The 57,374-nt window shown below is 75.0% G+C and carries 50 protein-coding genes and 2 pseudogenes (1 of these 52 running past the window's edge); 29 read left to right on the forward strand and 23 right to left on the reverse strand.

Annotated features, from left to right (window positions below; translation table 11 throughout):
• Together F593_RS0118085 and F593_RS30435 are read right to left on the reverse strand one after the other, a co-directional pair.
• Positions 1-278 (reverse strand): superoxide dismutase (locus F593_RS0118085; protein WP_022930155.1); only part of this gene is annotated, 278 nt, incomplete at its 3' end.
• Between the two features lie 115 nt (positions 279-393).
• Positions 394-1,242 carry a helix-turn-helix domain-containing protein gene (locus tag F593_RS30435; RefSeq protein ID WP_169449221.1) on the reverse strand — a complete coding sequence of 283 codons (849 nt, stop codon included), beginning with the start codon at positions 1,240-1,242 and terminating at the stop codon, positions 394-396.
• 33 nt (positions 1,243-1,275) lie between these two features.
• Between F593_RS30435 and F593_RS30440 the strand changes: the two genes are divergently transcribed.
• The 3 genes from F593_RS30440 to F593_RS26445 all read left to right on the forward strand — a co-directional run bounded on the left by F593_RS30440 (position 1,276) and on the right by F593_RS26445 (position 3,744).
• Positions 1,276-2,007 carry a cupin domain-containing protein gene (locus tag F593_RS30440; RefSeq protein WP_051160582.1) on the forward strand — a complete coding sequence of 244 codons (732 nt, stop codon included), beginning with the start codon at positions 1,276-1,278 and terminating at the stop codon, positions 2,005-2,007.
• A 76-nt stretch (positions 2,008-2,083) separates the two neighbouring features.
• Positions 2,084-2,740, forward strand: a complete 657-nt coding sequence (locus tag F593_RS0118105; protein ID WP_022930157.1) for a cupin domain-containing protein — start codon at positions 2,084-2,086, stop codon at positions 2,738-2,740.
• Positions 2,741-2,820: 80 nt separating this feature from the next.
• Positions 2,821-3,744 carry a TetR/AcrR family transcriptional regulator gene (locus F593_RS26445; RefSeq protein WP_022930158.1) on the forward strand — a complete coding sequence of 308 codons (924 nt, stop codon included), beginning with the start codon at positions 2,821-2,823 and terminating at the stop codon, positions 3,742-3,744.
• A gap of 46 nt (positions 3,745-3,790) precedes the next feature.
• Here F593_RS26445 and F593_RS31295 read toward each other — a convergent pair whose 3' ends face one another.
• From F593_RS31295 to F593_RS0118125, 4 genes and pseudogenes are all read right to left on the reverse strand, one after another.
• A complete protein-coding gene (locus F593_RS31295) occupies positions 3,791-4,744 on the reverse strand; it encodes an ABC transporter substrate-binding protein (protein WP_425415787.1) in 954 nt (317 codons plus the stop codon).
• 105 nt (positions 4,745-4,849) lie between these two features.
• Positions 4,850-5,536: pseudogene (locus tag F593_RS31300) on the reverse strand (ABC transporter ATP-binding protein); the annotation flags it as partial.
• The gene (locus F593_RS26455; protein ID WP_022930160.1) at positions 5,533-6,450 is read right to left on the reverse strand and encodes an ABC transporter permease; all 918 of its coding nucleotides are present in this window, start codon (positions 6,448-6,450) and stop codon (positions 5,533-5,535) included. The pseudogene F593_RS31300 and the gene F593_RS26455, both read right to left, overlap by 4 nt.
• Positions 6,447-7,631: an LLM class flavin-dependent oxidoreductase gene (locus F593_RS0118125; RefSeq protein WP_028721789.1), complete on the reverse strand. Its 1,185-nt coding sequence runs from the start codon at positions 7,629-7,631 to the stop codon at positions 6,447-6,449. The genes F593_RS26455 and F593_RS0118125 overlap by 4 nt, the downstream gene beginning before the upstream one ends.
• A 326-nt stretch (positions 7,632-7,957) precedes the next feature.
• Between F593_RS0118125 and F593_RS0118130 the strand changes: the two genes are divergently transcribed.
• On the forward strand, positions 7,958-9,445 hold the full coding sequence (locus tag F593_RS0118130) for a hypothetical protein (protein WP_022930162.1): 1,488 nt from the start codon (positions 7,958-7,960) through the stop codon (positions 9,443-9,445).
• A gap of 42 nt (positions 9,446-9,487) precedes the next feature.
• On the opposite strand, the gene F593_RS0118135 is transcribed toward F593_RS0118130, so the two are convergent.
• Positions 9,488-10,237 carry a precorrin-2 dehydrogenase/sirohydrochlorin ferrochelatase family protein gene (locus F593_RS0118135; protein ID WP_022930163.1) on the reverse strand — a complete coding sequence of 250 codons (750 nt, stop codon included), beginning with the start codon at positions 10,235-10,237 and terminating at the stop codon, positions 9,488-9,490.
• A 147-nt stretch (positions 10,238-10,384) separates the two neighbouring features.
• On the opposite strand from F593_RS0118135, the gene F593_RS26460 reads away from it, so the two are divergent.
• Positions 10,385-11,164, forward strand: a complete 780-nt coding sequence (locus F593_RS26460; protein ID WP_022930164.1) for a helix-turn-helix domain-containing protein — start codon at positions 10,385-10,387, stop codon at positions 11,162-11,164.
• Positions 11,165-11,167: 3 nt separating this feature from the next.
• Here the strand turns inward: F593_RS26460 and F593_RS26465 are convergent, their stop codons facing one another.
• The gene (locus F593_RS26465) at positions 11,168-12,601 is read right to left on the reverse strand and encodes an AAA family ATPase (RefSeq protein WP_022930165.1); all 1,434 of its coding nucleotides are present in this window, start codon (positions 12,599-12,601) and stop codon (positions 11,168-11,170) included.
• Positions 12,602-12,638: 37 nt separating this feature from the next.
• Between F593_RS26465 and F593_RS30445 the strand changes: the two genes are divergently transcribed.
• The 6 genes from F593_RS30445 to F593_RS0118175 all read left to right on the forward strand — a co-directional run bounded on the left by F593_RS30445 (position 12,639) and on the right by F593_RS0118175 (position 18,507).
• Positions 12,639-13,547 (forward strand): DUF4357 domain-containing protein, encoded by a 909-nt coding sequence (locus F593_RS30445; RefSeq protein WP_022930166.1) that lies wholly within the window; start codon positions 12,639-12,641, stop codon positions 13,545-13,547.
• A gap of 167 nt (positions 13,548-13,714) precedes the next feature.
• The gene (locus F593_RS30450) at positions 13,715-14,611 is read left to right on the forward strand and encodes an oxygenase MpaB family protein (protein ID WP_022930167.1); all 897 of its coding nucleotides are present in this window, start codon (positions 13,715-13,717) and stop codon (positions 14,609-14,611) included.
• 46 nt (positions 14,612-14,657) lie between these two features.
• Positions 14,658-15,992 (forward strand): M20/M25/M40 family metallo-hydrolase, encoded by a 1,335-nt coding sequence (locus F593_RS0118160; RefSeq protein WP_022930168.1) that lies wholly within the window; start codon positions 14,658-14,660, stop codon positions 15,990-15,992.
• A 179-nt stretch (positions 15,993-16,171) separates the two neighbouring features.
• On the forward strand, positions 16,172-16,576 hold the full coding sequence (locus tag F593_RS26475; protein WP_028721791.1) for a sensor histidine kinase: 405 nt from the start codon (positions 16,172-16,174) through the stop codon (positions 16,574-16,576).
• Positions 16,577-16,689: 113 nt separating this feature from the next.
• Positions 16,690-17,775, forward strand: coding sequence for an SDR family oxidoreductase (locus F593_RS0118170; protein ID WP_028721792.1), 1,086 nt, complete (start codon positions 16,690-16,692; stop codon positions 17,773-17,775).
• 114 nt (positions 17,776-17,889) lie between these two features.
• A complete protein-coding gene (locus F593_RS0118175; protein ID WP_022930171.1) occupies positions 17,890-18,507 on the forward strand; it encodes an NYN domain-containing protein in 618 nt (205 codons plus the stop codon).
• A gap of 5 nt (positions 18,508-18,512) precedes the next feature.
• Here F593_RS0118175 and F593_RS28775 read toward each other — a convergent pair whose 3' ends face one another.
• Positions 18,513-19,772 carry an NEL-type E3 ubiquitin ligase domain-containing protein gene (locus tag F593_RS28775; RefSeq protein ID WP_022930172.1) on the reverse strand — a complete coding sequence of 420 codons (1,260 nt, stop codon included), beginning with the start codon at positions 19,770-19,772 and terminating at the stop codon, positions 18,513-18,515.
• Between the two features lie 80 nt (positions 19,773-19,852).
• On the opposite strand from F593_RS28775, the gene F593_RS0118185 reads away from it, so the two are divergent.
• Entirely contained in the window at positions 19,853-20,248 is a 396-nt protein-coding gene (locus tag F593_RS0118185; RefSeq protein WP_022930173.1) for a nuclear transport factor 2 family protein, read from the forward strand.
• A 24-nt stretch (positions 20,249-20,272) separates the two neighbouring features.
• Here F593_RS0118185 and F593_RS0118190 read toward each other — a convergent pair whose 3' ends face one another.
• The gene (locus F593_RS0118190) at positions 20,273-21,130 is read right to left on the reverse strand and encodes a PhzF family phenazine biosynthesis protein (RefSeq protein WP_022930174.1); all 858 of its coding nucleotides are present in this window, start codon (positions 21,128-21,130) and stop codon (positions 20,273-20,275) included.
• Positions 21,131-21,278: 148 nt separating this feature from the next.
• Between F593_RS0118190 and mce the strand changes: the two genes are divergently transcribed.
• Together mce and F593_RS0118200 are read left to right on the forward strand one after the other, a co-directional pair.
• Positions 21,279-21,692, forward strand: coding sequence for a methylmalonyl-CoA epimerase (mce, locus tag F593_RS0118195; RefSeq protein WP_022930175.1), 414 nt, complete (start codon positions 21,279-21,281; stop codon positions 21,690-21,692).
• A 45-nt stretch (positions 21,693-21,737) separates the two neighbouring features.
• The gene (locus F593_RS0118200) at positions 21,738-21,959 is read left to right on the forward strand and encodes a hypothetical protein (protein ID WP_022930176.1); all 222 of its coding nucleotides are present in this window, start codon (positions 21,738-21,740) and stop codon (positions 21,957-21,959) included.
• Positions 21,960-22,050: 91 nt separating this feature from the next.
• On the opposite strand, the gene F593_RS0118205 is transcribed toward F593_RS0118200, so the two are convergent.
• Together F593_RS0118205 and F593_RS0118210 are read right to left on the reverse strand one after the other, a co-directional pair.
• On the reverse strand, positions 22,051-22,470 hold the full coding sequence (locus F593_RS0118205; protein ID WP_022930177.1) for a hypothetical protein: 420 nt from the start codon (positions 22,468-22,470) through the stop codon (positions 22,051-22,053).
• Complete coding sequence (locus tag F593_RS0118210) at positions 22,467-23,339, reverse strand: diacylglycerol/lipid kinase family protein (protein ID WP_022930178.1); 873 nt, start codon at positions 23,337-23,339, stop codon at positions 22,467-22,469. Before F593_RS0118210 ends, F593_RS0118205 begins: the two co-directional genes overlap by 4 nt.
• A 155-nt stretch (positions 23,340-23,494) precedes the next feature.
• On the opposite strand from F593_RS0118210, the gene F593_RS28780 reads away from it, so the two are divergent.
• From F593_RS28780 to F593_RS26490, 3 genes are all read left to right on the forward strand, one after another.
• Positions 23,495-24,220, forward strand: coding sequence for a phosphatase PAP2 family protein (locus F593_RS28780; protein WP_022930179.1), 726 nt, complete (start codon positions 23,495-23,497; stop codon positions 24,218-24,220).
• Complete coding sequence (gene ychF / locus F593_RS0118220) at positions 24,217-25,302, forward strand: redox-regulated ATPase YchF (protein ID WP_022930180.1); 1,086 nt, start codon at positions 24,217-24,219, stop codon at positions 25,300-25,302. Before F593_RS28780 ends, ychF begins: the two co-directional genes overlap by 4 nt.
• Positions 25,303-25,382: 80 nt before the next feature.
• A complete protein-coding gene (locus F593_RS26490) occupies positions 25,383-27,071 on the forward strand; it encodes a hypothetical protein (protein ID WP_022930181.1) in 1,689 nt (562 codons plus the stop codon).
• Here the strand turns inward: F593_RS26490 and F593_RS31130 are convergent.
• From F593_RS31130 to F593_RS0118260, 4 genes and pseudogenes are all read right to left on the reverse strand, one after another.
• On the reverse strand, positions 27,068-27,526 hold the full coding sequence (locus F593_RS31130) for a KUP/HAK/KT family potassium transporter (RefSeq protein WP_022930182.1): 459 nt from the start codon (positions 27,524-27,526) through the stop codon (positions 27,068-27,070). The genes F593_RS26490 and F593_RS31130 overlap by 4 nt on opposite strands.
• Positions 27,527-27,638: 112 nt before the next feature.
• A pseudogene (locus F593_RS27455) lies at positions 27,639-28,991 on the reverse strand (potassium transporter Kup); the annotation flags it as partial.
• Between the two features lie 55 nt (positions 28,992-29,046).
• On the reverse strand, positions 29,047-30,624 hold the full coding sequence (locus tag F593_RS26500) for an SLC13 family permease (protein WP_022930187.1): 1,578 nt from the start codon (positions 30,622-30,624) through the stop codon (positions 29,047-29,049).
• A 155-nt stretch (positions 30,625-30,779) separates the two neighbouring features.
• Complete coding sequence (locus tag F593_RS0118260) at positions 30,780-32,453, reverse strand: SpoIID/LytB domain-containing protein (RefSeq protein WP_157251959.1); 1,674 nt, start codon at positions 32,451-32,453, stop codon at positions 30,780-30,782.
• 208 nt (positions 32,454-32,661) lie between these two features.
• On the opposite strand from F593_RS0118260, the gene F593_RS0118265 reads away from it, so the two are divergent.
• Positions 32,662-34,659: a glycoside hydrolase family 2 protein gene (locus F593_RS0118265; RefSeq protein WP_022930189.1), complete on the forward strand. Its 1,998-nt coding sequence runs from the start codon at positions 32,662-32,664 to the stop codon at positions 34,657-34,659.
• 29 nt (positions 34,660-34,688) lie between these two features.
• Here F593_RS0118265 and F593_RS0118270 read toward each other — a convergent pair whose 3' ends face one another.
• On the reverse strand, positions 34,689-35,462 hold the full coding sequence (locus F593_RS0118270; RefSeq protein WP_022930190.1) for a VOC family protein: 774 nt from the start codon (positions 35,460-35,462) through the stop codon (positions 34,689-34,691).
• Between the two features lie 336 nt (positions 35,463-35,798).
• Between F593_RS0118270 and F593_RS0118275 the strand changes: the two genes are divergently transcribed.
• The 8 genes from F593_RS0118275 (at position 35,799) to F593_RS0118310 (ending at position 42,025) form a co-directional block, all read left to right on the forward strand.
• Positions 35,799-36,266, forward strand: coding sequence for a hypothetical protein (locus F593_RS0118275; protein ID WP_169449222.1), 468 nt, complete (start codon positions 35,799-35,801; stop codon positions 36,264-36,266).
• 71 nt (positions 36,267-36,337) lie between these two features.
• Positions 36,338-36,949 carry a hypothetical protein gene (locus tag F593_RS0118280; RefSeq protein WP_022930192.1) on the forward strand — a complete coding sequence of 204 codons (612 nt, stop codon included), beginning with the start codon at positions 36,338-36,340 and terminating at the stop codon, positions 36,947-36,949.
• A 148-nt stretch (positions 36,950-37,097) separates the two neighbouring features.
• Positions 37,098-37,595: a hypothetical protein gene (locus F593_RS0118285; RefSeq protein ID WP_022930193.1), complete on the forward strand. Its 498-nt coding sequence runs from the start codon at positions 37,098-37,100 to the stop codon at positions 37,593-37,595.
• 151 nt (positions 37,596-37,746) lie between these two features.
• A complete protein-coding gene (locus tag F593_RS0118290) occupies positions 37,747-38,685 on the forward strand; it encodes an ABC transporter ATP-binding protein (protein ID WP_022930194.1) in 939 nt (312 codons plus the stop codon).
• Positions 38,682-39,485: an ABC transporter permease gene (locus F593_RS26505; RefSeq protein ID WP_022930195.1), complete on the forward strand. Its 804-nt coding sequence runs from the start codon at positions 38,682-38,684 to the stop codon at positions 39,483-39,485. Before F593_RS0118290 ends, F593_RS26505 begins: the two co-directional genes overlap by 4 nt.
• Before the next feature lie 25 nt (positions 39,486-39,510).
• Positions 39,511-40,755 carry a sensor histidine kinase gene (locus tag F593_RS0118300; RefSeq protein WP_022930196.1) on the forward strand — a complete coding sequence of 415 codons (1,245 nt, stop codon included), beginning with the start codon at positions 39,511-39,513 and terminating at the stop codon, positions 40,753-40,755.
• Entirely contained in the window at positions 40,752-41,456 is a 705-nt protein-coding gene (locus F593_RS0118305; RefSeq protein ID WP_022930197.1) for a response regulator, read from the forward strand. The genes F593_RS0118300 and F593_RS0118305 overlap by 4 nt, the downstream gene beginning before the upstream one ends.
• A gap of 41 nt (positions 41,457-41,497) precedes the next feature.
• Complete coding sequence (locus F593_RS0118310) at positions 41,498-42,025, forward strand: hypothetical protein (protein WP_022930198.1); 528 nt, start codon at positions 41,498-41,500, stop codon at positions 42,023-42,025.
• 33 nt (positions 42,026-42,058) lie between these two features.
• Here the strand turns inward: F593_RS0118310 and F593_RS0118315 are convergent, their stop codons facing one another.
• The gene (locus F593_RS0118315; RefSeq protein WP_022930199.1) at positions 42,059-43,378 is read right to left on the reverse strand and encodes a class II fumarate hydratase; all 1,320 of its coding nucleotides are present in this window, start codon (positions 43,376-43,378) and stop codon (positions 42,059-42,061) included.
• Positions 43,379-43,520: 142 nt separating this feature from the next.
• Positions 43,521-43,976: a carboxymuconolactone decarboxylase family protein gene (locus F593_RS0118320; protein WP_022930200.1), complete on the reverse strand. Its 456-nt coding sequence runs from the start codon at positions 43,974-43,976 to the stop codon at positions 43,521-43,523.
• A 146-nt stretch (positions 43,977-44,122) separates the two neighbouring features.
• Here F593_RS0118320 and F593_RS0118325 point away from each other — a divergent pair, with 146 nt between their 5' ends.
• The 3 genes from F593_RS0118325 to F593_RS28785 all read left to right on the forward strand — a co-directional run bounded on the left by F593_RS0118325 (position 44,123) and on the right by F593_RS28785 (position 48,839).
• Positions 44,123-45,451, forward strand: coding sequence for an MATE family efflux transporter (locus tag F593_RS0118325; protein ID WP_022930201.1), 1,329 nt, complete (start codon positions 44,123-44,125; stop codon positions 45,449-45,451).
• Positions 45,452-45,673: 222 nt separating this feature from the next.
• On the forward strand, positions 45,674-47,578 hold the full coding sequence (locus F593_RS26510; protein WP_022930202.1) for an alkaline phosphatase: 1,905 nt from the start codon (positions 45,674-45,676) through the stop codon (positions 47,576-47,578).
• A gap of 166 nt (positions 47,579-47,744) precedes the next feature.
• Positions 47,745-48,839: a DUF892 family protein gene (locus F593_RS28785; protein WP_022930203.1), complete on the forward strand. Its 1,095-nt coding sequence runs from the start codon at positions 47,745-47,747 to the stop codon at positions 48,837-48,839.
• 28 nt (positions 48,840-48,867) lie between these two features.
• Here F593_RS28785 and F593_RS0118340 read toward each other — a convergent pair whose 3' ends face one another.
• The 4 genes from F593_RS0118340 to F593_RS26530 form a co-directional block, all read right to left on the reverse strand.
• Positions 48,868-49,698, reverse strand: coding sequence for a polyphosphate kinase 2 family protein (locus F593_RS0118340; protein ID WP_022930204.1), 831 nt, complete (start codon positions 49,696-49,698; stop codon positions 48,868-48,870).
• An 80-nt stretch (positions 49,699-49,778) separates the two neighbouring features.
• Positions 49,779-51,527 carry an alkaline phosphatase PhoX gene (locus tag F593_RS26520; protein WP_022930205.1) on the reverse strand — a complete coding sequence of 583 codons (1,749 nt, stop codon included), beginning with the start codon at positions 51,525-51,527 and terminating at the stop codon, positions 49,779-49,781.
• Positions 51,528-51,676: 149 nt separating this feature from the next.
• Entirely contained in the window at positions 51,677-56,179 is a 4,503-nt protein-coding gene (locus F593_RS30665; protein ID WP_211216186.1) for a GH92 family glycosyl hydrolase, read from the reverse strand.
• Positions 56,180-56,500: 321 nt separating this feature from the next.
• On the reverse strand, positions 56,501-57,374 hold the 3' portion of the coding sequence (locus tag F593_RS26530) for an alkaline phosphatase PhoX (protein WP_022930207.1). Its footprint extends 872 nt past the window's final position; only the last 874 of its 1,746 coding nucleotides appear in the window; its start codon lies beyond the right edge, outside the window; it ends in the stop codon at positions 56,501-56,503.

Raw genomic sequence — 57,374 nt, forward strand, 5'->3', positions numbered from 1 at the left:
ACGCCGCCGCCCTGCAGCGACTCCCAGAAGAGGGTGTGGTTGTAGTGGCCGCCGCCGTTGTTGCGGACGGGGCCCTGCTTGTCGGCGGGGAGCGCGTCGAGGTTCGACACGATCTCCTCGATCGACTTGTCCGCGAACTCGGTGCCCTCGAGCGCCGCGTTGGCCTTGTCCACGTAGGCCTGGTGGTGCTTGTCGTGGTGGAGCTCCATCGTCTGCTGATCGATGTGGGGCTCCAGCGCGTCGTACGCGTAGGGCAGCGGGGGAACGGAGAACGCCATGGGGGGCTCTTTCGGTCGAAGGGGTCCCGGCGGCCGGTCGGCCGGCCGACGCACGAGGCGCCGCGCCGGGCCGGTCGGGATCGCCGGACGGTCCACCGCAGTATTCAACCTCGACCTAGGTGGAAGTCAAGGATCCCGCCGCGCGGCACGCCCGGGCGTAGGCCGCCGGCGTGACGCCCACCGTCGTGCGGAAGTCGCCCGTGAAGTGCGCCTGGTCGGCGTAGCCCAGCTCGAGGGCCAGGTCGGCGAGGTCCGGCTCCGGGTCGCCGGCCAGCCGCTCGGCGGCCACGTGCAGGCGGTAACGCGAGAGCACCCACTTGGGGGAGACGCCGATCGTCTCGCGGAACGCTCGCTGCAGCGTGCGCGGCGAGACGGCGTGGTCGCGCGCGATGTCCGGGATGCGGGCGTCGGGGGAGCGGCCCAGCATGTCGGCGGCGACGGCCCGGACGAGCGCGAAGACGGGGTCGCGGTCCCGGATGCGCGGCGCCACGAAGCGCTCGACGGCGGCCCATACCGCGTCCTCGTCCGGCGCCAGGTCGAGCAGCTCCTCCTCCAGCGCCCGGCCGTCCGGTCCGAAGGCACGCTCGAGGGTCACCGGAGCGTCGCGGAGGGCGGCGGGCGGGAGCGGGGTCAGCGCCGCGAAGGCCCCGGGACGGAACTTCGTGCCGATCGCGCAGCCGTGGCCCTGCAGCGGGCGGCCGTCGATGCCCGTCGGCACGCCGTGGACCCGGACGATGCCGCCGTAGACGACGAGGTTGACGCTGGGGTGGGGCAGGATCCGCTGCACGTGCGGGTCGCGGCCGCGGAGATCCCAGCGCGTCGACCAGTGCCGCTCGATCCGGCCCTGCGTCTCCGGCCCCGGAGCCACGCGCCGGAGCACGAAGGGCAGGCTGGCGTCGCCGAGGATCCCGCGCGTGCTCGTCGTCGCGGGCGCGCCGGCGTCCGCCGTGGCGGTTTTCTCCAAGACGGTCGGGGTCGCGGGCGGCACCCTGTGAGCATGCCGATCGCCGCGCGACACGTCGAGTTCACCGCCCGCGCCGGGGAGGGAGAGCGCCTGTGCGGCCTGCTCGTCGAGGTCGGCGAAGCGCTGCGTGGAACCGCGGGGTGCGAGTCGTGGATCGTCTCCCGCGTGCCCGGCGAGCCCGACCGGGTCGTCGTGGACGAGCGCTGGGCCGACCGCGCGACGATGGACGCCGCGGCCGCCGCCGCAGGGGACGACGAGCGGCTCGGGCACATCCTCGAGCTGCTGGACCCGGAGCATCCGCCGCGGCGCACGGAGCTCGAGCCGGTCGGCGGCGCCGGGCTGCTGCCCCGCCCGCGCGCGGGGCTGACCCACCTGCCGCTGCTCGAAGCCGAGGACCAGGCGGCGGCGTACGGGTTCTCCTCCCAGGGCGAGTCGCGGTTCCCGACGGAGGCCCTCGGGCTGGAGCGCACGGGGATCGGCCACCACCGGATGCCGGCGAGCGCCCGCAGCGCGTTCGGCCATCGTCACGCCGAGGCGGAGGAGGTCTACGTCGTGCTGGCGGGCGCGGGGCGGGCGGCCGTGGGGGACCGCACGGTGGAGCTGCGCCCACGCGACGCGCTGCGCGTCGCGCCGGGGCTGGCCCGGGCGTTCGAGGCGGGTGCCGACGGCCTGGAGCTCCTGGCCGTGGGGCCCCGACACCCCGGCGACGGCGACATCCTGCCGGGCTGGTTCGGCGACGACGGGGACGCCGCCGCGGGGGCCTGAGCGCCGCGGGCGCGGTACGGGCGGATCATCTGCCCGGCTTCCACCGCGGGCCCGCCCGACGGCGTACGGTGCGCACATGTCCACCGGGAGCGACGCCGACGCGATGATCCGCCGCCTGGAGGAGCTCGAGGCGCTCCCGGCCGCGCCAGGGCTGTCCTGGCTGCCCCTCCGCGACGGCGTCGGGTTCACCGGCGCGGCCGCGAACGTGTTCCGTGCCGAGCACGCCGGCGGCGTCGTGATCGAGCCGCACGACGAGACCACCTCGGGGGCCGCGGGCCACGACGAGCTCTACGTCGTCCTCACCGGCCGGGTCACGGCCCGCCTCGGTGGCCAGTCACTGCCGGGTGCCGAGCACGACGCTCCAGTCGGCACCGTGATCCGCGTGCCCGTCGGCGTGCGCCGCGAGCTCGTGGCCGCGGAGCCGGCCACGGCCGTCCTCGTCGTCGGCGGAGCCCCCGACGCCGCCGGCCCGCGCTCGGCTTGGACGCGCTGGACCCGGGCCTACGCGCTGCACGCGCGGGGCGACACGGCGGGTGGCATCGCGGAGCTGGTCGCCGCGCACCACGACCACCCGGGCCACCCGCTCGTCCACTACCACCTGGCCTGCCTGCGCACGGCGGCGGGCGACCTCGACGGCGCCCGGCGCGACCTCGACGCCGCGCACGCCGGCGACCCGCGCACCGTCGCGTGGGCCGCCGCCGACGAGGATCTCGCACCGCTGCACACGGCCTGAGGGCCGGGCCGGCCACGCACACCGTCCACCCGTTCAGCCACTAGAGAATTGCTGTTGCTAAAGCGGGGTATGGTCCAAGGGTGAGCTCCACCGCACCCCGCGCAGACGAGCAGCTCGACCCGGCCCCGGCGTACGCGCTGGACCCGCCGCTCTCCCGCGAGGCGATCGCGAAGGCCCTGGGCCACATCCGGGAGCTGCACGAGCAGGAGCGGCGTCCCGACGAGGGGCTGCGGGAGCGCAAGAAGCGCATCACGCGCCAGCTCATCTCGGACACCGCCACGTGGATGTTCTGCGAGCGCGGCTTCGACCGCGTGCGGGTCGCCGAGATCGCGGCCGAGGTGGGGGTCTCGGAGAAGACGGTCTTCAACTACTTCCCCACGAAGGAGTCCCTCGTCTTCGACCAGGAGGCCGACCTCGTCGCCGGGATCCGCGAGGCGCTGACCGCCCGCGGCCCCGGGGTCTCGCCGACCGCGGCGATGGTCGCCTTCATCGAGCGGGAGTGCGCGCATCTCGACGCGCTCGGCCCGGAGTTCCACCCGCTCTTCCTGGCCTTCGGCCGCATGGTCGAGGACACCCCGGCGCTCCGTGCGGCGCGGCAGGAGCTCTCGGGCAAGCTCGTCGCCGTCGCCCGCGAGGCGCTCGCCGAGAGCGCCGGCCTGGACCCCCGCGATCCCGAGCCCGCCGTCGCCGCGCAGGCGCTGATCTCGCTCTGGGACATCCAGTTCGCGTCGCGCCGGCGCCACATCGAGGGTGGGGTGCCGACGCCCGGCTTGCGCGAGGCGGTCCTGGGCGACACGCGGCGGGCGGCGCGCCTGCTCGACACCGGCCTGTGGTCGTTCAACTCCGTGGCCCAGGGGGCGACCGAGCCCTCGGGGCTGCGCGAGGCCGGCAGGGCGGCCGAGGAGGCCCGGAAGCAGGTCGTCGAGGCATTGCGACAGGCCCGCGCGGCGTGGGCGCAGGTCCGCGGTTGCCGCGGCGCCGACGGGCGCCGCGACCGCGGCTGAGCCGCGCCTCGTCCGCGAGCGCGCCCTACCCGGGGGACCCCCGCCCCTACTTCGAGGGCGCGACCATCCCCGGGGCGACGATCGTCCGCACGTCGACGGCCTTCGGCAGCTCGCCGTCCTGCAGCAGCCGGTCGGCGAGCGCCTGCTCGCGCTCGACGGCCCGGTCGTCGACGGGCTCGACCGTCGTCAGGCGCTGGCGGGCGGCGATCCGGGTGACGGAGAGCGGCAGACCGGACTCCTTCGACCACGCCTGGGCGAACTGGTCCGGGTGCTCGTCCAGCCACCGGTACGCGCGACGCAGGCGCGGCAGGAAGTCACGGATCGCCGCCGCCCGGTCCGGGTCCTCGAGCGCGCCCGTGGCGGCGAGCGAGAAGTAGTAGCCGTGGTCGTCGGGCTCGCCACCCGCGATCGCCCGCGATTCGAGGTTCTTCGCCTGCGTCGTGAACGGCTCCCAGGTCACCCAGGCGTCGACGCGGCCCGACCGGTACGCCGCCAGGCCGTCGGCGGGCGGCAGGTAGACGAGCTCGACGTCCGCCGGCTTCATCCCGGCGCGGTGCAGGGCGCGCAGCAGGAACCCCTGGCCCGAGCTGGCCCGGCCGACGGCGACCTTCTTGCCACGCAGGTCCTGGATCCGCCGGATCGACGGGTCCTTCGGGACCATCAGGGAGTTGTCCTGGCGGTTCTTGAGCTGCAGGGACGCGACGGCGCGGAAGTTCGTCTGCTTCCCGGCACCGAAGATCGGCGGCGTCGAGCCGACCGCGCCGATGTCGACCTTGCCCGCACCGAGCGCCTCGACGATCGGCGGGCCGAACGAGAAGCGCGACCAGCGGACCTTGAACGGGGCGCCCCGCAGCGCGCCGGAGCGCTCGAGCAGCGACCGGGTGCCGTCCGCCTGGACGGCGATGTTCAGCGTCGCCTTGCGCGCGTCGCCGCCGGTGGCCACGCGAACGGCTTCGTCGTCCCGGTCCCCGCCGACGGAGCCGCTCGTGAAGCCGACCACCGCCAGCGTCGCCGCGACCGTGGCGGCCAGCGCCGCGCGGGCGCCGAGCCGGCGACGCGGCGAGACGCCGGGCGCGGCCTTCGGGGCCGTCCCGTCGTCCGTGCGGTCGTCACCGAGCAGGCCGAGCAGGCGCTCGGCGTGGGCGGCCAGGGCCGGGTCCTCTCGCCGGCGGGGGCGCTCGAGCGCGACGCGCTCGTCGTGGACGATCCGGCCCTGGTCGATGAGCACGACGCGGTCGGCGAGCAGGAGCGCCTCGTCGACGTCGTGGGTGACGAGCAGGACGGCGGGGCGGTGGCGCTCCCAGAGCTCGACGACGAGGCCCTGCGCCGAGGAGCGGGTGAGCGCGTCGAGCGCGCTGAACGGCTCGTCGAGCAGCAGCAGGTCGGGCTCGCGGACGAGGCCGCGGGCGAGCGCCACGCGCTGCCGCTGGCCGCCGGAGAGCTGGCGCGGCCAGGCGCGCTCGCGGCCCTCGAGCCCGACCTCGGCCAGGGCCCGGCGACCACGCGCGTCGGCGTCGGCGTCGCGCAGGCCGAGCGTGACGTTCTGCAGGGCCGAGCGCCAGGGCAGCAGCCGGGCGTCCTGGAACACGACGGCGGGGCGTCGCCCGCTCTGCACGTGCCCCTCCGCCTGCGGATCCAGCCCGGCGAGCACGCGCAGCAGCGTCGTCTTGCCCGAGCCGGAGCGGCCGATGACGGCGACGAACTCGCCGGCCTCGATCGTGAGGTCCAGCGCCTTCAGGACCTGCTGCTCGCCGAAGGAACGGGTGACCCCGCGGAGGTGGACGACGCTCATGCCGTGCCCTCCGCGTCGCGCCACCTGAGCGTGCGGCGCTCGAGCCGGCGGACGATCGCGTCCGTCAGCAGGCCGAGGATCGCGTAGGCGAGCAGCCCGACGACGATCGTGTCCGTCTCGAGGAACTCGCGGGCGTTGTTGATCATGAAGCCCAGGCCGGAGGACGCGTTGATCTGCTCGGCCACGATGAGCGCGAGCCACGCGAACCCGAGCGACTGGCGCAGGCCGATGAGCGTGCCCGGCAGCGCGGCGGGCAGCAGCACGTGCCGCATCCGCTCGCCCCGGGTCAGTCGCAGCGTGTCGGCGACGTCGTAGAGGTCGGGGTCGATGTCGCGCAGCGCGCCGACGAGGTTGAGGTACAGCGGGATCGCGACGCCCAGGGCGACGAGCAGGATCTTGGGGAGCTCGCCGATGCCGAACCAGAGGATGAAGAGCGGGACGAGCCCGAAGAGCGGGATCGTGCGGAGCATCTGCAGCACGGGGTCCGCGACCGCGTCGCCGACCCGGGAGAACCCGACCCAGACGCCCGCGGCGATCGCCACGGCGGCGCCGAGCAGGAACCCGAGGATCGCGCGGCGCAGCGACACCCAGAGGGCGTCGAGCAGGATGCCCTCCTGCACGAGGTTCACCGCCTGCTCCACGATCTGGCTCGGCGCGGCCAGCGTCCGCTCCGGCAGCACGCCGGTGACGCTGAGCAGCTGCCACAGGACGACGATCGCCAGCGGCGTGATCCACCGCAGCTCGGACGGGTAGGGCGGCGTGTCCGTGCGCAGCCCGCCGCGGCGACCCGCCGCAGCGGCGCGCCGACCGGCCGCGCCGGTCGGCGCCGGCACGCCCGGTCCGGGCACGAGTGGCCCGTCCCCGCCGGTCCGCGCCCCGGACGACGCCGGGGCGATCGACGTCTCCGTGCTCATGCCGGGATCAGGGAGGGAGCGCCGGGGTCCTTGAGCAGACCGCGCGCGGCGAGGATCGGCCGGACGCCCTCGCCCACGTGGTAGGCCTCCTCGAGGTGCGGGTAGCCCGAGAGGATGAATTCGTCCAGGCCGAGCGCGTGGTACTCCGCGATCCGGTCGGCGACCTCCTCGTAGGAGCCCACGAGCGCCGTGCCGGCGCCGCCGCGGACCAGGCCCACGCCCGCCCACAGGTTCGGCGAGACCTCGAGGGCGTCCGTGCGGCCGTTGTGCAGGTCGCTCATGCGCTGCTGCCCCTCGGACTGCGACGCGCGCTGCGTCTCCTGCGCCCGCCGGATCGCCTCGGGGTCCAGGCCGTCGAGCAGGCGCTGGGCCTCGGCCCAGGCCTCCTCCGACGTCGGCCGCGCGATCGCGTGCAGGCGGATGCCGAAGCGCAGCTCGCGCCCGTGGGCGGCGGCGCGCTCCCGCACGCGGTCGAGCTTCTCGGCGACCTGCGCGGGCGGCTCGCCCCAGGTCAGATAGACGTCGGCGTACTTCGCGGCAACGTCGAGGGCGGCCTTCGAGGAGCCGCCGAGGTAGATGTCGGGCCAGGCCGGCGTCTCGACGAGCTGGGCGTTCTCGACCTGGACGTGCTCGCCCTGGAACGTCACGGGCGCGCCCTTCCAGAGCTCGCGGACGACGTGGAGGAACTCGCCGGCGCGGGCGTAGCGCTCGTCCTTCGTCAGCGTGTCGCCGAACCGACGCTGCTCGATGTCGTCACCGCCCGTGACGACGTTCAGCAGCAGGCGGTTGCCCGAGACGCGCTGGAACGTGGCGGCCATCTGCGCGGCGAGCGTGACGCTCTGCAGGCCGGGGCGGAAGGCGATGAGGTACTTGAACCGCTCGGTCTGGGCGGCCAGCGCGGCGGCCACGACCCAGGAGTCCTCGCACCACGTGCTCGTCGGCGTCAGCGCCGCCTCGAACCCGAGCTGCTCCGCGGAGCGCGCGATCTGGCCGAGGTAACCGATCGTCGGCTGCCGGTCCGAGACGCCGCCGAGGGAGACGAGGTCCTGGACGTCGCCCTGCGCGCCGTCGCCCGCGTCGGTCCGGACGCGGGAGCCGCGGGCGCCGACGGCGTTGCCGAGGCTCAGGTCGCTGCGGGAGTCGCCGTTCGTGGGCAGGAACCAGTGGAGCGTGACGGGCATCGGGGAGGTCTCCGGGGGATGCGGGAGGTGGGCGGCGGGACGCATGGGGTGCCCCACCAGACCCGGCGTGGGGAAAACGTAGCAATGTCGGTCAGGTTTCATGCCCGGCCGCGTGATGGTGGCCGCAGCGCGCCTCGATCAGCGGCCGTCGCCCCTCCACAGACCCCAGCCGCCGCGTACGCGGTCGACGCCGAACGGGCTACAACAGGTGTCCAGTTGTCAGCTCCCGACCCACCGGTAGGCGAACATCGTTACCGGGACCCCCGTCCCTTCGGCGTTCGTCCCCTCGCGTCGTGTCCGTCAGTTCACCGATCGAGGGAACCCCCTTGCCATCACCCATCGTTCTCCGCCGCCTTGCGCTCGCAGGCGCGGCCACCGGCGTCGCCGCGCTCAGCGGCTGCTCAGCCATCAACCAGGGCGACATCACCGCGGTCCAGGCCTCGCCGCTCGCCGCGCTCGACGTCCAGCAGTCGTTCTGCCTCCCCAACGAGGGGTTCGGCCCCGCGCCGGTCGCCGAGGGCGAGGCCTGCGGTCCGTGGAACGGTTACCGCGACCTCTCCAACCGCTACCCACCCAACGGCCCCGCGTCCGGGCGGTTGCTCGTGGCCGCGGAGGTCGCGGACGGCGCGGCTGACCCGGTCTTCCGCCTCCGCCGCTCCACCGACGCCCCGCTCGTGCGGGACGACGCTGCCACCGCGAATCTCCCGGCGGCCGCCGACGGCCACCACTGGGTCGGCTTCCGCTCGGCGATCGTGACCTTCGTTCCGGGCCAGCGCGACGCCGGCGACGTGGTGCAGGCGTCCGTGCCCGTCCGCCCGCTGGCGTCCACCGCCGAGGTCCGCAGCCTCCACATCGGCGACCAGGTCGTCCTGGACGGCTACGGCGCGGACTACGGCGACCGGCCGACCGACTGCGCCGAGAAGCTCCCCGTGGGCGAGGGCGACGCCAACGTCTCCTCGACCACCTGCCCGGTGTCCGGCGACCCCCTCGCCGGCTACGGCGACCCCTTGACGGACGCGCAGGTCAGCGCGCCGGAGGGCGCGGCGGCCACCGCCGGCACGACCGCGACGCTCGACTTCTCCGTCGCCCACTCCGGCATCGTCGCCGAGGCCACTGCGCTGCGCGTCGACGCGAGCACGACGGTCGGTGGCGGCGCCGCCACCCCGGACGCGGCCGAGATCCCGTGGGCCTTCACGCCCGAGGAGGGCGAGGAGGGCGAGGGCCCCGGGCCCATCCAGGACCGCCGTGCCCGGGCGTCGGCCACGGCCCAGGACGCCACGGTCGGAGAGGACGGCGTCGCGCGCACCCCGGTCGCCGTCGCGGTCGCGATCCCCGACGGCACCGCCACGGGCGACTACGCCGTGACGCTGCGGATTCGCGACACGGCGGGTGTCGAGCGCACCGCCACCACGAGCCTGCGGGTGACCGGCAAGCCCGCTGCGCCCGCCGCGGCCCCCGCCGCACCGACGCCCGCCGCACCGGCGACACCCGCGACACCGGCCCCGGCCGCCGTCCTCAGCACCCTGAAGGCGACGAAGGTCAACGCGACGCGACGCCGCGTCCACGCCGGCCGGGTCGCCTGCAAGAGCGACACGCGCTGCATCGTCAGCACGGTCGTCCGCGCCGGGAAGAAGCGCGTCGGGTTCGTGCGCTTCGTCCTGCAGCCCGGCAAGTCCGGTTCCGTGGCGCTGCGCCTGTCGCGTCCGGCGACGGCGCTGCTCGCCAAGCGCGGCGGCACCATCACGGTGTCCGTCGACGCCGGCGGTCCGAAGACCCTCGTCCGCGTGACGAAGCTCGCGGTGCAGCGGGGCTGAGCTCCTCGGGGTCCGCGCCGGACGGCGCGGACCCGGCCCGGCTCAGGCCTGGGCCAGCTCCGCCTCGGCGCGCTTCTGCGCGTCGATGATGATCTCCATGACCCGCTTCTCCTGCCCGTCGCGGATGAGCTGGAGCGGGTCCTCCGGGCCGTTGACGATGCCCTCGAAGAAGACCTTGCGGTCCTGGTAGGTCGGCAGCGTGCCCTTGGCCCAGCCGCGGACCTCGTTGAGCATGACCGCCATGCGGGCGTACTCCTCGCCGAAGAGCTCCTGGACCTCGCGCTTCATGCGCTTGGCCAGGGCCGGCGAGGCGCCGGCGGTCGAGATCGCGATCGCGAGCGGCCCGGTGCGGACGATCGCGGGCAGGATGAAGTTGCACAGCGGCGGCACGTCGACGATGTTCGCGAGCATCGCCCGCTCCTCCGCGTCGTCGTAGATGCGGATATTCGTGTCCGTGTCGTCCGTGCAGGCGATGACGAGGAACTTGCCCTCGAGGTCGCCGTGCTCGTAGTCGCGCTTGATCCACTGGATCGAGCCCTCGACGGCAAGCGCCTCGACCTCGGCCTTGACCTCCGGCGCGATGACGATCACGTCGCCGTCGCAGGCCAGGAGGCCCTCCGTCTTCTCCAGGCCGAGCTCACCGCCCCCGACCACGAGGCACTTGCGGCCCCGGAGCCGCAGGCAGGCGATGTAGAAGGGCGTGTCCAGCATGTCCTTCACGCAGGTCTGATCACAGATCCCGCGCTTGAACTGACAGACGCACTCCTTACCGGCGTAAGCGGCAGCAGGCATGCGACCCATGGTAGCTCGCCAGGCTGTGACCCCCGTCGCGTGCCCCGCATGCCCGGCCCCCGCACGGGGGCCGCCCGCCCGTCGCCTGGGAGGCCGGTGGGGCGCGACCGGGGGTGCGCCGGACGCCGGGGCGGGTACGGTGGGCGCGTGCACAGCGGACCGGAGCTCCTGGGGGAGAACGTGCGGCGCCTGCGCCGCACGCGCGGGCTCTCCCTCGTCGAGCTCGGGCGCTTCGCGGGCCTGGCCAAGGGCACGCTCACGCAGATCGAGGCGGGACGCGGCAACCCGACGATCGAGACGCTGCAGGCCCTCGCCCGCGCGCTGGGCGCCTCGCTCACCGACCTGGTGGCGGAGACGGACGACGACAGGCCCCAGGTCGTCCGCAGCACGGAGGGCGAGCCGCTCGTCCGCCCCGGCATCGCGGGCCGGCTCGTGCACCGCACCCACGCGGGCAGCGCGATCATCGAGCTCTACGAGTGGCGGCTCGCCGCCGGCGCGGTCCACCGCGGGGTCCAGCACCCGCCGGGCGTGACGGAGCACGTGTTCGTGCTCGACGGCGAGGCCGAGGTGGGCCCGGAGGACACCACCGTCGTGCTCGGCCCCCGCGACTCCGTGCGCTATGCCGCCGACGTCCCGCACCTGTACCGCGCCGTCCAGGGCCGCGCGCTCGTGCTCGTGCAGATGGTCTATCCCGCGCTGCCCTCGGGGACTCCGCCGCAGCTCCTCGCCACCCATCCCGTCGACGCGATCGCCCCCGTGCCGGACACGATGCCCGCCGCCCCGCCGACGCCCGTCCCGCCCGGACCGGTGCCCGTGCCCGGTGTCCGGCCGGCGCTCCCCCAGCCGCCCGTCCGCGGCCGACGCCCGACGACCCGGACCCTGCCGGGCCCCGCCGCGCGGCCGAAGCCGCCGGGGCCCGGGCGCTGAGCCCTACGGCTTGCGGCCACGGGCGTTGCGGCTGGCGGCGAGCCGGTCGCGCAGCACCGTCTCGTGCGGCGCGGGCTGCACGAACCGCACGTCCTCGAGCCCCGCGGGCATGAGCTCCTGGCGGCTCACGCCTCCCGGGTTCGTGTGCGGGTAGTCGTACTGGCCCGGCTCGAAGCCGTCGCTGAGCTTGCCGCGCAGGTACGGCGGCGGGGCGGTCACGCCGTGCTCCTCGATGTGGGCCAGGGCGTCGCCGATCGCGCGGTACGCCGCCGCACTCTTCGCCGCGAGCGCCAGGCGGATCGTGATGTGGGACAGGGCGATCCGGCACTCCGGCATGCCGATCCGGTCGACGACCTCGGCCGCCGCGATCGCCAGGGGCAGGCACTGCGGGTCGGCCAGACCGACGTCCTCCGACGCGGAGACGACGAGCCGGCGGGCGATCGTGCGCGGGTCCTCCCCGGCCGCGAGCATCCCCGCGAGGTAGTAGACCGCCGCGTCCGGGTCGCTGCCGCGGATGGACTTGATGTAGGCCGAGAGCAGGTCGTGCGGCTGGTCCGGGCCCGCGGTGACCACCGCGCGGTCGAGCGCGGCGCCCGCCTGGCGGACGGTGATGCGCACCGTGCCGACCGACCGCGTTCCGTCGCCGGCGGCGGCCGCGGCGTCGCCCGGAGCGGTGGCCGCCGGATCGGCGTCAGCGTCGCCGGTCATCGTGGCCGTCGCGGTGCGCGCCAGCGCCGCGGCCGCCTCGAGCGCGCCGAGCGCCGTGCGGGCGTCCCCCGCACTGCGGTTCGCGAGCAGCTCGAGCGCGTCGTCGTCCGCCACGACCTCGGGGCGCTCCGCCCCGGGGTCGCGATCCAGCGCGCGCCGGTCGATCGCCCGGTGCAGGAGCACCAGCACGTCCTCGACCTCCAGCGCGCGCAGCCGGTAGATCCGCAGCCGCGAGCGCAGCGCGGGGCTGACGGCCGCCCACGCGGGCTCCGTCGTCGCGGCGATGAGGGTGACGAGCCCCTCCTCGACCGCCGGCAGCAGCGAGTCCTGCTGGGTGCGGTTGAAGCGGTGGATCTCGTCGATGAAGAGGATCGTCGGCGTGCCGGTGGCGTCCCGCCGCTCCTGCGCCCGTGCGAGCGCGGCGCGGACCTCGGCCTTGCCCGAGTCGACGGCCTGGAGCTGCTCGACGGCCGCACCGGCGGAGTCGGCCACGATCCGGGACAGGGTCGTCTTGCCCGAGCCGGGGGGCCCGTGGAGCAGCATCGCGTGTGGCATCCCCGCGTCGATCCCCGCGCGCAGCGGCCGACCGGGGCCGAGCAGGTCCTCCTGGCCGACGACGTCCTCGACCACCCGCGGACGCATCCGGGCCGCCAGCGGCGCGTCGGACGGCGGCAGCGCCCGGCCGGCGGGCGCGCCGTCGTCGGGGTCGGGGACGAAGAGGCGATCCACCGTTCGAGGATCGCACGAGGGGTACGGTGCCCGGTTGATGGCTGACCTCCTCATCACCGCCAGCGGCCCTGGAGTCGCCCGGGTAAGCAGCGTCGATCCGTTCGACACACTTCGGGTGTTCAGGATCCACCGCGACGCATGGCAGGCGACACCCGACGAGCCCGGGGTCTATCTGCTCTACGGGGTCGCGGCCGGCGACCAGCTGACGGCCTACGTCGGGATGAGCACGACGAGCATGCTCAAGCGGATCCGGACCCACCACGTCACCCCGGCGAAGAACTGGTTCGGCGTCATCTTCGCGGTGCCGGTGCCAAGCCCGTTGCTCTGCCCCGCCATCGAAGCCGAACTCATCGGCGAGATGCAGGCCGCCAACGTCGTGTCGGTCATCGCGAACGTGGCGGAGGAGACGCGCCACCGCGGCCTCGACGACGTTCACATCGATCCGGCCCTCGAGAAGATCCGCTCGGCACTCGAACTCCTGCTCGGGCAGGACGTCTTCACCGCAGCCGAGACCGACGGCGAACCACCGGCGAAGCTGGATGCGCCGCTTACGCGGCTCACCCCGCTGAGCAGGGAGAACCGGTCGACGGCCGCAGAGGCTACGACGCGCGACGAAAGCGATCCCGTGGAAGCGACACATCGCTACGTGGGTGCAGCCGGCCCTGGGTGGGGGCGCTTCAAGGGCCCGGAGCCGGCCAAGGAGTTCATCGTTCTGGCGGGGAGCGGATGGCGCGCGCCGAAGCTCGACCCGGACCAGACGACATATCCGCGGCAGAAGCGCGTGGCGGGCCTGCAGCAGGAGCTCCTCGAGGCGGGCGTCCTCGACGCTTCCGACGGTGTCTTCACGCGCGACCACGAGTTCTCAAACTGGAACTACGCGACCCAGGTGGTGAGCGGCAAGGCCCAGTACTCCGGCGCTTACCACTGGCAGCCACTTCCGACCTAGTCGGGGGCGACGGACTGTCGCCGTGGGCCTACGCCGAGCGGCTCGCCTCGGTGCCCTTCAATCGCACGGAGGAACCCACCCCACCCGCAACCGCTCGCCCCCCACCGGCGTACCGTTGGCTACCCGCGGGTATTCACCCCGGGCCCGGCACGGCCAGGACCAGCACCATGCACGCCACGGACTCCACGCTCGATCCCACCACGCGCTCGCCCCGCCCGGGCGCCACGATGACGCGCCCGCACGCCAGTGCCGAGGGCCTCTTCGACGACCACTCCATGATCCGCCGCGTGCACCGCGAGCGTGCGGTGATGCTCCACGGGCCGCGCAGCCTGCTGATGCAGGCGGCGCATCCGCTGGCGTTCGTCGGGTTCTGGGGCGCGACGGCGGCGAAGGAGCCGGAGAAGGCCTACCCGCGGCTGCAGCGCACGGCCGAGGCGATGGCCACCGCCGTGTTCGGCCCCGCCGACGCGGCCGAGGCGATGGGCCGCCGCGTGCGGGCCATCCACGGCAAGGTCTCCGGCACGCTCGAGCACGACGCCGGCCCCTGGCCCGCCGGCACGCCCTGGCGCGCCGACGACCCCGAGCTGCTGCTCTGGATCCTCGCCTCGCTCGTCGACTCGGCGCTCGTGGTGCACGAGCGGTTCGTCCGCCCGCTGCGGCCGGAGGAGCGCGACGCGTTCTGGCGCGACTACCGGCGGGTGGGCGAGCTCTTCGGCCTGCGGCAGGACGACATGCCGCAGACGATCACGGCGTTCGACGCCTACGTCGCCGACACGCTCGCGTCCGACCGCACCCAGGTCATGCCGGAGGCCCGCGAGGCCGGTCGGCAGATCGTGCTCAACCCGCCCGTGCCGCTGCCCGTGCGCCCCGCGCTGCGGCTGGCCAACGAGATCACCGCGGCGTTGCTGCCGGCGAAGGTGCGCCGCGGGTTCGGCCTGCGCTGGGACCCGGTGCGCGACCTGAGCGTGGGCGCGTTCGGCACGTGGTCGCGGGTGGTGCTGCAGCCCGTGCTGCCGCCGACGATCGGGTGGACCCCGCACGGCCGCCCGGCGCCGATCGACTGAGCGGCCACCCCTTCCGACCGCCGCGCCCCTGCACTAGCCTGGCCGGGTGAGCGCCTCCTTCCCGACCGACGCACCCGCCGGGCTCTCGGCGACCGAGCTGTTGCAGCGGCTCATCCGCTTCAACACGGTCAACCCGCCCGGGCAGGAGCACGAGGCCAACGAGTACCTGGCGGGCATGCTCGAGGCCGCCGGGTTCACCGTCACGCTCGTCGGGCGCACGCCGGAGCGGCCGAACCTGATCGCCGAGCTGCGCGCGCCCGAGGGCGCCCCGGAGGGCCCGGTCCTCGGCCTGCTCTCCCACGTCGACACGGTGCTCGCCGCCCCGGAGGACTGGCGGCACGACCCGTGGTCGGGCGACTTGCAGGACGGCGAGATCTGGGGCCGCGGCGCGATCGACATGAAGTCGCAGACCGCCGCCGAGGTCACCGCGGCGCTCGACCTCGTCCGTGACGGCTGGCGCCCGTCCCGCGGCGCGCTGAAGATCTTCGTGGTCGTCGACGAGGAGACGGGCGGCTCGGAGGGCGCCGTCTGGCTCTGCGAGAACCACCCGGATCTGGCGCGCTGCGACCTGCTGCTCAACGAGGGCGGCGGCGCGCCGCTGCGGTTCCGCGACCGCCTGCACTACGGCGTCTGCGTCGGCGAGAAGGGCCCGCTGCGGTTCGCGCTGAAGGCGAGTGGCCGCGCCGCCCACGGTGCCACGCCGGGCCTGGGCGACAACGCCCTCGTCCGCCTCGCGCCGCTCATCACCCGCCTGGCCGAGGCCGAGCTGCCCTACGACGTCGCCCCCGCGGTCGCCTCGATGCTCGACGGCCTGGGGCTCGACGGTGCGGACCCCGAGCGCTCCTACGCCGCCCTGCGGGCCGAGGACGCCGACCTGGCCGCCGCGATCGAGCCGATGGCGAAGATCACGTTCTCGCCCAACATCGTCACGACCGGCGACAAGATCAACGTCATCCCGGACCGCGCCGAGCTGTTCGTGGACTGCCGCGTGCCGCCGAACGTGCCGACGGAGGACGCGAAGGCGCGGATCCTCGCGGCGATCGGCGAGCTGCCCGACGGCGTCGAGGTCGAGTGGCGCATGACGGTGCCCGGCAACGACTCGCCCGGCCACGGCGAGCTCTTCGACGCGCTGCAGGAGTGGCTCGGCGACCACGTGCCGGGGGCGGGGATCGTCCCCACGTTCCTGCCCGGGTTCACCGACTCGCGCACGTGGCGCGAGGCGTTCCCCGACGTCGTGGCCTACGGGTTCTTCCCGCACAGGAACCTCGAGCTGCGCGAGCAGGCCGGACGCATGCACGCGAAGGACGAGCGGATCGACGTCGAGGACCTCGAGTTCGCGACGGCCTGCTTCCGCGACGTCACCCGCCGCATCCTGGGCTGAGTCCTCGCCCATACGGGTGATCCTCTGGCGGTCGGGCTCAAGGTTCCGTGATACCCGACCGATACGAACATGTGAGGTTCTCCCTGCGCCGCTCCCCCTCGGCCGCATCGACCGGTCGTTCGACGCCCCGCTCCCCCGCCCTCGACCGTCCGTCGTCGGCCGGCGGGGACGCATCCTCGGTGCGGAGCGTCGACCCGGACGAGAAGGGCCTGGCGCACGTGCCGGAGCTCCTCCGCGAGCTCGAGCGCGCCGGCCACGACGCCCGCCTGACGGACCGCACCGCGCCGGGGGACGTCACGCCCGTGGTCGGGCACCAGGCCTACCTCGTGTTCCAGGACTCCGTCGACCTGCTCGTCCGCCGCGCCCCGAGCCCGCAGCGGCTGGACCTGCGCGTGCGCATCGACGACGGCCAGCTGCTCGTGTCGATGCAGAGCGTCGGCGTCGATCCGGACTCGACGCCCATGGAGCTGACCGCCCACGATCTCGGCCCGCTCTACCGGCGCATCGAGGCGGCCGGCGGGCGGACCACGGTGCGCTCCACCCAGAACGGCAACTGGATCGCGATCGCGCGCCTACCGCTGTAGGCGCGCTGTACGGCGCACGACGCGCGGGCCGCCGGGCCGGCTCGTCGCCCGCGATACGGTCGGGATCCCCAGTGCGCGCCGGACGGCCCGGCGCGCGGAAGGACGCGCACCACATGCAGGAGCCCCAGAACCCCGTCGCCCTCGTCGTCGGCGCCAGCGGCATCACGGGCGGCGCGATCGTCCGGCTGCTCGCGGAGCGCCAGGGCTGGACCGTCCACGGCCTCGCCCGCCGGCCCGGCACCCCGCCCGCCGGCACGCACGTCGTCGCGGCCGACCTGCTGGACCCCGAGGGCCTGCGCGCCGCCGTGGCGGACCTCCGCCCGACGCACGTCTTCTTCACCTCGTGGTCGCGACGCGAGACGGAGACGGAGAACTGCGCCGTCAACGCCGCGATGCTGCGCCACCTCTTCGCCGCGCTGCAGCCCGCCGGCACCGTGCGCCACGTCGCGCTGGTCACGGGGCTCAAGCACTACCTCGGGCCGTTCGAGGCCTACGGGACGGGCGACGTCCCCGACACCCCGTTCCTCGAGGATGCGGAGCGGCTGCCGGGCGAGAACTTCTACTACTCGCAGGAGGACGAGCTGTTCGCCGCCGCCAAAGCCCAGGGCTTCGGCTGGAGCGTGCACCGCTCGCACACCGTCATCGGGTTCGCGGTCGGCAACGCGATGAACATGGCGCTGACGCTCGGCGCGCAGGCCGCGATCTGCCGCGAGCAGGGCCGGCCGATGGTCTTCCCCGGGTCCGAGGCCCAGTGGAACGGCGTCTCCGATGTCACGGACGCCGACCTGCTCGCGGCGCACATGGTCTGGGCGGCCACCACCCCGGCGGCGCGGAACGAGGCGTTCAACGTCGTCAACGGCGACGTCTTCCGTTGGCGCCGCCTGTGGCCGCAGATCGCGGCCCACCTGGGCGTCGAGGCCGAGGGCTACGCGGGCGAGCCGCGGCCGCTCGAGGCGCAGATGGCCGACGCCGGGCCCGTGTGGCGTGCGATCGCTGAGCGCGAGGGGCTCGGCGAACCGGACCTGGCCCGCGTGGCGTCCTGGTGGCACACGGACGCCGACCTGGGGCGGCCGTTCGAGGTCTTCGCCGACAGCGGCAAGAGCCGCGCCCTCGGGTTCTCGAGCGCGCTGCGCACCGGCGACGCGTTCCTGCGGACGATCGACGCCTACCGCGACGCGGGGCTCCTGCCGCGACCGTAGGGCGAGCTGCCGGACGCGGCTGACGGCGCGCCCACCGTCCCGTGCGCACCCCGGGGTGGTCCGTCGCCGGGACGCCACCGGGGCCCCGGCCGCCCGGGGTGACAGGATGGGCGCGTGACCGATCCGCGGATGCTGCTGCTCTGGGACTCGCCGAACATCGACATGGTGCTCGGCCAGCTCATCCTCCGGCGCAAGCCGACGGGGCGGGAGCGGCCGCGCATCGACGCGCTGCGCGACTGGCTGCGCGAGCGCGCCGACGACACCGCCGATCCGAATGCCTCCCCACCCATCCCGCGCCCCAAGATCGAGGCGTCCGTCTTCGCCAACGTCACGGAGCGCACGTTCAACGGCGTCGTCGGCTGGGCCGAGGTCGTGCGGCAGTCCGGGTTCCGCATGTTCCTCAAGCCGAAGTTCCGGGACGACTCGGACGTCGACGAGGACATCCTCAACCTGCTCGCCGAGCGCCACCGCGAGGGCGGCCTGCGCGAGGCGATCCTCATGTCCCACGACGGCATGGCGTTCGTCGAGGCGGCGAAGACGCTCATCGCCGACGGCGTGCACGTCACCGCGCTCGTCTTCCCCGAGCACGCGCACCAGCTCTGCATGGTCGACGGCATCGAGGTGTTCGACCTCGAGGACATCCCGGGCCTGTTCGAGTCGGCGCTCCCCCGCCTCACCTTCGCCAGCCTGCCCGAGACGGGTCGCTGGCTCGAGCCGATCGGCGAGATCTAGGCCGCTCAGCCTTCGAGCTCAGGGGTGTCGGCGCCCCGCCGGCGCCCGCCGGGGAGCTTGCCGGCCATCCGCCCGATCGGGTTGACGGCGCGGCTGAGCTCCTCCGCCGCCTGACGCATCCCCGCGACCGTCTCTGCGATCCCGTCGATGGACTCGCGCAGGCCCTCGAGCGGGCGCAGCTGCTGCTCGAGCGCGCCGAGCGGGCGCAGCGTGGCGTCGAGCGTCGCGAGCGGCCGGAGCGTGTCGCTCAGGGTCTCGAGCGGGCGCAGGGTGTCGCCGAGCGTCTCCAGCGGGTGCAGGGTGTCGCCCAGGGACTCGAGCGGGCGCAGCTGGTCGCCCAGCGCCTCCAGGGGGCGCAGCCGGTCGCCGAGGTCCTCGAGGGGCTTCAGGCGCTCACCCAGGTCCTCCAGGGGCTTCAGGCGGTCGCCCAGGTCCTCGAGCGGCTTCAGGCGGTCGCCGAGCTCGCCGAGGGGGCGCAGGCTCTCGTCGAGCGTCTCGAGGGGGCGGAGGCTCTCGTCGAGCGTGCCGAGGGGGCGGAGCGCGTCGTCGAGGCCCGCGAGCGGGCGCAGCGCCTGCTGCAGCTCGGCCAGGCCCGCCAGCGCCTCGGACAGGTCGGCGAGCTGGTCCAGTGGGCCGTCCGGGGCCAGCAGGCGCTCCACGCCCCCGTCCTCGGCCAGCAGGCGGTCGAGGGTGCCGCCGTCCTGGATCGCGCGGTTCACCGTCGAGCCGGGCTGGAGCAGCAGCTCGAACGTCCCCCGGTCCTGGAGCAGCAGCTCGGCGATGCCGTTCGGCGCCAGCAGCCGGTCGAGGACCCCGTCGCGGACCAGCGCCTGTTCCAGCGCGCCCCCGGGCTGCGTGAGCAGGTCGAGCGGGCCGCCGGGGGCGAGGAGGCGGTCGAGGGGGCCGTCCTCCGCGATCAGCCGGTCCAGCGGGCCGCCCTCGTCGACGAGGCGGTCGACGGCCCCGCCGTCGGCGAGCAGCCGGTCGAGCGGGCCACCCGGCGCCAGCGCGCGGCCGAGCGGGTGGTCCGTGCCGGTGAGCGCGGCGAGCTGCTCGATCCGGGCGAGGGGACCGTCCGGGGCGGCCAGGCGCGAGAGCTGATCGACCGTTCCGCCCTCCGCGATCAGCGCGGTGATCCGCTCGCCCAATCCCCCCGGTCGCCGCAGCGGTCCCCGCGGAGCGGTGAGGTCGCGGGCGGCGAGGACGAGCTCGGCGGAGGCGACGACGGTGCGGGCCGGGAGCAGCGCGAGCGAGAGGAGGCCCATGGCCGCGACCCTACGGGCTGACCGACCGGAGGACCAGTCGGGGCGAGCCCGGGTGGCCCGCGCGGTACAAGGAGGACGCCATGCCCGACGCCCCGCAGGTCTACCTCGACCACCTCACCGCCGTGACGACCGCCGACGCCGCGCTGCTGCGCCGCGTCTGGGAGCCGGACGGCCTGCTCGAGTTCCCGTACTCCACGAGCATCACGGGCGACGTCATCCGCCTGGAGGGCATCGAGGCGATCGTCGACCGCTTCGGGCGCCCCGGCGGCGGCATGTTCACGGGCGGCTGGACGTTCCGCGACGTGGAGGCCTGGCCCGTCGCCGACAGCCGCGACTGGGTGCTCGAGATGCACGGCTCGAGCGTCGTCGCCGCCACGGGGAAGCCCTACGAGCAGGACTACGTCGTGCGGTTCGGGCTCTCGGAGGGCGGTCGGCTGGCCTGGATGCGCGAGTTCTGGGACCCGACCCGCGTGTGAGCCCGCCCGCACCGGGCCCCCGCCCTACAGCTCGACGGTCCCCGCGATGCAGGTGACGCAGTCGCCGCCGACCCAGATGTCGTCGCCGGCGTCCTGCACGTGGACGCGGCCCGCCCGCTGCATGACGGCGCCCTGCGCGGCGACGTACGAGGCCGGGGCCAGGCCCGCGCCCCGGAGCCACTGGGCGATCCCCGCGTTGAGGCTGCCCGTGACCGGGTCCTCGGCCGAGCCGCCGACGTCGGGGTAGAACGCGCGCACCTCGAACGCCGTCTCCGCGCCTTCGGGCTGCGGGGCGACGACGCCGAGCTTCGTGTCGCCGAGGATCCCGAAGTCGGGGCGCAGCGCCAGCACGCGCTCGGCGGAGTCCAGCAGCACGCCGACCCAGCCCGGGCCGTTGTCGATCCACGCGTGGGCGCGGAGGTCGTCGCGCTCCAGCCCGAGCCCGGCGGCGATCGTGGCCAGCAGGTCCTCGTCGACGGGGCCGGAACGCAGGAGCTCCGGGGCCGCGAAGGCCAGACGACCCCCGTCGCGGCGAAGCGGCACGAGCCCGACGCCGCACTCCTGGACTATCCGCTCGGCGTCCTGCGGCGTCCCCCCGGTGCCGTCGGGGCCGCCGCCCTGCAGCCACGCGTGGCACGAGCCGAGGGTCGGGTGGCCCGCGAAGGGCAGCTCGCCGCCGGGCGTGAAGATCCGCAGACGGTAGTCCGCCTCGGGCGTCGTGGGCGGGAGCAGGAACGTCGTCTCGGACAGGTTCGTCCACCGCGCGAAGGCGCCCAGCTCCTCGTCGCTCAGGCCCTCGCCGTCGAGCACCACGGCGACCGGGTTGCCGCGGTACGGGACCGCGGTGAAGACGTCGACCTGGCGGAACGGACGCGTGCGCATGCCGCGATCTTCGCAACGGCCCGCCCCGGCCGGGGTCGCCGTGCGCACGCCACCCGGCGGCCGGCGTCCCCCGCGGCGGCCGGGGCGCACGGGGCGGTGGGCGCCCAGGGCGGGCGGGCCGGGGTCGCGTGCGAGATAGGCTGCGCCCATGTTCGACCGGATCGACCACCTGGGCATCGCCGTCGCCCCCGAGGACCTCGACGACCAGATCGCGTACCACCGCGACGTCCTCGGGTTCGAGCTCGTGCACCGCGAGACGGTCGAGTCCCAGGGCGTCGAGGCCGTGCTCTTCGACGTCGGCGAGAACCACGTCGAGCTGATCTCGCCGCTGGGTCCGGACACGGGCGTGGCCAAGTTCCTCGCCAAGAACGGCCCGGGCCTGCACCACGTCGCCTACCAGACGACGGACATCGTCTCGGCCCTCGCCACGCTGAAGGAGCGCGGCGTCGTGCTGATCGACGAGGAGCCGCGCACCGGCATCCGCAACAGTCGCGTGGCGTTCCTCCACCCGAAGTCCACCGGCAAGGTGCTGACCGAGCTCACCGAGCCGGCGCACCACTAGCCCCCCCTCTTCCCGCCTCACCCCACCGACCCCTCAGGAGAGCCCGTGTCCGACGACAAGCAGCTCCGCGTCTCCATCGGCCTCGACAGCGCCCCGCCGCTGACCGTCCGCCTCACCGCCTCCCAGCTCGACGCCCTGCGGGGGAACCTCGCAAACGGCGGCTGGACCGAGGTCGAGGCGGAGGACGCCGACGTGCACCTCAACCTCGACAAGGTCGTGTTCCTGCGCGTCGAGAAGGACGACCAGAAGGTCGGCTTCGGGCTCTGAGCGCCCCCGGGGCGGTGGCGCTCACGCGTCGCCGCCCCACGGCCGCACCCTGGCCACCCTGGGCGCGTCGCCGCCCCGAGCGGCCCGCGCCTCAGCGGATCGTGCAGCGCGGCCCGGCGTCCGCCAGGCACCGCGTGAGCTCGCCGCGCGCGTAGCGGGCCGCGTTCGTGCGCTCGCGGGCGAGGACGCGGGGGTCCGTCCGCGTCAGGCACGCCTCGTAGACCTCGTCGCTGGCCGTGTAGTTGCAGTACCGCGTGACGCGCTCCAGGCTCTCGCCGGAGCCGCGCGCGTCGAGCTTCGGCGGCCCGCTGCTCAGCGAGTTCAGCACGACGACGAACACCACGACCATCGGGATCGCGCCGAACATCAGGAGCAGCAGCAGGCGGCTCTGCGAGCGGGCGTGCGCGCGGGCCGGCCGCGGACGGTCCGGCCGGTCGCGCAGGTGCGGCGCCAGCGGCGGCTGCTCCTCGACGACGCCGTCGTGGTCGTCCTCGGGCGGCACGGCGGTCACTTGGTCCTCCGCCACCAGGCCTGCGCGACCTCGGCTGGCAGCACGACCTGCACGGGCCCGAGCGGCGCGGCGGTGACGTCGCCGAGGTCGAGGATCTCGCCGTCGACGTTCCAGAGCAGGTCCGGGTCGACGTCGATGTGGATCTCGTGGCCCTGGAAGATCTGGGTCCCGCCGCGGTTGCCGCCCTGGCGCATGCCCCACACGCGGCGGATCAGCGACGCACGGGAGCCCGCCTCGAGCACGAAGATCTCCATCTCCTTCGTCTCGGCGTCCGCCGTCGGCAGCTGCACGCCGCCGCCGAAGGACCCGGAGGCCGCGACGAGCGCCTGCCACACGTCGCCCTCGTAGACCCGCTCGCCGTCGACGCTGACGCGCGTGTGGACCTGGGTGCCCTTCATCCCGGCCTTCAGCGCGCCGATGGCGTAGGCGATCGGGCCGAGCTGCTTCTTCAGCGGCGCGGCCTCCTTCGCGGCGTCGACCGCCAGGCCGATCGAGGCGACGTTGACGAACGGGTGGCCGTCGAGCGTGGCGCCCCAGATCGTCTGGTCCCGCGCGTCGGGGTCGGCGGCCAGGGCGATCGCCGCGTCGAAGTCGGCGGGGATGCCCATGCCGCGGGCGAAGTCGTTCGCGGTACCCGCGGGGAGGATCGCGAGGGTGGCGTGGTGCTTCGCGCACGCGGCGAAGACGGTGCCGATCGATCCGTCACCGCCGGCGACGACGACGCGGTCCGCACCGGACGAGGCCGCGGCGTCGACGTCGTCGAGCGTGAAGGTCTCGACCTCGTGGCCGGGCTTCCGCAACCGGTCGGCGATCTCGTCGGCGTCACGACCGGCGCCGGACTTGGGGTTCACGACGAGGGCCAGGCGCACGCCGCGTATGTTGCCCGACCGGCAGGCGGCGAGCGCGACGCCGGACGATCGGGCGGTGGGACCGGGCGGCCGGGGCGGTCGACCCGTGCCGACACCGGCCGTGGGGCGACGGCCCCGGCGCGGCACGGGTCCCGGCGTGGCCGTACCCTCGTGGGGTGTCGTTCCTGACCCCCGACCCACGCCTCCGCCGGGAGGCCGTCGACGCCCGCCGCAGCCTCATGGCGCGGGCCCTGCACGGCCCCGTCGGCCGGACCTTCGCCCGCGTCGACCTGGCGGGCATGCGCCTCATCCGCTCGACCGCCCGGTCGCGGCGCGCGACGCGCGTCATCGTCGTCTTCTCCCGCTCGGGCGAGCACGGCGCGCTGTGGCTCGGGATCGGTGCGCTCGGCGCCACGCTCGACCGCGATCGCCGCGAGGACTGGCTCGTCGGCGTCGCCGCCATCGGTGCGTCCTACGTCGCCAACACGATGGTCAAGCAGGTCGCCCGCCGGCCGCGGCCGCAGCTGCGCGACCTGCCGCCGCTCGTCCCGACCCCGACGCAGCTGAGCTTCCCCAGCTCGCACTCCGCCTCCTCCTTCGCCGCCGCGGCTGGGTTCGCCCACCTGCTGCCGAAGGGCCCGCTGTACGCGACCGCGACGGCGATGGCCGTCTCGCGCGTGCACCTCGGCGTGCACTACCCGACCGACATCGCCATCGGCGGCGTCCTGGGCTGGGCCGTCGGCGGGACCGTCCGCCGGGCCGGCCACCGCGTCGCCGAGCGCCGCCGGGCCGCCGGGAACCAGGACCGTCCCGTCGAGCAGGCCGCCACCGCCGCGGCCGTCGCCACCGCCACCGTCGCCGCGACCGCCGCGGCCACCACCGAGAACGGAACCGCCGCATGAAGATCGGCATCGTCGGCATGCCCAACGCGGGCAAGTCGTCCCTCTTCAACGCCCTGACCAAGTCGGGGGCCGAGGCCGCGAACTACCCCTTCACGACGATCGAGCCCAACGTGGCGGTGGTGCCCGTCCACGACGACCGGATGGTCGCGATCGCGGAGCAGATGGGCGCGTCGGAGATCGTCTTCGACCACATCGACTTCCACGACATCGCGGGTCTCGTCGCCGGCGCGCACAAGGGGGAGGGCCTGGGCAACAAGTTCCTGGCGAACATCCGCGAGACGGACGCGATCGTCCACGTCGTCCGTGCCCACGACGACGCGAACATCATCCATCCCGACGGCTCGGTGAACCCGATCCGGGACATCGAGACGATCGAGACCGAGCTGCTCATGGCCGACCTCGAGCAGGCCGAGCGCCGGCTCGAGCGCGTCACGAAGATGGCCCGCGGCGGCGACGCCGAGGCCAAGGCCGAGCAGGCGTGGCTCGAGGAGGTCATCGCCGCGCTGAACGAGGGCAAGCCGGCGCGCATGGTCGCCGCCCCCGAGGACCACCCGCACGTGGTCAAGACGCTCTCCCCCCTGACGGCCAAGCCCGTCCTCTTCGTCGCCAACGTCGACGAGAACGACGCCTCGGGCGAGGTCCCGCCCGCGATCGCGGAGCACGCCGCCGCGATGGGCGCCGTCGCCGTCGCGGTCTCCTCGCGCCTCGAGGCGGAGCTGATCGAGATGGACGACGAGGAGGCCACCGCGATGCGCGAGGACATGGGCTTCGCCGAGTCGGGGCTGCAGCGGATCGCCAAGGGCGCCTTCGAGCTGCTCGACCTGATCACGTTCTTCACCGTCGGCTCCGGCGTGCGCGGCCAGTCCTGGCACCTCAAGCGCGGCCTGACGGTCTGGCACGCGGCCGGCGAGATCCACACGGACATCCAGAAGGGCTTCGTCCGCGCCGACGTCGTCGGCTGGCAGGAGCTGCTCGACGCGGGCGGCTACTCCCAGGCGCGCGACAAGGGCACGCTGCGCACCGAGGGCCGCGACTACGTGATGCAGGACGGCGACGTCATCACGGTCAAGCACACGAACTAGGCGGCAACGCCGGCCGCCCCCGGGCCCACGGGCGAGGAACGCCGTATACAGCGAGCCCGCCCGCTGGCATGATGGCGCCCATGCGCCGCATCCTGCTGATCGTCCTCGGTGGTGCGCTCCTCGTCCCGGCGGGGGCGTCGGGGGCGGTGCGGCACGCTGCGCCCGGGGGGACCGGGTCGGCCTGCGAGGCCACGACGCCATGCCGGCTGTTCACCGCGTTGGACGGCGCGGCCGCCGGCGACGAGGTGGTGGTCGCGCCGGGCGACTACGGATCCGCCGCCGCGCCCCTGACGTTCGACGGCCAGTTCAACGCCCCCGGCCTCGACGTTCACGGCCTACCCGGCCAACCCCGCCCGCGCATCTACTCCAGCGCCGCGTACGCCCTCGCGTTCTACGGCGGCGGGGTACGGGTCTCCCACCTGCACGTCATCACCACGGGAGACGGGCAAACCCCGCTGTCGCTGTCGTTCGCCCCGGGCAGCGTGGCCGACGACGTCGTGGCCGAAGCACGGGGATCGTCGACCGCGTGCTTCGTGGGCAACGTGCAGACGATCCAGAACTCCGTCTGCTGGGCGTCCGGGGAGAACGGACGCGGCGTGGCGGCGCTGGGGTCCGTGTACGGCCCGACGGACGCGACGCTCCGGAACGTGACCGCGTGGTCCGCCCAGGGTGAGGCCGTCTTCGCACAATCCTCGGCGGACCGCCCGGTGCAGCTGCACCTCCGCAACGTCATCGCCCAGGGATCGGGGGTCTCGATCGGGGCCTACGCGTTCGACGCCCCGGCGACCATCGACGCGTCCGGCTCGAACTTCCCGCCCGAAGAGGTCGAGGCGAGCGTCGGGGCCACGGCTCCGAGCGCGGCCGGGAACCAGAGCACGCCCCCGCTCCTCAACGACCCCGAGGCCGGCGACTTCTCGCAGGTCGCCGGCTCACCGACGGTCGACGCCGGACGGGACGACCAGACGGCCGGCACCTTCGCCTTCGGCGGGCTCACTCCGCGGGTGCTGGGCGGGGGCGTCGACATCGGCGCGGACGAGCAGACCGTCGCCCCGGCCGTCGGGACCGCCAACCTGGGGCCCGTCGGCCCGACGACCGCCGTCCTCGTCGGCACCGTCGACCCCGAAGGGCTCGCGACGACCCACCGCTTCGAGTACGGCCCGACGACCGCCTACGGGTCCGCCACGCCCGAGGGCACCCTGCCGGTCGGCGGTGCACCCGTGACCGTCTCCGGCGCCCTGGACGGCCTCGCGCCGCGGACGACCTACCACGCCCGGCTCGTCGCCACGAACGCGCGCGGCACCACGGTCGGGCCGGACGTGACGTTCACGACGACGAGCATCGACGTCCTCGCGCCGCCCCGGGTGGGCTCGCCCGGTCCGCCGCTGCCACCCCCGGTACCGGTCGCGCCGAAGCTCGCCGCCGTCTCCGTCACCCCCGCCCGCGCCCGCGCGGGCAAGGCCGTGCGGCTGAAGCTGCGGCTCGACCAGGACGCGACGGTGCGGATCGGACTCGTCCGCCTGAGCACCGGGCGCAGGAAGGGCACCCGGTGCGTCGCGCCGGCGAAGGCCGCGCGCAAGGCGAAGCGGTGCACGCGCGCGGTGCCCGTGCGGTCGATTCGCCGTGAGCTGGACGCCGGCACGCGGACGGTGACGTTGCCGCGCACGTTCCTGCCGCGGGCTGCGGGCCGCTACCGCATCACGGTGCAGGCCACGGCCGCGGACGGACGCCGCAGCCGGACCACCACCCGGGCGCTGACCGTCCTGCGCTAGAACGCGATCCGCGAGCCGAGCGTCACCACGCGCTCGGCGGGCAGCCCGAAGTAGTCCGCCGGACTGGCGGCGTTGCGGGCCATGGCGACGAACAGCGCCTTGCGCCAGCGGGCCATCCCCGGCGAGCGGTCGGGGACGATCGTGATGTGGGAGAGGAAGTAGGTGGCGTGGTACGGGTTGAAGTCGACCTCGAGGCCCGGCGGGGTGCGGCGCGCCTGGGCGAGCGCGCCGGGCACGTCGGGGCGGTCCTGGAACCCGAACCGCAGGGTGATGTGGCTGTAGCCGTCGTGGTCGGCGCCCAGGGGGTCGAAGAGCACCCGGTCCGCCTCGGGGACGTGCGGCGTGGTGGTGGTCTCGATCGTCACGATCACGACCTCCTCCGGGATCGCCTTGATCCGGTCGACGGCCACGCGCAGCGCCAGCGGCGTCGTCTCCCGCGACGGGTTGAGGTACACCGGCGACGCCGGGCTGGCGCGGGATGGGCGGCACCTTGGTGTGCATCCCGTCGACGAACTCCTGCAGCGGCCCCTCGGCCTGCACGCGGGCGGCCGTGACCTCCTCGCGCCCCCGGTCCCACGTGGTCAGGAAGAGCAGCACGATCGCGCCGACGAGCAGCGGGAACCAGCCCCCGTGCGCGATCTTCGTGACGTTCGCGGCGAGGAACAGCAGGTCGACCGTCACGAAGCCCAGGACCCCGGCGACGACCATCCACAGCGGCTTCTTCCACAGCACGCGCACGACCACGAGGAAGAGGATCGAGTCGATGAGGAGCGTGCCGGTGACGGCGATGCCGTAGGCCGTTGCGAGCTTCGCCGAGCTGCCGAACCCGATCACGAGCGCCACGACCGCGACGAACAGCGCCCAGTTCACCGCGGGCACGTAGACCTGCCCGATCTCCTCCTCCGACGTGTGTCGGACCTGCAGCCGCGGGAGGAACCCGAGCTGCACCGCCTGCCGGGTGACGGAGAACGCCCCCGAGATCACGGCCTGCGAGGCGATGAGCGTCGCCATCGTCGCGAGCACCACCATCGGCACGCGCGCCCACTCCGGCATCAGCAGGTAGAAGGGGCTCGAGATCGCGGACGGGTCGTCCAGGATCAGGGAGCCCTGGCCCATGTAGTTCAGGGTGAGCGCCGGGAAGACGACGAAGAACCACGCGCGGCTGATGGGCCGCCGGCCGAAGTGGCCCATGTCGGCGTAGAGCGCCTCGGCCCCCGTCACCGCGAGCACCACGGACCCGAGCGCGATGAACGCGATCCCCGGGTGCCCCGCGAAGAACTCCACGGCGTAGTGCGGCGAGAGCGCCCGCAGGATCGCCGGGTGGTGGACCAGCCGGCCGATCCCGGCCGCGGCCAGCACCACGAACCAGACCACCATGATCGGCCCGAAGACCCGGCCGATGACGTGCGTCCCGTAGCGCTGGACGGCGAACAGCCCGGTCAGGACCGCGAGGGTGAAGGGGAGCACGACCGACTCGAGCTCCGGGGCGGCGACCTCGATGCCCTCGACCGCGGAGAGCACGGAGATCGCGGGCGTGATCATGCCGTCGCCGTAGAACAGCGCGACGCCGAAGAGCCCGGCGACGATCAGCGCCGCCTTCACCCGCGGGCGCTGCAACCCGGCGCGGCGGACGAGCGCGACGAGGGCCATGATGCCGCCCTCGCCCTCGTTGTCCGCCCGCATGATGAACGTCACGAACTTGATCGAGACGATCAGCGTGACGGACCAGACGATCAGCGAGATGATCCCGTAGACGTCGCCCTCCGTCGGCTTCACGGCCCCGTCGTCGGCCGCGAAGACCGCCTGCAGCGCGTACAGGGGGCTCGTCCCGATGTCGCCGAAGACGACGCCGAGGGCCCCGAGGGTCAGGGCCGCCAGCCCCGCGTGGTGCCGGGGGTGCCGCGTGCGGGGGGTCGCCATCGCGCCGGGACTGTACGCCTCCCCCGGCGCGGCGTCGGACGTGGCGCGCCGCCGCTCAGACCAGCCCGACGACCCCCGCCATCAGCGAGACGCCCGCGACGATCGTCACCGCGCCGATGACGTCGAAGACGAGGCCGGAGCGCACCATCTTCGTGATCGGCACCATGCCCGAGCCGTAGACGATGGCGTTCGGCGGGGTGGACACCGGCAGCGCGAACCCGTAGGACGAGCCGAAGACCGCGGCGAGCGCCGGGATCAGCGGCTCGACACCCGCCGACGCCGCGATCGGGATGACGATCGGGACGACGATGGAGACGCTCGCGGTGTTCGACGTCGTCTCGGAGATGACCACGGCGACGACCGTCGCCAGCAGGGTGATCGTCAACAGCTGCGAGACGCCGAGCGTCTCTGCGAGGTTGCTGCCCACCACCTCGGCCAGCCCGGTGTCGGCGAGCAGGCCGCCGAGGGCGATGCCCGAGCCGAAGAGCAGGATCGTGCCCCAGTCGATCTGCACGGCCTCGCTCCAGCTCAGCGTGAACTTGCGGGCCTTCCAGTCCACCGGCAGGACGAAGAGCAGGGACGCCGCGACGAGCGCGACCACGCCCTCGTCCGCGCGGTCCAGGACCTGCTCGTAGAACTTCGCGTCGTCCCCGAGGACCAGCCCGATGATGCCCGGGAGGATCCAGAACGTGACGGCCACGCCGAACGCGACGAGCGTGTTGCGCTCGCCCCGCGACATCGACCCCAGCCCCGCCCGCTGCTCCGCGATGTACTCCTCGGCCCCCTCGATGCGCCGGACCTCGGGCCGGTTCAGCGCGATCAGCAACACGCTGAGGATGAGGAACATCACGAGCACGATCGGCGCCGCCGTGGCCACCCAGTCGAAGAACGTGATGCGCTGGTCCGTCGCCTGCTCGATGAACTCGCGGCCGATGAGGTTCGGCGGCGAGCCGATCGGCGTCAGCAGCCCCCCGATCGAGGCGGCGTAGGCGATCATCAGCATGAGCGCGGTGCCGAACCGCAGGCGGTTCGGATCGCGGTCGCCGTCGGCCTGCTCGGCCACCATCTTGGACAGCGACCCGACGATCCCCATGCCGATCGGGAACAGCATCGCGGCCGCCGCGGTGTTCGAGATGAACGCCGAGAGCAGGGCGGAGATGACGCCGAAGGCGATGATCGTCCGGTAGGTCGAGCCCGCCACGCCCGGCAGGCTCAGCACCGCGAACGCGAACCGCCGGTCGAGCCCGTGGACCCGCATCGCCTGGGCGATGATGAAGCCGCCGATGAAGAGGAAGATCGTCGACGACGCGAACGCGCCGAAGACGACATCCGCCGCGGGATCCTCGGCGTCGGCCGGCACCGCGTTCAGCACGATCGCCAGGGCCATCCCCAGGAACGCGGTGACGGGGATCGGGATCGCCTCGGTCAGCCACCAGGTGATGACGAAGAGGAAGACCGCCGCGAGCCGCTGCTGCTCCGGCTCGAGTCCCAGGGGGAGCACGAGGAAGAGCAGCAGGAGCGCCGGGCCGAGGAACAGCCCGATCGTGCGCCGGCCGCGCTCGAAGCGCTCCTCCTTCGGCGACAGGCTCTCCGTCTGCTCGTCCAGCGTCGCGTACGTCCCGCCCTGCCCCATGCCAGCCTCCGGCCTCGTGTGGGCCGACGCTACCTGGCGCGCCGTCGCTCGTGGCGTCGGTCGACCGGCGGACGGGGGTGGACGGGAAGGCGGGTGGCCGGGCGCGGGTCGCCGGCGCGCGCAGGTCCGACCGACCCGAGCCCGGGGCGGGCCGCTCAGCCCGCGTCGACGGACGGCGTCGTGAAGCCGCCCGCGGCGACCCGCCACCGGCCGGCGCTGGGGACGGCGACCTCGAAGCCGCCACCGCCGTCGAGCGCGACGCGGCGGACGGTGCGCCAGCGCCCGTCGACCCGGCGTTGCACGCGCGCGGCGCCGCCCCGGGGTGCGGGACGGATCCCGCCGACGAGCCGGCAGTCGTTCGCGGCCTTCTCCGGCGCGCGCTCGCCGGCCTGCGAGAGCAGCGCCGCCAGGTCCCGGGTGCCGCGCTCGGCGATCGCCAGGGCCCCGGTGGCGGGGTCCTCGGCCGCGGCGGCCGGTCCCGCGCCGCCCGCCGGCGTCGCACCCGGCCCGGCCGCGGCCGATCCCGCCGTGGCCGCGCCCGGTCCGGTCGCGGCCGTCCCCGGTTCCGGGGTGGCCGCGGCGGCCTCGGAGGTCGTCGCCGAACCGGCGTCCGCCCGCGCGTCGCCGACCGTCGCCGCACGCCCGTCGCCGCGACCGGCCGGCAGGCAGCGCGAGATCGAGACGGTGGCGAAGGACGCCCAGCGGTCGGGCAGGTCGAACGCGAGCTGCAGCGCCTCGCCCGAGACGCGGCGCACCCCGCGGGTGCCGACCACGCGGGCGCGCACGACGCGGGGCGAGTCGCCGCGGCGCAGGACCTCGATCCGCCGCAGCGCGCCGACGCCGAACCGTGCCGTGCGGTCGTTCGCGCCGGGGGTGGAGAACGTGCGGGTCCAACGCCGCAGGCCCGCGTCGGGCTCGTGCGGGTCGGGCACGCTGACGAGCCAGGAGCGCTTCGCGGGGTCGGGGAAGACGTTGCGCGCGTCCTCCGTGCGGCCGCCGCTCGTGGAGAAGAAGTACGTCGTGACGGGCTTGCGGTCGACGGTGACGACGCGTCCGCGGGTGGCGGCGATCGCCTTGTCACCCGCGGCGCTCTCGCCCGAGATCCCGGCGTAGACCTGGGAGCGCGTGTCGGGCCACTGGTCGAACGCGCGGCCGCCGACGGCGTTCGTGATCGCGTAGGTGCGGGCGGCGACCGCCTGGGCCTGCAGCGCCGCGGCGGGCCACGAGGCCGGCGACTCCTTCGTCACGACGCCGCGCAGGTAGTCCTCGAGGTCGAGGTCGTTGACGACGACGATCCCGTCGCCGTCCGGGAGCACGTCGAGCCGCCCGCGGAAGCTGCCGTCCTGCACGCCGTCGGCCGCCTGCCCCGCCACGCGCACGGCACCGCCGCCGCCCGGGAGCACCCGCACGCCCGTCCCCGCCCGCCCGAGCGCGCGGGAGGCGCCGACCCGCCGCACCTCGACGCCGGTGCCGCTGCGGAGCAGGCGGTAGGAGCGCTCCGGCGAGACCTTCAGGCCGCCGATGGAGCCCGCGCCGGAGACGGTCGTCTCGCTCCGGCCCCACTGCAGGGCCACGCGCACGCGGCGCGCCCGCGGCAGCCGCGAGAGCTCCGTGCCCGTGTAGTAGTGCGCGAGGATCGTCTTCGCGTCGGCGCCACGCAGCGCCATGCCGCGCGCGCCGTACTGGCTCATGCCGACGCCGTGGCCGAAGCCCGCCCCGCGGATCTGGAGCTGCTCGATCGCCCCGGCGGGCGCGGCGGACACGCCGGACGCCACCGCGGCGAGCAGCGCCGCAGTGATCACCGCCGTCCGTCGTCGCCCGTGCTGCACCCCTCGACCGTAGCGCCCGACCGGCCCTGCGCGACGCACCCCGCCGACGCGGCGCTCCCGGGCCGACCGGCCGCGGACCGACTCGCGAGTAGGTCCGGCGCGCGTGGCGGCTCGAGACGGTGTCCGCCGACCGGCACGACCCCCTCGGACCTCCGCTAGGCTCGCCCCTTCGCGCGACCGGCGGTCGTCCCCGTCGCGCTCCCTCCCCGTGTCGCTCGCGCCCCGCCGTACGCTGCTCATCCTCGCCGCGCTGCTCGTCGCCGCCGGGCTGGTGGCCGCGGTGCTGCTGCTGCCCGGCGGTCGTCCAGCCGGGACCGCCGCCCACGCCGCACAGCCCGTCCCCGGCGCGCCGGGGACCCCGGTCACGCTGGGCGGCCCGTTCGGGCGCGTCGCGCTGTCGACGGGGTGGACGGTCGCCGACGACCCCCGGACCCAGGGCACCGGCCGCGGCTGGCAGCAGGGCGGGTTCCGTGGCCGGGCCGTGACCGTGCCGTACGTGCCCAACGCCGCCCGGATCACGGGCGCGCGCGGGGTGGTCAGCCACCGCGGGTCCGTCGCCTGGTACCGGCGGACGATCCGCGTCGACGAGGACGGGCAGTACGCGGTCGCCTTCGGCTCCGTCAACCACCACGCCACGGTGTGGCTGGACGGGAAGCAGCTGGCGAAGCACACCGGCGAGTTCCTCCCCTTCGAGGCGCGCACCACCCTGGAGGCCGGCCGGACCTACACGCTCGTCGTCCGCGCGGACTGGCGCGACCCCGAGCGGATGAAGCGGCAGGGCTGGCACCGCCTGTGGTTCAACTACGGCGGCATCAACCGCGAGGTCACGCTCCGCCGGCTCGGGCCCAGCGAGGTCCGCTCCCCGTACGTGACGACGGTGCTGCAGGGCGGCAAGGCGCGCGTCACCGTCAGCGCCGACGTCGTCAACCGCACGGGCACCGCCGCGCGCGAGGTGCCGTTGCAGGGCGTGCTGCGCCGCGACGGCCAGGAGATCCCGATCGCGTTCGCGCCCGTGACCCTGGAGCCCGCGAAGGACGCCCGCGTCACCGCGACGGTGAGCGTCGACGACCCCGCGCTCTGGGCGCCCGGCTCGCCCCACCTCTACGACCTGACGCTGTCCGTGCCGAACGAGAGCGCCTACCAGACCCGGGTCGGGCTGCGGCAGATCGAGAAGCGCGGGACGGACGTCTTCCTGAACGGGAAGCGCATCGAGCTGCGCGGCGCGTCGCTCCACGAGGACGCCCCGGGCTACGGCACGGGGCTGCACGCGCGGCAGATGGACGCGCTCGTCGCGGACCTCGAGCGAATCGGCGCCAACGCCACCCGCGCGCAGCACCCGCTCGCCCCCGCGCTGCTCGAGCGCCTCGACGCCGCCGGCATCCTCGTCTGGCAGGGCATCGGGCCGACGGACTCGCCCGGCGCCTGGACCAACAAGACGCCGGCGCAGGCCCGGAGCGCCCGCGAGCGGGTGCAGACCACCCTCGACGAGACGCAGTCGCACCCGTCCATCGTGGTCTGGAACCTCGTCAACGAGATCGCCCGCAACGGCAACAGCCAGGGCCAGATCCCGTACCTGCGAGCGATGACGAAGAAGCTCAAGGCGGAGGACCCCGGCAAGCTCCTCGCGCTCGACGTGTGGGCCACGCCGGTGGAGTACTCCCGCGAGGACCCGCTCGGGGGCGCCCGGGTGCCCGACCGGATGGGCGCCGTGTACCGCGACGTCGACGCGATCGGCATCACGAGCTACCAGGGCTGGTACAGCGAGCCGGGGCGGCCCATGGCAGTCCTGCGTGACAGCGTCGCCCGCTTCACCGACGCGGTGGCGAAGGTCTACGCGGGCAAGATCCTCGTGCTGACGGAGTTCGGCGCCGAGGCCAACGGCGAGAACCCGCGGGACCGGCCCGGCGGCTACGGCTACCAGGCCGACCTGCTGAAGACGACGATCGAGGCCTACGCGGCCAACCCGCGGGTCTCGGGGATGATCGTCTGGAACCTGCGCGACTTCGGCGTGGCGCCGACGTTCTTCGGCGGCTCCATCCGGCGCACCTACGGGGACACGATCCGCCTGGTGCGCGGCCTGAACCAGAAGGGCCTGTTCACCTACGGCGGCCGCCCGAAGCCCTCCGTGGCCGTCGTCCGCGACGCGCTGCTGCAGGCGACGGCGGGCGCGCCGGGCTCGACCGCGGCGACGACCGCCGGGAAGTAGCGAGCGCTCCGCCGGGGCGGGCGCGGGGCTCAGTCCTCGTCGTCCGGCACCGCGAGCAGCTCCGCCGCGCTGCCGACGGGCACCGGCTCGCCGACCACGAGGCCCGGCACGCCGCAGAGCTCGATCGTCACGGGGCCGGGGGCCGCGGCGTGGTCCGTCGGGAACCACGGGCGCCACTCGCGGACGCAGATCAGCAGGCCGGACTCGTCGCCCACGGCGGCGAACCCCGTCTGCGGGTCGCCGAACCACAGCTCCTCGCCGAGCGCCTCGAGCCGGTCGACGAGCGCGCCGACGTCGGGGGTGCAGATGCCGACCTCGCTGATGCCGCGCACGAGGGCCGCGCCGTGCACGGGCGCGCCGTCCTCGCCGCCCGGCGGCGTCCACGGGCGGCGGTGGCGGGCGATCAGCTCGACCACGTGGCCCGCGGGCGACATGACGTAGACGGAGTGGGCGACCCAGTTGGGGAAGTCGACGATGGTCTCGCCGTCCTGCAGCGCGATCAGCGGCGAGGCCCGCGCGAGCCACTCCGACGCCTCCACAAGCCGGTCCTCGGCGACCTCGAGCGCGACGTGGTGGCTCGGGGTCCCGGTCGCCCCGCCTCGCAGCCGAGCGCCGTCGGGCACCGGTTCGAACGCCAGGACCCCGTCGCCGACCCGCACCGCGAACCCGCCTTGGGGCGCGCCGGGCGCCGTCGCCAGACCGAGGCGCCCCGTCCACCACGCCTGCTCGTCCGCCATCCGGGCCGTCGCGAGGGTCACGCGGCGGATGCGGGGCGGGGCGTCGGAGGGCGGGGGCGCGGGCACCCCCACCACGCTAGTCGGTCGCGCGCGGCGGGTCGTCGGCGGGGCCCGCGACGGGCGTCGACGGTGGAGCGGTCCCGGCGACGCCGTTCACACCGGGGCGGTCGGCTAGCGTGCCCGGCCGTGACCGACGGTGCTCCCGGCCCGCACGCGACCCGCCCACACGACGTCGACGCGCCCAGGCCCGCTCCCCCGGAGGACGCGCGGGGGCCCCGCCGGGCCCGGGAGACGGCGGGGATCGGCCGGCGGCGCGGCCCCCGGTGGGCGTGGACCGCGGTCGACGGGGCGCGGGCGCGCCAGCGCCGCCTCGAGGCGTGGGTGGAGCGACGCTACCCGGCGTTGTACGACGGGCGCCACGCCGCCGCCGGTATCGGCCGACTCCTGTGGCCGCTGATCGGCCCGCTCCTCGCTGCCCTGGTACTCCTGCCGGTCGTGGCCGTCCTGGCGGGCCTCGTGTACGCGCTGCTGGCCCTCCTGGGCGCACTCGGCGTCGAGCCGCCGCGCGTCGACGTGCCGACGATCCCGCTCCCGGACGTCAGCGCCCCGGGATGGCTGCGGTGGCTGGGCGACGCGGTGTCCGATGTCCTCGACGTCCTGGGCCCGATCGCTCGCGTGCTGGTCGTCGGCGGCGCCGTGGTCTACGGGATCCACCGCACGTGGTCGGCCCGGCGGACGCGCCGCGAGGCCGAGGCGCTCGGGCGGACGGAGCTGGTGCGGCGGCTGGGCGTCGCGCTCGCCGCGACCGAGGAGCGGGCACGGGCCGCGGGGGCGACGACCGTCGGGGACGCGGGCGCCCGCGAGGCGTAGCGCCGCGAGCGGGGGTCGGCGACCGTCGTGCCCGTTTACGCTGTCGCCATGACGACGACGCCCCGGCGCGCGTGACGCCTACCGACGTCCCGCCCGCCCCGCGCCCCCGGCCACCGCGGACCGCCGCAGCCGGATCGTCGCCGGAGCCCACCCCGGCGACGCCGCTGCACCTCTGGGTCCGCGGCGGGCTGCGCCGCCGGATCGTCCTGACCGACGGCGGCGACGAGGCCCTCGCCGAGCTGACCATGCCCGGGAGCCGGCGTGCCCGGCGGCGGCAGGCGGGGACCGCGGAGGACCGCGACGGCGTCACGTGGGAGATGCGGGACGAGGATGGCGACGGCGTGACGGTGCGGCGCGACGGCGTCGTGCACGCGGCCGTCCGCGGCAGGGAGCTGCAGGTCGGCGACCGGCGGTACGTCCTCGTGCTCTACCCCGACGGGCTGCGCAGCGCGTCCGTCCGGGCGGCGGAGGGCACACCGCTGTTGCAGGTCCGTGCGCAGAGCGGACGGCGGCGCCGGCCCTGGGCCGTCCTGCGACCCGGGAGCGCGGGTCCGCTGGCGCTCCCCGGGATGCTCGCCGTCACCTACACCCTGCTGACCGACGAAGCCGACGCCGAGGGCGGTTCGGTCAGCGATCTCTTCTGGTCGCTGGTGCGCCCGTGGGAGTGGGGCACCGGCCCCTGAGGCCGCCGGGGGCCTGCGGGGCGCGGCGGTCTACGGGATCCACCGCACGTGGTCGGCCCGGCGAACGCGGCGCGATGCGGAGGCGCTCGGGCGGACGGAGCTGATGGGGCGGCTCGGCGTCGCGCTGGCGGCCCTCTACGCTGCACGCATGACCACCCGCTGGACCGTCACCGCGCGAGGCCGACTGCGAACCGTCATCGAGCTGCGCGGCGACGACGACGAGCTGCTCTCGACGCTGAAGCTCGGCAGCCGGCGGGACGACCACCGGGTCGCCGAGGCAACCGACCCCGACGGTCGGGAGTGGCGGGCCGAGGTCGGGATCGACGCGGTCGCCGTCGGGCTGGACGGCCGGACGTACGCGACGCTGGACGACGGGACCCTCACGGTGGCCGGCAAGAGCCTGCGCTGCACCGTCTCCCGGACCGGGGCCCGCACGGCGAAGGTCGTCGGCCCCGCGGGCCGCACGCTCCTGACGGCCGCACCCGGCCCGAAGGGTCGCTCGTGGGTGGTGTTCGAGTTCGACCGCGGCGAGCTCCCCCAGCCCCGCGCCGTGGTCCTCGTGATCGCGTTCCTCCTGCTCCACCTCGACGCGGAGCAGCTCAAGGGCAGCTCGTGGGCGGGAAACAACGGCAGCTTCGGGGGCTGATCACGCCGCACGCATGACCACCCCCGGGACCGTCCCGGCGCAAGGCCAACCGCGCGGGTAGCCGCCACGTCATCCTCAGGTCGCACGCGCGACCGTCAAGACCCCTCCCTGGACCGACGACGCGGCGCCACCCCGCGCCTACGGTCGGGGCATGATCGACGTCCAGTCCCTGACCAAGCGCTACGGCGAGCGCGTCGCCGTCGACGGGCTCAGCTTCCGCGCCGAGCCCGGGGTCGTCACCGGGTTCCTCGGCCCGAACGGCTCGGGCAAGTCGACCACGATGCGGATGATCCTCGGCCTCGACCGGCCGACGTCCGGGCGCGCCACCGTCGGTGGGCGGCCCTACGCGGAGCACGCGGCGCCGCTGCACGAGGTCGGGGCGCTGCTCGACGCGTCGGCGGTCCACCCGGGGCGCACGGCCCGGGCGCACCTCTCGTGGCTCGCCGCGACCCACGGCCTGCCGGCGCGGCGCGTCGACGAGGTGCTCGAGCTGGTGGGGCTGTCCGAGGTCGCCGGCCGCCGGGCCGGCCGGCTCTCGCTCGGCATGGGCCAGCGGCTCGGCATCGCGGCGGCGCTGCTCGGCGATCCCCGCACCGTCGTGCTCGACGAGCCGGTGAACGGGCTGGACCCCGAGGGCGTGCGGTGGATCCGCGAGCTGCTGCGGGGGCTGGCGGCCGACGGCCGGACGGTCCTCGTCTCGAGCCACCTCATGAGCGAGATGGCGCAGACCGCCGACCGTCTGGTGGTCATCGGCCGTGGCCGGTTGATCGCGGACACGACCGTCGCCGCGCTCGTCCGTGACGCCGCCGGGGTCGGTGCGCGCGTGCGCTGCGCCGCCCCGGACCGGCTCGGCAGGCGTCTGCGGGAACGCGGGGCCGAGGTGCACGCCGGGGCTGACGGCCTGCTCGTCGTGCGCGGCGTCGACGCCCCCGCCGTCGGCGACGCGGCCCTGGCGTCCGCCGTGGCGATCCACGAGCTGACCCCGCTGACCGCCACCCTGGAGGACGCGTTCATGGCGCTCACCGCCGACAGCGTCGAGTACCACGCGGGCGCTCGCACCGACGCCGACGATCGGATGGTGGTGCGATGAGCACCGCTGCCGCCCCCGTCCGTCCGCGCGACGTGACGCTCCCGTTCGTCCTGCGGTCGGAGTGGCGCAAGCTGCGCTCCCTGCGCTCGACCGTGCTCACCGTCGCCACCGCCGGCGCGTTCATGGTGCTCTTCGCCGCCGTCGGTGCCGTCGACCTGGCGGGCGACTGGGACGGCGCCACCCCCGCGGAACGCGCCGAGATGGACGCCGCCCAGGCCCTGCTCTCCGGGTGGTTCCTCGTGCAGGTCGTCGTGGGTGTGCTCGGGGTCCTGACGGTCACCTCGGAGTACGCGTCCGGCACGATCGCCACGACGCTCGCGGCCGTGCCCCGCCGGGTGCCCGTGCTGCTTGCGAAGCTCGCGGTGCCCGCGGCCGTCACCCTCGCCGTCCTCCTGCCCTCCACGCTCATGGCCCTGGTCGTCGGCAACGCCCTGCTGCCGCCGGAGCTGCGGATCGCGGCGGGCGACGACGGGCTCGTCCGCGCCGCGGTGGGCGCCTGCGTCGGGCTGACCGGCGTCTGCGCGCTCGGCACGGCGCTCGGGTTCCTCCTGCGCAGCACCGCCGGGGCGATCGGCCTGCTGGTCACCGTGCTGCTCGTCCTCCCCGGGATGGTCGCCGGCCTCTCCGATGGCCTGCACCGGGTCCTCCCGAGCAGGGCCCTGGACGCTCTCGCGACCGTGCATCCCGCCCGCAGCGCGTTCCCCCTCCTGGACTGGCCCGTCGCCCTGGCGGTCCTCGGCGCCTACGTCGGCCTGACGGCGGCGGGCGCCGCCGCCGTCCTGCGCCGGCGGGATGCGTAGGCGGGCGCCGCCTATGCTGCGCGCGATGCCGGCGACCACGCTGCACCAGGCGGTCGCAGACCCGCGGGCCCTGCCCCGCCGCGTCGCCGCGGCGTGGTCGGCCCGGCCGATGGTCGGCGACGCCGCGGTCGTCGTGCTGCTGCTCGTCGTGCTCCTCGTGAGCACCACCCCCGCGGTCGTCGACCCGGGCGACGAGCTCGCGCCGCCGGTGCTCGAGCTCGGCGGGGCCTGGCGCGCGACGGGCTGGGCGTGGGCGCTGCAGCTCGCCCTCGTCCTGCCCCTGCTGTGGCGGCGCACGGCGCCCACCCCGGCGTTCCTGGTCATCGCGGCCGTCGCGTTCGCGCAGTGGCTCGCGGGTCCCGAGCTCTACGGCGACCTCGCCGTGCTCGTCGCGCTCTACACCGTCGTGGCCCACGAGCCGCGCCGCGGGGCGGTGGCCCTCGCGTGCGGGATCTCCGTGCTCGGGCTCGTCCTCGCCGGGGCGCGGTGGGCCACACCGTCGGACGCCGGCCCGGCGGTGGCGATCGCCCTCGGGTCGCTGCTGGCGCTGCCCGTCGCGCTCGGCCTGGCCGTCCGCGGGCGCCGGAGGATGCTCGCCGCCACGCGGGCCGACGCCGCCCGGGCCGAACGGACGAGGATCGCCCGCGAGATGCACGACGTCGTGGCGCACAACCTGTCCGTCATGGTCGCCCTGAGCGACGGGGCCCGGGCGACCCTGGCCCGGGACCCCGCGGCGGCGAGCGACGCCATCGCCCACGTCTCGCGCACGGGCCGCGAGGCGCTGGCCGAGATGCGGCGGCTGCTCGGCATCCTCCACGCCGACGACGACGCCGCCGGCCCGCTGCGCCCGCAGCCCGGGCTCGACGACCTGCCGGAGCTCGTCGAGGCGGTGCGCTCCGCGGGGCTCGGGGTGACGCTGGACGTGGACCTGGGACCCGGCGCGCCGCCCCCGGCCGGCCTGGCCCTCACCGTGCACCGGGTGGTGCAGGAGGCGCTCACGAACGTCCTCAAGCACGCCCCGGCGGCGACGCAGGCCGAGGTGCGCGTCCGGCGCACGGGTGGGGCGGTCGACGTGACGGTGCAGGACGACGGCGCCCTTGCCACGCCGGTCCCCGCGACGGCTGGACCGGCCGGCGGAACGGCGGACGGCCTCGGGCTGCGGGGCATGGCCGAGCGGGTCGCGCTGCACGCCGGCACGGTGACCGCCGGACCGTCGGGATCCGGCTGGCGCGTCCACGCGACGCTCCACGAGCACGGGGCCGGGCGGTGAGCGTGGAGGGACCGATCGGCGCGGGGCGCGTGCGCGTCGTCCTGGCCGACGACCTGGCCCTGCTGCGCACCGGGTTCCGCATGGTCCTGGCCGCCGAGCCCGACATCGACGTGGTGGGCGAGGCCGCCGACGGCGACGAGGCCGTCCGCGCGGCCGTGCGGCTGGACCCCGACGTCGTCCTGATGGACGTGCGGATGCCCCGGACCGACGGGATCGAGGCAACCCGCCGGATCGTGGCGGAGGCCCCGCGCTCGCGGGTGCTGATCCTCACCACGTTCGACCTGGACGAGTACGCGTTCGCCGGCCTGCGCGCGGGAGCGAGCGGGTTCCTCCTCAAGGACGTGCCGCCGGAGCAGCTCGTCGGGGCGGTGCGCTCCGTGGCTGCGGGGGACGCGGTCGTGGCCCCGCGGGTGACGCGGCGGCTGCTCGAGACGTTCGCCGACCGGCTGCCGGCCGGGGACGATCCGGCGGAGCACCCGGACCTGGCCGCCCTGACGCCGCGCGAGCGGCAGGTGCTGCTCGAGGTCGCCGCGGGCCGCTCGAACGCGGAGATCGCCTCCCGGCTCGTCCTGACGGAGGCGACCGTCAAGACCCACGTCGGGCGGATCCTCGGCAAGCTCGGGCTGCGCGACCGGGTGCAGGTGGTCGTCTTCGCCTTCCGCAACGGGCTGGTGGATCCGGGCGCCCGCGGCGGCGGTTGAGCGGCCACGCGCCGGGCCGAGACGGTGTCTACGCTGCCGCCATGCGGCGCGCGAACCTGACCGCCCGGTGGAACATCCAGGTCAAGGGGTGCAGGCACCGCCGCCGGATCGCTCTGACCGACCACGCCGGCGACGTGCTGGCGACGTTGACCATGCCGCGCCGCAAGCGGCGCCGGCGCCGCAAGCCCGGGAAGGCCACCGGGGCCGACGGCACCGAGTGGACGCTGCAGTACGCGAAGGGCGACCGGGTCGAGGTCCGCAGCGGCGGGCTCGTCGTCGCCACCGCGGCCGTGCCCACGCTCGAGGTCGGCGGTCGGCGCCACAGGCTGAAGGTCCGCGACGAGGGCCCGCGCAGCGCGACGGCCGTCCCCTGGGACGGAGGCCGTCCGGCCCTGCGCGTCCGCGCCGACCTGGGTCAGCGCAACCCGTGGGCCACCCTCCACGTCGACCCCGACCTGGAGCACCCGCTCCCCGCCGCGCTCGCGCTGTCCTACCTGCTGCTCGCGATGGACGCGAACGAGGAGACGGGCTGCGGCGAGGCCCTCTGCGACTTCCTCGCCTCGGCGTGAGGGGGCGGGCGCCGAGCGCCCGCCCCCTCCGGCCTACGCCTGGTTGCCCGCGGCGATCTTCCGCAGGTCGATCGTGCGGTCGTAGAGGTCGGCGTCGACGCCCTCCGCGAGCGCCACGTCGCGCAGCGGCTCGCCGGACTCCGTCGCCTTCTTCACGATCTCCGTCGCCTTGTCGTAGCCGATCGCCTCGTTCAGCGCGGTGGCCGTGGCCAGCGTCGCGCCGGCGGACGCGTCGGTGCCCGCCTGGTTGGCGCGGATGCCGTCGATCGCCTTCTCCGCGAACGCCTTGCTGGCCGTGGAGAGCAGGTGGATGGACTGCAGCAGGTTGCGGGCGATGAGCGGCACGCGCACGTTGAGCTCGAACTGGCCCTGCATGCCGCCGATCGTGATCGCCGTGTCGTTGCCGATGACCTGCGCGGAGACCTGCAGGACGACCTCGGGCAGGACCGGGTTGACCTTGCCCGGCATGATCGACGAGCCCTTCTGCAGCTCGGGCAGGAACAGCTCGCCGATGCCGGCGCGCGGGCCCGAGCCCATGAGCGCGATGTCCTGGGCGATCTTCGTCAGCGAGACGGCGACGGACTTCAGGGCGCCGGAGAGCTCGACGAGCGCGTCGCGGTTGGCCTGTGCCTCGAACGCGTCCTCCGGGCCGGAGATGAGGTCGAGGCCCGAGTCGGCGATCAGGCGCTCGCGGACCTGTGGGGCGAACTCCTTCGGCGTGTTCAGGCCCGTGCCCGTGGCGGTGCCGCCGAGCGGGATCTGGCCGACCTGCGGCAGCGCGTTCTCGACGCGCTTCTGGCCCAGGCGGAGCTGCGCGGCGTAGCCGGCGAACTCCTGGCCGAGCGTGACGGGGACCGCGTCCATGAGGTGCGTGCGGCCGGCCTTGACGACGTCGGCGAACTCGTCGGCCTTGGCCTGCAGCGACGCCTCGAGCTGGGCGAGCGCGGGCAGCAGGCGGTTCGTCGCCTCGTCCAGCGCGGCGAGGTGGACGGCGGAGGGGAACGTGTCGTTCGACGACTGCCCCATGTTCACGTGGTCGTTGCGGTGCGCCTTCTCCCCCGTGAGCGCCGAGATGACCTCGTTGACGTTCATGTTCGTCGACGTGCCCGAGCCCGTCTGGAACACGTCGATCGGGAACTGGTCGTCGTGCTGCCCCGCGACGATGGCCGCGGCGGCCTCGCTGATCGCGTCGGCGATCCCCTGGTCGAGCTTGCCGAGGTCGGCGTTGACCTGGGCGGCGGCGCCCTTGATGCGCGCCTGCCACCGGATCACCTGGATCGGGACGCGCTCGCCGGAGATCGGGAAGTTCTCGACGGCCTTCTGGGTCTCGCTGCCGTACAGGGTCTCAGCCATGGTTCGGTCCCTCTCTTAAGGGTCGTGGGGCGACTGCGCCGGACACTACTCCGGCGGTGCGGGCCGGAGCGCGGACGCGCCCGAACAGCGCCCGATCTCCGCGTGCGCGGCACACCCCGGGCGTCAGCGGCCGGCCCCGGCGTCAGCGCACCGCGTAGCGGCTCGCGACCGCCACGCGGTTGAAGGCCCCCATCACGGTCGCCACCCACGTGACGGCGGAGAGCTGCTCCGCGGACAGGACCTCCGACACCGCGGCGTACTCCTCGTCGGACAGCCCGCCGTCGCCGACCCGCACGAGCGCCTCGGCGACGCGCAGCGCCGCCCGCTCCTCCGGCGTGAAGTACTCCGTGTCGCTCCAGGCCGGGAGCACGGCCAGGCGGTCGGGATCCTCCCCGTGCTTCAGCGCGTCGCGCGTGTGCAGGCGCAGGCAGAACGCGCACCCGTTGAGCTGCGACGTGCGGATCTTCACGAGCTCCACGAGCAGCGGCTCCAGACCGGCCTCGGAGGCGGCGTCGGCCGCCACGGACGACAGCGCGACCAGCGCCTCGTAGCCCTCCGGGTGCTGCTTGCCGACGTTCACACGGGCGGGAGCGGACATCGGCCCACCGTATCGAGGCCCGCTACGCGGGCGGTACGGCTCGCGGCGGGCGACCGGCGACGTGGCCGCGCGGTGCGGCCGACGCCGCGCCGCCGCAGTACGGCCGCCGCGGTACGGCCGCCGCCGGCCGCTAGCCTCGTCCGCCGGTGCCGGCCCTGCGCTCCCCCCACGACCGCGAGATCTTCCGCCTGGCGCTGCCCGCGTTGGGCACGCTGGCCGCCGAGCCGACGTACCTGCTCGTCGACACCGCCATGGTCGGCCACCTCGGCACGGGCCCGCTGGCGGCGCTGGCCCTCGCGACCGCGGTGCTGGCCACGATCGCCGGCCTGGGGACCGTCGCGACGTACGCGACGACGGCCGCCGTCGCGCGGCTGTCGGGCGCCGGCCACGACGCCGACCTGCGGCGCCTGGCCGCGCAGAGCCTGTGGCTCGGGGTCGCCGTCGGCGCGGTCGGCGCGACGGTCGCGGCCGCCCTGGGACCGGTCTGGATCTCGGCCCTGGGCGGCGAGGGGCGGACCGCCGACGACGCGGCGCGCTACCTGCGCATCGCCGCGCCCGGCTTCGCGCTCGCGCTGCTGAGCATGGCCGCCCAGGGCTGGCTGCGCGGCACGGGCGACCTGCGCACGCCGCTGCTCATCGTCGTCCTCGGCAACCTGATCAACCTGGCGCTGAACCCGGTGCTGATCTACGGCGCGGGCCTAGGGCTCGACGGCTCGGCGATCGCGACGCTGATCGGCCAGCTGACGATGGGCGCGCTGTTCGTGCGGCTGCTGTGGCGTGGGAGCGCGGCGCCGTCGGACGACGCCGTGTCGCGGCGCCCGTCCCTCGCGCTGCTGCGCCGGCTCGGGGCGACCGGCGCCTACCTCCTCGTGCGCTCGGGAGCGCTGCTCGCCACCTTCGCGGTGGCCTCGGCCGTCGCGGCCCGCGCGGGCGAGCCGTCCCTCGCCGCCCACCAGATCGGCTGGCAGCTGTTCATCTTCCTCGCGCTCGTGCTCGACGCGATGGCGATCGCCGGGCAGGTGCTCATCGGCCGGGCGCTGGGCGGCGGGCGCACGGACGAGGCCGTCGAGGCCGCGCACCGGATGATCTTCTGGACCGTCGCGGTGGGCGTCGTCGCCGCCGTCGCCCTGCTGCTGGGCCGCGACCTCATCATCGGCGCGTTCACCGACGCCGCAGACGTGCGCGAGCGCGCCCGTGAGCTCTGGCCGCTGCTCTGCCTGATGCTCCCCTTCGCCGCCGCGGTCTTCGCCTTCGACGGCATCCTCATCGGCGCCGGCGACGCCCGCTTCCTCGCCCTCGCGATGACCGCGGCTGCGCTCGTCGGGATCCCGGCGATGGTGGTCTTCCGCGAGGCCGGCTGGGGCGTCGCCGGCGTGTGGGGCGGGATCGTGGTGACGATGACGGCGCGGCTGGTCGGCACGTGGTGGCGGTTCCACGGGCGGCGGTGGGCGCAGCCGGGGGCCTGGCGGGGGTAGCGGGCGCCGCGGCGAGGGAATCGCGGACGATCCGCGCTCGGCATCCGCCGCGGGCACGCCATCGAGCGACGCCGGACGCGGCCCGCGAGGGCGTGGCACGTACACGCTCAGGCGCCGGTCGAACGTTCACGCGATCGCGACACGGCGACAACCGCCGGGCAACAAGCGGGGTGACGGCGGTTCGTAGCGTGGGCGAACGACCACGAACGAACACGGAGCACCATGCCCCGCAGGACCCTTCTCACCGGCCTCGCCGTCACCGCCGTCGCGGTGGCCGGCGCCGGAACCGCCGTCGCCGTCGGCACGGGCGGCGAGCGCTCCGCCGCGATCGCCGGCGCCGTCGACCCGTCCGTCCCCAAGAACGTGATCCTCATGATCGGCGACGGCATGGGCGACAGCGAGATCACCGCCGCCCGCGCCTACCAGGGCCTCGACAAGCCGCTGCGCATGGACGGGCTGCCGTTCCGCGGCGCGATGACCGTCCACTCGCTCGGCCGCACGGGCTCCGGCACGACGTACGACCCGGTCCCGGACTCCGCCTCCGCCATCACGGCGATGGCCACGGGCCGCAAGACGCAGCTCAACCGGCTCTCGCAGGGCCCCGCCGACGACCCGAAGGCCGTGGGCGACAACGCGGGCTACGTCACCGCGATGGAGCGCGCGAAGCAGCTCGGCAAGCGCACGGGCAACGTCACCACCGTCGACTTCAACGACGCGACGCCCGCCGGCCAGCTCGCCCACATGAGCTACCGCGAGTGCTTCACGCCGCAGGACGCCGCGAAGGACTGCGCGAAGGAGACGAAGAAGGCCGGCGGGCCCGGCTCGATCTACGAGCAGATCATCGACTCGAAGACCGACCTCATGGTCGGCAGCGGCCGCGACATCCTCAACCGCGGCACGATCGACCTGCCCGGCACGGAGCACGACGGCAAGTCGCTCGAGCAGTACGCGAAGGACGCCTCGGGCTACCGCTACCTGACGACGAAGGACCAGTTCCTCGGCGTGAAGTCGCTGAAGGACGGTCCGGTCTTCGCCCAGTTCGGGCTGTGGAACACGGACAAGTCCTCCCACCCGCGCGAGTTCCAGGGCTCCCCGGGCACGAAGGCCGACGAGGGCCTGCGCGACGACGACACCTGCAAGGTCAACGAGACCTACCCCGAGCAGGAGGTCCCGCGGATCGACGCGTCGACCGAGAAGGCGCTGCAGCTGCTCTCGGAGGACAACGACAAGGGCTTCTTCCTCCAGATCGAGGGCGGCGCCATCGACGACGAGGCCCACGCCGCCCACGCCTGCCTGCAGATCGGCGAGACGCTCGCGTTCGACCGCGCCGTCGGCAAGGCGCTGGACTACCAGGCCAAGCACCCCGACACGCTCGTGATCGTCACGGCCGACCACGGCCAGGCCGGCCAGATCCTGTCGGCCGAGGCGCCGCAGATGCCGACGCCGCCCGTGGCGGGGGACCCCGCCTCGCTGTCCGAGGACGACAAGCCCGCCGGCCGCACGCGCACGCTGCGCACGAAGGACGGCTCGCGACTGCGCCTGGGCTACGCGACGAGCAACCGCTCGGCCACGGGCTCCAAGCGCGAGCGCCACGTCGGCGTGCAGGTGCCGATCATGGCCGTCGGCCCGCAGGCCGCCAACATCATGGGCACGATCGACAACACGGACCTGTATCCGCTGCTGACGTTCGCGAAGCAGCCGTCGGAGCTCCCCGACACCACGAAGACGGTGACGGTGTCCGGTCCCGCCACGACGGTGACGACGCCCGGCCCGGCGGTCACGACCCCCGGCGCGCCCGTCCCCGGTCCCACCCGTGAGGTCCCCGGCGCCCCGGCCCTGCAGGTCGGCGTCGCCGCGCCCCGCACGATCCGTGCGGCGGACCTGCGTGCGGGCCTCCCGGTCTCGATCGTCGCCACCCGCGGCGGCCGCGCCACGGTGCAGGTCCAGCAGCATGGCCGCACGATCGCCTCCGGCCGTACCACGGTCGGCACCAAGGGCGCGAAGGCGGTCCGGGTGAAGGCCCGCCTGAAGCCGGCCGCCCGTGGCACGGCCCTGCGCGTGCGCGTGACGGTGACGGCCGGCGGCCAGACCCGCACGGCCACCGCCGCGGTGACCGCGCGCCGCTGAGGCCCCCGGGGTCGGGCGCGACGGTTCGCGCCCGCCCCCCCGCTCTGTGTCATGGGTCACGGCGTACGTCGCATGCGCGCGATTGGGTACCGGCGGTAGGAGAGGCGAAGAACGGTGCATCCGCGCGCCGTCCGCCGGTCGAATTCCGCAACCGAAGGACGCCCCCATGAGCCGAGCCCAGACGAAGGTCCTGCAGTACGTGAAGGAGGCGCGCGCCAGCGAGCTCGCCCTCGTGCGTGTGCTCCAGTCGCAGATCGCCATGACGCCCCGCGGCAGCCTGCGGTCCGGCCTGGAGAAGCACCTGCAGGAGACGCGCGACCACGCGGAGCGCCTGCGCGTGCGCGCCGGCGAGCTCGAGCACGGGTTCAACCCCATCGCCCTCGCCGTCGGGGTCGCCGAGGCCGTCACGGGCCAGGCGCTGGCGCTGGCGAAGACGCCGCTCGACCTCGTCCGCGGCACGGGCGGCGAGGAGAAGGTCCTGAAGAACGCGAAGGACTCCTCCGCCACCGAGGCGCTCGAGATCGCGACCTACACGGCGCTGGAGCGCATGGCCGAGCTGGCCGGCGACACGAAGACGGCCGAGCTCGCCGCGAGCATCCGGGAGGACGAGGAGCAGATGCTCGGCTTCCTCCTCGAGGAGATCCCGACGCTGACCGAGGCCGTCTTCGGCGCCGACGTCGAGGGCGACCCGTCCTTCGACCCGGCGAAGACGGGCGCGGCCGACGCCGTGCGCGGCGCCGCCGAGGCCGCCGGCGACACGGCCGACTCGGCCGCCGACGCCGCCAAGGGCGCCGCCGCCGACGCGAAGAGCTCCGCCAAGGGCGCCGCCGCCAGCGCGAAGAGCTCCGCCAAGGCCGCCGCGGGCGAGGCGAAGGACACCGCCCGCCGCACCGCCGCGGGCGCGCAGGCCGCCGCGTCGACCGCCGCCGACGACGCCGGGCGCACCGCCGGCAAGGTCGCCGACGACGCGAAGGACGCGGCCGGGAGCGCCAAGGCCGCCGTGAGCGACGCCGCCGACGGTGCCCGGACCACCGCGAAGGACGCCGCGGACGACGCGCAGGAGGCCGCCGCCACGCCGCCGGTCGACCCCGACGCCGAGAAGCCGTGGGCCGGCTACGACGAGCTCTCCGTGGAGGAGGTCCGCGCGGTGCTGCTGACCGCCGACGCCGAGACGACGGCCCAGGTCGACGCCTACGAGCGCGCGAACCGGGGCCGCAAGGGCATCCTCGGCGTCACCGAGCCGCAGGTCCAGTCCGCCTGAGGACTCGAGGGGCGCCTGCGGGCGCCCCTCAGCTCTCGCCGGCCTCTTCGTCCTTCGCCTCCAGCGGCTCCGGCAGGGCGAAGCCGAGCTGCTCGCAGCGCTCCTCGATCCGCTTGATGACCGTCTCCATGACGGCCACGCGGGCCCACCGCTTCGAGTCGGCGGGGATCAGGTCCCACGGCGCGTGGCCCGAGTCCGTCTCCGCCACCATCTCCTCGATCGCGGCTTCGTAGGCGGCGCGCTTGTCGCGGTTGCGCCAGTCCTCCTCCGTCAGCTTCCACGCCTTCAGCGGGTCGTCGCGGCGGCGCTCGAAGCGCGAGAGCTGCTCCTCGTCGCTGATGTGGAGCCAGAACTTGATGAGGATCGTGCCGTCGTCCGTGAGCTGGCGCTCGAACTCGCGGATCTCCCCGTAGCCGCGGCGCCAGTCGACCTCGGGCGTGATCCCCTCGACGCGCTCGACGAGCACGCGGCCGTACCAGGTGCGGTCGTAGACGGCCATGCCTCCGCGGCCCGGCAGCGGCAGCCAGAAGCGGTGCAGCCAGTGGTGGCGCAGCTCGTCGGGGGTCGGAGCCGCGTACTGCACCACGCGGTAGTGGCGCGGATCCAGGCCGCCGGTGAGGCGCTTGATCGCCCCGCCCTTGCCGGCCGCGTCCCAGCCCTCGAAGACGATCAGGAGCGGCGGGCCGATGGGGTGGTCACCGCGCTTGGGGTCCTCCAGGCTGCGCATGCTGCCCGCGCCCGTCTGACCGCCGAGCGTCAGGCGCAGCTGCGAGAGCCGCACGCTCGCGGCCTCGATCCGCGCGTCCTGCTCCTTGCGGGAGAGCCGCAGCGTGAGGTCCAGATCGTCGAGTCGCCCCATGGGGGGAGCCTACGGGGCCGCCGTCAGCGACCCGCCCCGGTGCGGCTCCCGGGCCCGCCGGGAACCGCAGCCCGGCCGGCTCAGCCGCGCTTCGTCGGGACGATCCAGAGCGTGCGGTTCGCGACGCGCACGTTGCCGGCCTCGTCCGTCGCCTGCACGGTGATGCGGGCGCGGACGCGCGCCTCGCCCCTCCCGCGGGCGGCCTTCTCGAGCCCGCGGCGCAGGCGGTCGAGCTGGGACGCCCGCAGCCGCGGGTGCAGGCGGCGCGTGTCCCGGCGCAGGGCCTTCAGGCGCCGCGCGCCGAGCGTGTCGGTGCGCGGGCGGACCCGCTCCCGGCGCTCCTTCTCACGCGCGGAGCCCAACGCGCTCGTCGTGACGGAGACGACAACGCTCGCCGGCTCGTCCGTGCGGACCGTGACGCGCACGCCCTCGGCGAGGAAGCGGCCGAGCTCGACCGTCCGCGGCGCGCTGACCTTCAGGCCCGGCGCGTCGACGTCCTCCTGCGCCGGCGGGGCGGCGGGCGGCGACGGCACGACGGGGAGGACGGTGACGGGCGCGGTCGGCACGGGCACCGGCACCGGGGTCGGAGCGGGATCCGGGACCGGGCTCCCGGCGCCGGGCGTCTCGGGCTGCGGGGGGACGGGCGCGTGGCGGAACGGGCCGGTGATCTCGTAGACGGAGCCTTGGTTCTCGTTCGCCCGCTGCGAGCCGACGTACATCCGCTCGCCGTCCGGGGAGAACGTGACGCCGACGAGCTCGGAGCCGCGGTGCACCGCGCCGGCCGCCCGCAGGAACGGAGCGACGATGCGGTCGCCGTAGCTCAGGATCACGACGTCGAAGGAGGCGTCGCTGTTGTCCTCGCACACGAACAGGTCGCCCGAGCGGGAGACGCAGATGTTGTCGGGCCCGCGGAGGAACGCCCCGTTGCCCGACGTCGCCGGGTCGTAGAGGCGCTCGACCGTGGCGGCCGCGACGTCGTAGAGCCACAGGCTGTTGTCGCCCTTCGACGTCCAGGTGACGACGCCCTGGTCGTACCAGATGCCCTCGGAGCCGTTGTAGCGGCGCACGCCGGGCACCTGGGTGCGCAGCGTCTTCGTGACCGCGCTGGGGTCGGGCACGGGCGCCCACGTGACGGGGCCCTCCTGGCCGGCACCGCACGCGACCTCGAGGACGCCGGCCGTCAGGTCGAGGCGCCCCCCGTCGAGCAGGCCGGCGCTCGTGAAGCGGTAGAGGCAGCCGTCCGTCTTGTCCTCCGTGAGGTAGACCTGCCGGCGCTCGAGGTCGACCGCGGCCGCCTCGTGGGAGAACACGCCGAGGGCGGGCCGGGCGACGGCGGGGGTGGCGCCGGTGGGGTCGCACTCCCAGATCCGGCCGCCGTCGAACTCCTCGCCGGTCAGCCAGGTGCCCCACGGCGTGGGGCCGCCGCCGCAGTTCGAGCGGGACGGGTCGCCGAGGATCCGGTAGGCGTCGGCGATCTCGCCGGTCTTCGTGAAGCGGATGCCGGAGACGCCGCCGGGAACGGACTCGGAGTTCGAGACGACGATCCAGCCGCCGTCCTCCGTGGCGTACGTCGCCATGCCGTCCGTGTTGCTGTGCCAGGCGTACTGCGTGGGGCCGACGGGCCGGCCGCCGCGGGCGACCTCGCGCGACGCGAAGCCCCGGGGCAGCCGCAGGCCGTGGTCGTTGGCCGGCATGAGCGGGCCGTAGGGGCCCTCGCCGAGCTTGGCGGGGGCGGCCAGGGCGCCGCGCCAGAAGGCGGGGCCGAAGGTCAGCAGGCCGGCGACGGCGGCCGAGGAGGACACGAACGCGCGGCGGGAGGTGGAGGTCATGGGGCGGATCTCGGTGGTGCGGGGTGGTAACGGGGGGCCGCAGCCCGGACCGGAGCCGGGGACCGCGGGGTCGGGGGCCCGCGGCCGGGCGCGAGCCCGGGAGCGCGGGGTCCCGCGGCCCGGGCCGAAGCCCGGGCGGCGGGGGGTGCTCAGCGGCGGCTGGCGCCCGGGGCCGGCAGCACGCGCGTGCGGTCGCCGGTCGCGCCGGCCGTGACGCTCACCGTCATGCCGCGACGGCGGACCACGGTCCGGCGGGCGGACGCCGAGAGCGTCACGCGCACCAGGACGACGCGGCCCTTGCCGACCGTGATCGGGCGGGAGCGACCGACGGTGCGGGCGTTGCGGCCCGAGCCCGTCCGCACGAGCACGCGGACCCGGCAGCCCGCGTCGGACGTGCAGCGCACGCGGACGGCCATGCGGCCGCGGCGGTCCAGGCGGACCCGATCGGGCGCGACGACCGCCGCGCCGGTGGCGCGGGGGCCGGCCGCCGGGGCGGGAGCGGCCGGGGCGGGAGCGACCGGGCTGGGGGCCGGAGCGGGCGCGGGGACCGGAGCCGGCGTGGCGGGGCCGTTGCCGTTGCCGGCGCCGTTCCCGTCGCCGGAACCGTTGCCGTCGCCGGAACCGTTCCCGTCGCCGGAGCCGTTGCCGTCGCCGGAACCGTCGCCGTCACCCGGATCGGGCTCGGGCTGCGGCGTCGCCGGGTCCGCGACCGTGGCGACGTCGAACAGGTGCACGGCACCCTGGTTCGGGCGATCCACCTGCACCCACGCCGGCACCCGGCCGGCGGCGACGGGCACGGACGCGGAGAGGATCTGCGCGCCCGTCGCCTCGCCGTTGTCGGGCCCGACGCGGCGGGCGGTGCGTGCGACCTCGACGACCCCGTCGGCCAGCGAGGAGCCGTTCGGCGTCCAGTCGGCGAGCGTCACGGTGCTCTCGGTCGTGCCGCCGTCGGCGTAGCCCACGGTGACCTTCGAGGTCGACGGGCCCTTCGTCGCCGTCGCGAGCACCCCGATGCGGGTGGCGTTCGCGACCGGCTGCAGGGCGATCCGCTGGCCCCACGCGTCGACGTTGTCGAAGCGCTTGCCGTCCATGACCGGCCAGCGGTACGCGAAGCCGTCCTTCGTGGCGACGGGCTCACCCGACGCGAGGCCGGCCTCGCGCAGCGATCCGATGGAGAGCGCGTGGCGCGTGTAGTCCAGCTCGGCCCAACCACGCTGGCCCTCGATCGCCGCTCCCGGGGTGTTGAAGAGCTCGGCGATCGGCTTCGCGGTCCCGGCCGCCAGGTCCACGTCGAAGACGTGCAGCACGTTGGCCGACGGCTTGCCGACCGCGACGGAGGCGACCGTCTTCGTCCCGTCGACCGGCACGGAGACCGAGAAGGCGAGGGTCGGCATGCGCTGCGCGCCGCTCGTGCGGTGGTTGCGGTACGCGCTCTTCACCGCGATCAGGTTGCGCGCCTCGCGGGCGTTGCCGCCCCCGCCGCGCACCCAGTCGCCGAAGGTCACCCGCTCGGTGGAGCGGGTGCCGTCGGTGTAGCGGACGGTGATCTCCGTCGTCGCGTTGCCGAGCGTCGCGTTGCCGAGCACGCCGACGCGGGTGGCGCCGGGAACGGGGGTCACGGCGATCTGCTGGCCGGCGGCGAGCATGTTGTCCGGGCGGCCGGGCTCGACGTCCGGCCACGTGTACTCGAAGCCGTCGATCGCGACCTTCGCGCCCCGGGTGACGCCCTCGACCGCGAGCGCGTCGGCGGACATGGTGCAGCAGTCGTCGATGGCGCCCTCCGTCCGGTTCGAGTCGCGGCTGATGCCGACGTTGTCGCGCAGCTCCGCGAGCGGCTTGACGTCGTCGAGCACCACCCGGGCGACGGTCGGCTCGAGCGTCTCGCCGCCGACGACCCGCAGGCCGAGGTCGACGAGGGCCTGCCCGACCGGTGCGTCGGCCGCGGCGCTCAGACGCAGCGGCACCTCGACGCGCTGGCCCGCCGGGACGGCGACCTCGCCGCCCGCGACGCCGAGCGTGGCGCCGGTGGGCAGACCCTTCGGCGCGACCGCGATCCGCACGTCGCGCTTCGACGTGCTCTGGAGGACCAGCGTCGTGACGTCCGTGCCGCCGTCGCTGGCGATCAGGGAGGAGTCCTTCGTGGCGGCGATGACGGGCTGCATGCCCTCGCCGAAGGACGGCGGCGCGTCGGCCTCGTCGGCGCCCCACGCCTTGTTGGGCTCCTCGCCCATCGTCAGGCGCAGCGTGTGGTCGGCATCGCCGGCGGCGAACGCCTCGGTCAGCCAGGCGCGGCCCAGCGGCGCGCCGTCGAGCTGCGCGTTCTGCACGTAGACGGCGGCGTTGGTCGTCTCGGGCGCCTCGATCGTGATCGTGCGGCCGTTCTGGCGCTTGATGACGGCCTTGGTGAAGATCGGCGAACCGATCACGAGCTCGGCGCGCCCGGGGATCGCGGGGTAGACGCCGAGCGCCGCCCACACGTGCCACGCCGACATCGCGCCGAGGTCGTCGTTGCCGGGGATGCCGCCGGGCGTGTTCGTCCACGTCTCGGTGACGGCCTGGCGGGTGATCGCCTGCGTCTTGTAGGGCTGCCCGGCCCAGGTGAAGAGCCACGGGGAGAGGATCGACGGCTGGTTGCCGACGTCGGGGCGCAGGTTGCCGCCCCCGCCGACGAGGTAGTCGCCGTCGTCGCCGCGGAAGTAGCGCTCGAGGCGCCCGGCGGCGCGGTCGCGGCCGCCCATCGCGGCGAACAGGCCGCTCACGTTGTGCGGCAGGTTCCACACGTACCGCGCGGCGCTGCCCTGCGAGAAGCCCGCCTCGGAGGCCGGGTCGAACCCGTGCCAGGTGCGGTCCTCGTTGCGGTTCTGGACGTAGCCGCCGTCCTCACCGGCGAGCGGGTCGGCGACGAGGTTGAACTGGTTCTGCCACCACTGCGAGCGCTGGGTGAAGCGGTCGGCGAGCGTGCCGTCGCCGGAGCGCCGGGCCATCTGCGCGAGGGAGAAGTCCGAGACGGTGTTCTCGAGCGTCTCGCCCGCGCCGCCCCAGGCGTTGGACGGGTCGGGCATGAAGTGCAGCGCCAGGTACTTGTCCAGCGACGGGCGCTGGCCCGGCGACATGTTCGGCCAGCCGATGCGGCCGGCGGCCGTGTCCTCCGGCGTCGGCACGTCGGCGGCCCGGACGAGCGACTCCAGGCCGCCCTGCACGTCCCAGTCCTTCGCGCCGAACGCGAGGGCGCTGGCGACGAACGGCGGGGCCGGGTCGCCCGTCATCGTGCCGACGGCGCCGCCGGCGTGCGACCAGCGCGACCAGCGGCCGTTGACGTCCTGGCGCGCGTTGTTGAGCAGCGACTGCGCCATGTCGGAGGCGACCTTCGGGTCCAGCAGCGAGACGAGCTGGATCTGGGTGCGGTAGACGTCCCAGCCGGAGAACGTCGCGTACTGCGCGTCCTGCGACGGCGCCTTCGTGGCGATCGTCTCCTGCGGGTCCATGCTGCGGTAGCGCCCGTCGACGTCCGAGAAGACGTTCATGTGCTGCATGGAGTGGTAGAGCGCGGTGTAGAAGACCGTGCGGCGGTCCGTGGAGCCCCCCGTCACGTCGATCTGCGCGAGGCGGTCGTCCCACGCCTCGGCGGCGCGCGCGGCGACCGCGGCGGCGTCGCCGTCGGGGTTCTCCGCGGCGAGGTTCCGCTCGGCGCCGTCCGCGTCGACGTAGGAGAGCCCGATGCGGGCCTCGACGTCGCGATCCTGCGCGGTGTCGAACGTGACGTAGCCCCCGGAGCCCTTGCCCGGGGTGGCGCGGCCGCCGCCGGCCAAGACGCCGCCGGAGGAGCCGCCGGCGTAGGACGTGCCGCCCTCGGCCGTGTCGGCGCCCGCGTTCAGCGTGCCGTCCTTCCAGGTGCCGTGCGCCTGAAAGTCGCGGTCGAACTTCGCCGTGAAGTAGAGCGTGTAGTAGCTGCGGCGCCCCGGGGTGCCGGCGACCGTCTTGTCGCCGCAGAAGTTGCCCGAGCGGACCCAGCCGCTGATCGTGCGCTTCTCCGGGTCGATGTTCGTGACCGCGTTCTCGCTGCCGGCGATGGAGTTCGACGTGCGCAGGAGCAGGCTCGCCGGCTTGCCCTCGGGGTAGGCGACACGCATCGCGCCCGTGCGGGTCGTGGCGGACAGCTCGGTCGTGATGCCGTCCTTCGTGCGCACGCGGTAGCGGCCGGCGGAGGCCTGCTCGTCGGCGTGGGAGAAGCCGGTGGCGTACTTCTCGTCCTTCACGTCGGCGGTCGGCGACGTGTCGACGGCCCCGGCGTAGGGCTGCCACGGGAGGTCGCCCGAGGCGCCCTGGCAGCCCGAGCCCGAGATGTGGGTCATCGAGAACCCGCGGATGCGGTCGCGCCCGTACTCGTAGCCGTTGGGGTTGGCGGGGAGCGCCTGGTTGCCGCTGGAGTTGTCGGGCCCGAACTGCACCATGCCGAACGGCGTGGCGGCACCCGGCGGGATGTTGCCGGCGTTCGCGGTGCCGATGAGCGGGTTGACGAACCGGGAGAGCCCGGGGTCGGCCGCGGTGGCCGTGCCGGGCAGCGCGAGGGCTGCGGAGGGCAGGGCGACGGTGGCCGCCAGTGCGGCGGCGCGCAGCAGGGTGCGCGCACGGGGTGCTGATGCTCGGGGCACGAGGTCCTTCGGGAGCCGAATGGGCGCGGGGCGTCCCGGGTCGCTCCGCGGCACGGGCCGAGGGGGCGGTGGTGGACGTCCGGCGCGCGCCCCGGGGGAGAGGGCGCCCCGGGAACCTACGAGCGGCGCGACGCCAACATGTTGCAGCCCCGTGATCGAGCTGTGACCGGATGTGACCGGCCGTGTGCGAGCGCGATCGGCCGAACGGACGGGCCCGGGGCCCCCGGCCCGTCCGACCGTTCCTCGCTGGTCGTCACGCGGAGGGCGGAGGACCTGCCGCGTACGGGTGAGGGCCGGCGTCGGCCGGCCCACCCGTGGCGGCTACGACGCGCGGGAGGCCGAGCGCTTCGCCGGGGTGATCCAGAGCGTCCGCGTCGCGACGGTGACGTTGCTCGAGCGGTCCCGCGCCGTGACCGTGACGCGGGCGCGCACCCGGGTCTTGCCCTTGCCGCGGGCCGCGGCACGCAAGGCCCGCTGCAGGCGCTCGGCCTGGGTGGAACGCAGCTTCGGGTGCACGTTGCGGACGCCGGAGCGACGCGGCGCGAGCCGACGCGTGCCGAGCGTGTCGGCGCGCGGGCGCACGCGGGTCGGACGCTCGCGCTCGCGGGCGTAGCCGAGCTCACCCGTCGTCACCGTGACCGTCAGCGAGGTCGGCTCGTCCGTCGTCACGGAGACGAGGATGCCCTCCTCCAGGAACGTGCGGACGTCGACGTCGCGCGCCACCTTGATCTTCAGGCCCGGCGCGTCCGTGTCCTCGACCGCGGCCGGCGGGCGCGGGGCGGACGGCACGACCGGCAGCACGGCGACGGGCTGACGCGGTGGCACGGGGGCCGGGGTCTCGCCCGAGCCGTCGGCCGGGACCGGTGCGTGACGGAACGGCCCCGTGATCTCGTACACCGCACCGGCGCCGCCGTGGGCCCGCTGGGAGCCGACGAACATGCGCTCGCCGTCGGGGGAGAAGCAGACGCCGGCCAGCTCGGAGCCGTTGTGGATCGTCGAGCCGTTGGCGGCGTCGCCGACGGCGCGAAGGAACGGCGAGACGGTGCGCTCGCCGTAGCTCAGGAGCACGACGTCGAAGTCCAGGTCGCTGTTGTCCTCGCACACGAAGAGATCGCCGGAGCGCGAGACGCAGATGTTGTCCGGGCCCTTGAGGAACGTGCCGTTGCCCGACGTGGCAGGGTCGTAGAGGCGCTCC

The organism is Patulibacter americanus DSM 16676 (assembly GCF_000420025.1).
Classification (GTDB): Bacteria; Actinomycetota; Thermoleophilia; order Solirubrobacterales; family Solirubrobacteraceae; genus Patulibacter; species Patulibacter americanus.

Excerpts from the sequence above, each read along its gene's own strand:
- F593_RS0118310 (WP_022930198.1), top strand. The coding sequence starts at position 41,498 with ATGCGGCGCGCGAACCTGACCGCCCGGTGGAACATCCAGGTCAAGGGG.
- F593_RS26520 (WP_022930205.1), bottom strand. The coding sequence starts at position 51,527 with ATGACCTCCACCTCCCGCCGCGCGTTCGTGTCCTCCTCGGCCGCCGTC.
- F593_RS0118315 (WP_022930199.1), bottom strand. The coding sequence starts at position 43,378 with ATGGCTGAGACCCTGTACGGCAGCGAGACCCAGAAGGCCGTCGAGAAC.
- F593_RS0118285 (WP_022930193.1), top strand. The coding sequence starts at position 37,098 with ATGACCACCCGCTGGACCGTCACCGCGCGAGGCCGACTGCGAACCGTC.
- F593_RS0118290 (WP_022930194.1), top strand. The coding sequence starts at position 37,747 with ATGATCGACGTCCAGTCCCTGACCAAGCGCTACGGCGAGCGCGTCGCC.
- F593_RS26500 (WP_022930187.1), bottom strand. The coding sequence starts at position 30,624 with ATGGGGCAGGGCGGGACGTACGCGACGCTGGACGAGCAGACGGAGAGC.
- F593_RS0118320 (WP_022930200.1), bottom strand. The coding sequence starts at position 43,976 with ATGTCCGCTCCCGCCCGTGTGAACGTCGGCAAGCAGCACCCGGAGGGC.
- mce (WP_022930175.1), top strand. The coding sequence starts at position 21,279 with ATGTTCGACCGGATCGACCACCTGGGCATCGCCGTCGCCCCCGAGGAC.
- F593_RS0118190 (WP_022930174.1), bottom strand. The coding sequence starts at position 21,130 with ATGCGCACGCGTCCGTTCCGCCAGGTCGACGTCTTCACCGCGGTCCCG.
- F593_RS26455 (WP_022930160.1), bottom strand. The coding sequence starts at position 6,450 with ATGAGCACGGAGACGTCGATCGCCCCGGCGTCGTCCGGGGCGCGGACC.
- F593_RS0118105 (WP_022930157.1), top strand. The coding sequence starts at position 2,084 with ATGTCCACCGGGAGCGACGCCGACGCGATGATCCGCCGCCTGGAGGAG.
- F593_RS30450 (WP_022930167.1), top strand. The coding sequence starts at position 13,715 with ATGCACGCCACGGACTCCACGCTCGATCCCACCACGCGCTCGCCCCGC.
- F593_RS0118300 (WP_022930196.1), top strand. The coding sequence starts at position 39,511 with ATGCCGGCGACCACGCTGCACCAGGCGGTCGCAGACCCGCGGGCCCTG.
- F593_RS0118170 (WP_028721792.1), top strand. The coding sequence starts at position 16,690 with ATGCAGGAGCCCCAGAACCCCGTCGCCCTCGTCGTCGGCGCCAGCGGC.
- F593_RS0118135 (WP_022930163.1), bottom strand. The coding sequence starts at position 10,237 with ATGCCTGCTGCCGCTTACGCCGGTAAGGAGTGCGTCTGTCAGTTCAAG.
- F593_RS26490 (WP_022930181.1), top strand. The coding sequence starts at position 25,383 with ATGCGCCGCATCCTGCTGATCGTCCTCGGTGGTGCGCTCCTCGTCCCG.
- F593_RS30440 (WP_051160582.1), top strand. The coding sequence starts at position 1,276 with ATGCCGATCGCCGCGCGACACGTCGAGTTCACCGCCCGCGCCGGGGAG.
- F593_RS26510 (WP_022930202.1), top strand. The coding sequence starts at position 45,674 with ATGCCCCGCAGGACCCTTCTCACCGGCCTCGCCGTCACCGCCGTCGCG.
- F593_RS30445 (WP_022930166.1), top strand. The coding sequence starts at position 12,639 with ATGGCTGACCTCCTCATCACCGCCAGCGGCCCTGGAGTCGCCCGGGTA.
- ychF (WP_022930180.1), top strand. The coding sequence starts at position 24,217 with ATGAAGATCGGCATCGTCGGCATGCCCAACGCGGGCAAGTCGTCCCTC.
- F593_RS0118185 (WP_022930173.1), top strand. The coding sequence starts at position 19,853 with ATGCCCGACGCCCCGCAGGTCTACCTCGACCACCTCACCGCCGTGACG.
- F593_RS0118125 (WP_028721789.1), bottom strand. The coding sequence starts at position 7,631 with ATGCCCGTCACGCTCCACTGGTTCCTGCCCACGAACGGCGACTCCCGC.
- F593_RS28775 (WP_022930172.1), bottom strand. The coding sequence starts at position 19,772 with ATGGGCCTCCTCTCGCTCGCGCTGCTCCCGGCCCGCACCGTCGTCGCC.
- F593_RS28785 (WP_022930203.1), top strand. The coding sequence starts at position 47,745 with ATGAGCCGAGCCCAGACGAAGGTCCTGCAGTACGTGAAGGAGGCGCGC.
- F593_RS26505 (WP_022930195.1), top strand. The coding sequence starts at position 38,682 with ATGAGCACCGCTGCCGCCCCCGTCCGTCCGCGCGACGTGACGCTCCCG.
- F593_RS0118340 (WP_022930204.1), bottom strand. The coding sequence starts at position 49,698 with ATGGGGCGACTCGACGATCTGGACCTCACGCTGCGGCTCTCCCGCAAG.